Here is a 57,671-nt window from a genome sequence, read left to right as displayed (position 1 = left end):
GTTTCCGGGGGAAAGGCTGGGTCTTAAAGAGCACGGCAGCGGTTCAATTGCGCGTCTTGGTCGCCGCATTCTCGCGATTTGCGTAGACTGGGCACTGGCAATGCTGCTGGGGAAGTTTATTACGCCGTCGCTGGATGCAGAGTCGCTGGTTACCCTGCTAGTGTTCCTTGTAACGCAGAGCATCTTTATCAGCACCGCGGGCGGCTCCTGCGGGCATCTGCTGTTCGGGCTGCGAGTTGTTGCGCTTAACGGCAAGTGGGTTGGTGTTTGGCGCCCTCTGGTGCGTTCGCTGCTGCTGGCAATAGTTATTCCCGTGCTGGTTTGGGACTCAGATCACCGCGGTTTCCACGATAAAATACCGGGCACTGTGCTCATAAAAATATAGATGCCGCACTTTTAAATGCGACACCTGTGTAATCTAGCGCGGTTTGCGGGGTTTGCGAATCCTGTTCGGGTCAATTCCCTTTGGCATCGCCAGAGGAGCTGAGCTCAGGGACTCAATTCGCATATGAACCTGCTGCACTTCGCCGCGCTTAAGTGCTTTCTTGGTGCGATAAATCTCTTTGGCTAGTTTTGGAAGCGCTACCTGCGAGTTTTTTTCGCGTCCAACAAAAATGCTGGTCACCGGCACATTTGGCAGAATGCGTTTCATGTGCGCGGTTTCTTTTTGAATAAGCTTCTCAAGTCTGTTCGGATTACCCTCACCAACCAGAACAATACCACCCTTGCCAACTGCACGATACACCGCGTCACGAGTGCGTGGGGCAATTGCGACCGGGGTTTCTGATCCGCGATAGCTACGGCGTAGTCCGCCCGAAAGAACCGCTCCAACAGCTCCCGGTTGACCCTCTATTTGCGCGTAAGCCATGGCCTCCGCGCGTTTGCCGAGAATTACCATTGCGAGCAGGATGCCGAGCAGCACGCCGGTTATTGGCCACAGAATCCAGCCTGCGATATTTGTGCCCGGAAGGAGCGCGGCAACAAGCACTGCTAGCGCAATGGGTAGCAGAAAAGCTATTATGAGTTTAACCGGAAGAGTTTTATCGTATTCTGCGGTCGTTTTATAGACCTGAATCATCTGTTTAATACGCCCGGGGGAGCGCTTAGTGCTGTCTTTTTTTGCCATAACTACAATAATACCGTGGAGAGTTTAGAGCTTCTGCCTTACAGCGCGACGGCGATAATTTCGGATGGCTTAATGGGTGTTATGCGCAACAGTATTTCGTCGCGTAAAATATCGTGATTGCTGTATCCTATGTAAGATTTATGCGCCGGGTTTTGGCGGAGAAATAAAATACTCTGTGTTACAGAATCGGTTATTAGCGCGTGCGAAACAGGGTTGTAGCTCAGCAGGCTCATTAGGCTTGCGGCTGAAAACTTAAATAACCGGCACATTTCATCATGCGAGTGGTGTGCGCTTGTTTCCGGTTGCGTGTTTAAGTGTAAAACCGTGTCATGCACGCGAAAACCACGTTTTTTAAGGCGGATGCATTCGCTGGGCGTGCTGCTTGGGCGCTCTAGTGCCTCGATAAGCGCGAGCATCAGCCACGCAAGATGGGCGGTGTTGTGCAGCATACGACGGGGGGAAAGTTTGTGCAGCATGGTCTAAAGACTAAGCCTTTTACGGTTCGCAGTTTAATCAGAGCAGCAGGGGTGTGTAAAACTTTCTGGAGTAGCGATTGTTGAAAACAGTTGGTGGCGGTGCTGTTTTGCCACCACCAACTATTTTGTGAGGATTAGTTAGATGCCAAGGTTAGGCTCGAAATTGCCCGCTTCGAGGCGCTGTTTAACCTGTGTTAGGAATCGAGCCGCATCCGCGCCGTCAATTGTGCGGTGATCGTATGAGAGCGCAAGATAAACATAAGAGCGTACGCCGATTACGTCACCCTCAGGTGTTGCAACAACCCCGGGTTCTTTTACAACAACGCCGGTTCCCAAAATCGCAGATTGCGGTAGGAATACGAGCGGCGTGTCAAAGAGCGCACCGCGCGACCCCGTATTAGTGAGGGTGAAAGTACCTCCGACAAGTTCGTCTGGTTTTAGCTTATTGTTGCGAGTGCGATCCGCTAGATCCGCGATGCTCGCTGCCAGCTCGGCAATCGACTTGCTGGCGGCAGCGCTGATAACAGGAGTTAGTAGCCCGCGCTCACTGTCAACAGCAATGCTTAGATTCTCGCTATCGGGATAGATAATCTCATCATCTTTTACAGTTGAGTTGATAATCGGATACGTTTGCAGGGCTTCAACTGCGGCGAGCGCAAAGAACGGCATAAACGAAAGCTTATTGCCGGTTTTCGTAAGGAACTCATCCTTCTTAGCGGCGCGCAGTTTAGCAACCCGCGTTACATCAACCTTCACAACTGTGGTTAGCTGGGCGGTGTTCTGCAGCGACTCAACAGCGCGCTCGGCAACAACTTTGCGCAGGCGGCTCATCTTTTGGGATGTGCCGCGCAGCTCTGATACTTTAAACTCCTCAGGCTTTGATGCCACACCCGTGCCAGCGATGCCTTGCGCAGAACTCTGAGCAGCGGCTGCCTTTCTGATGTCTTCTTTGCGGATTCTGCCGCCAACTCCGGTGCCTTTAACCGTGCTGAGATCAACGTTTAGCTCGTTAGCTAGCTTGCGTGAAATGGGGGTTACGTAACCGTTCAGCCGAGCTGCGCTATGCGGTGACGCAAACGGCTTGGCGGGGCTTGCTGGAGCACTTGCAGCCGGCGCGTTTTGCGGCTCTTGCTTTGCTGTGGCAGGTTCTGGAGCTGGAGCAGGAGCTGGTTTTGGTTCAGGCTCTGGGGCGGGTTTCGGTTCAGAAGCAGGCTCTGGCGCGGTTTCCTGTGAATCCGCCGCAGCAGTTTCCTCAGGCTCTGTGCTTTCGCTAGCTACGACCCGGGGTTCTGATTCTACCCGAGTGCTTTGGCTAGATCCGTCACCAACTCTTGCTAGAACAGCGCCAACTTCAACGGTTTCATCCTCAGCAACAAGAATTTCTTCTAGCACACCGGCAACCGGTGAGGGCACCTCGGTGTCTACTTTGTCGGTTGAAATCTCCAGCAGCGGTTCATCAACTGCTACTTTGTCACCAACCTTTTTTAGCCACTGTGTGACAGTTCCCTCGGTAACGCTTTCGCCAAGGGCGGGAAGGATTACTTCCTCGCTCATATCAATTTTCTCCGTTTCCGTGTTTAGATCTTTATTGCCAGTGCATTTTATACGCCGTGCAAAGGTTTATTGGCGAGTTTTAACATAGCCTCGCCGATTGTTTCGTTCTGCGTGGGGTGACCGTGAATTAGTGGCGCAACGTCTTCTGGGTATGCTTCCCAGTTTACGATCAGTTGGGCTTCGCCAACTAGTTCACCAACGCGCGAGCCGATCATATGCACACCCAACACCGAACCATCAACCTCGCGCACAACCTTAACAGAACCGGCCGTGCCAAGAATTGAGCTCTTCGCGTTGCCAGCAAGATTATACTCGTAGCTTGTGATTCTATCCGCGCCGTACTGCTCTTTAGCCTTTGCCTCGGTGAGCCCAACTGAAGCGATTTCAGGTTCGCAGTATGTAACCTTTGGGATGTTAACGTCTGCTATAACACGCGGCGATAATCCAGCAATTTCTTCTGCAACAAAGATGCCTTGCTGGTATCCGCGGTGAGCGAGCTGCAGCCCCGGCACAATATCGCCCACCGCCCAAACTCCGGGCACGCTAGTTTGCAGCCTTTCGGTTGTGGTTACAAAACCGCGATCGCGGTTCACGCCAACCTCGTCAAGCCCGATATTATCGGTTGCAGGACCCCTGCCAACAGCAACTAGAAGATACTCTGCGGCGAAAGTTTTACCGTCTTCCAGCTCAACGGTTACGCTGTCTGCAGTCTGTGTAACGCTCTTAAAGCGAACCCCTAGGTTGTAGCCGATCCCGCGCTTTTTGAAAGCTCGCTCAAGCTGTTTAGAAACCGACTCTTCTTCATTGGGAACAAGGTGTGGGAGACCCTCAATAATTGTCACCTCTGCGCCAAAGGAGCGCCACACACTGGCAAACTCAACGCCGATTACGCCGCCGCCAAGCACCAGCACTTTTTCTGGCACGTCTGCAAGCTCCAGAGCCTGCTCGCTTGTAATAACCCGATCCTTGATCTCGATGCCGGGCAGAGTGCGAGAGTATGAACCCGTCGCCAAAACAACATTTTTAGCGGTAATTTTTTCGCCGTTAACCGTGATTTCGTTGGGCGCGGTTAGTTTACCTTCGCCCTCAATAACGGTAATTCCCTGTTTTTTGAGCAGCCCCTGCAATCCCTTGTGTTTTGAGCTCACAATATCTTTGCGATACTTGCTCACAGCGGATATATCAAGACCTGTTAGCAGCGCCTGAATACCGTATGTTTCTGCTTCGCGCACAATATCCGCCACCTCTGCGGAGTGCAATAGCGCTTTAGTTGGCACGCAACCCCGGTGCAGACAGGTGCCCCCGAGCTTGTCTTTTTCAATAATAGCCGCTGACATACCGAGCTGTTTAGCGCGCAGTGCGGTGGCGTATCCGCCGCTGCCGCCGCCTAAAATAACTACATCGAACTGTGTGTTTGCCATTAAGGCTCTCCTAGAGGTTGAGGAATTTTGATAGCCGCCTGTTTAATTAGAACGGGTTAAATCGTAACTGTAATTCTACTACGCGTAGAATAATAAAGATTCTCAGGGACTGAAATGTTGGCATGCGAGAATATTGCCGCGCGAAGGTGTCGCTCTCGTGGCGCTTAATTTACAGCGGGAGCGGGTAATATTGTAGATGTGCGCGAATCGATGGTATTTATTAAGAGTTTGTATAAAGCGGTGCCCCCTGGGCTGCCTTTAATCGTGCTGATCCCCGCCATTGTTGACAGCGGTGGGATCGTTAGAAGTTTGACTAAACACCTGCTGGAGAACTCCGCAAAGGTTGCGCTAATCGCGGAATTTAACTCGGATCTGCTAGTAGACTATCGCGCAAATCGTCCTGAAATATGGCTTGAAAACACCCAGTTTAAGGATTTTGAGGCGAGCACAATTTCGCTTTATGCCTGCTCAGATGCTATTGGCAATAATTTCTTGCTGCTCGCAGGTGCTGAACCCAATTACCGCTGGCAGCGATTCGCTGGGGCTGTTAGTATGCTCGCCTCCGATCTTGAGGTGCGAGTTGTTGCTTGGCTTGACACTTTCCCAACGCCGGTGCCGCATACGCGTCCCACGGCCAAGATTTTCAGCGGCACTAACAAGCACTTTACCGATATGCTCTCTGACTGGCGACCTAAAATGTGCATTAACTCCGGGATTGTGCACCTTTTAGAAGAACGGCTGCGGCGGGATGCGCACGAGGTTACCGGCTGTATGCTGATGATCCCGCAGTACGTGTCAGAACAGGGCTATTACCCGGCGGGAGTGCGCGCGGGGCTTTCGATCATCTCAGAAATCGCGGGCATAATTATGAGTTCCGAAGAGCTGATTGAGCATGAAGAAAAGTTCGAGCAGGAGATTTCGAGGCGGATGGCGCAGAACCCCGAGTTTGCTGAAATACTTGCCGATCTTGAGCGTATGTATGATCGATTTAAAGAAAAAGTGAAGCTGGACAGTACGGATCTGAACGTGTTTAATGATTTACCAACTCCCGATGAGCTGGGGCAAGAGGTTGAGAAGTTTCTCGCGAGTGACACCGAGGTTGGTGGTAAAAACCTCGCTGATTTATTTTCGCAGGAGGATGCCGGTGATGCTGACAGAGCAGGCACGAGAGATGAGTGGACGCGCTCGGCTGGTGACGCAGAATCTAAGGGCTCTAAGGACGCGGGTGGCGACAGTTCTGAGGGATAGCGGATCGCAGCAAGGCTTATTTTAAGTTATTCTGTGGTATAATACTTTGATTATCCCGTTCAGGCCTTGTAGCTGATGAAATGTTAGCGCCTTGACACGGGATTAACTTGCGTGCGCAAGTTTCGTAGCTAGTAGTGAAACAGGAGGGTTGCTTGTGGTAGCCACAACAGATCAAGGGAGCGCGGCATCAAAGGCTAAAACTTCAAGAGCCAAAAAAATCACTGAGAATAATTCAAAAGACGCTGATAAAAAGACCGCTAAAACGGTTACAAAAAAGACACTGGCTAAAGCGCGCGCTAAAAAGAGCGAAACGGCAAAAACCGCGGAGAAAAAGCCGACTGCCGAGGCAAAAACAACCGCGAATAGTGCCGCAACTAAAACGACCGCAGCTAAGACAACCGCTACGAAGAGTGCGGCGAAGAGTGCTCTCACTAAGGCTGTGGCGACTAAAACAGCTGCTAAAAAGACCGCAACCAAGAGTGTAGCGTCTAAGACCGCCGCAGTGAAAACAAGGGTTGCTAAAGCGACCACCACTAAGAACGCGGTCAAGAGTACAGCTACTAAGACTGCTGCAGCTACTAAGAGCGCAACGACCAGGACTGCTGCAGCTAAGGCTGCGACAACAAAAATCGCAGCTGCTAAAAAGACCGCGCGTAAAACCGCGACTACAACGGTTTCTGTTGCCGAGCCTAAAACTAAGCGCAGCACCAAAAAGAGCGCAGCTAAGTTCGATGCTGAGAGTATTGCAGAGTTAGACGAAACGCTAGATCCTGAAGAACGCCTAAACCTGTTTGAGCATATCGTTGAAGATGCCGAGCAAGACGCTAACGACAGTAAGATTTCGGGAATTAGCAACACCAATCCGCTTCCTGTTGGAGCTCTTGTGTTGCGCGCCGACGAAGACGAAGAAGTGCCGCAGCGCAGCTCTCAAATCGCCGGCGCAACAGCCGACCCGGTAAAAGACTATCTGAAGCAAATCGGCAAGGTTTCACTGCTCACCGCGGCAGAAGAGGTCGATCTTGCAATGCGTATTGAAGCGGGGCTGTTTGCCGAGGATAAACTCGCTACCGAAACAGACCTGCCTAAAAAATTGCGCCGTGAGCTTAAGGCCGTTGCGCGAGACGGTGCACGCGCAAAAGCGCATCTCTTGGGCGCTAACCTGCGTTTGGTTGTGTCGCTCGCGAAGCGCTACACCGGCAGGGGAATGCAGTTCCTTGATTTGATCCAAGAGGGCAACCTGGGCTTGATCCGTGCCGTAGAAAAGTTTGACTACACTAAAGGCTTTAAGTTCTCTACGTATGCAACCTGGTGGATTCGTCAGGCGATTACCCGCGCGATGGCGGATCAGGCACGCACGATTAGAATCCCCGTGCATATGGTTGAGGTTATTAACAAGCTCGCGCGTGTGCAGCGCCAAATGCTACAGGATCTTGGTCGTGAACCAACCCCTGAGGAGCTCAGCCAAGAGCTTGATATGACTCCGGAAAAAGTTGTTGAGGTGCAGAAATACGGGCGTGAGCCTATTTCACTGCACACACCGCTGGGCGAAGACGGGGATAGCGAGTTTGGTGACCTGATTGAAGACACCGAGGCGATAGTTCCGGCGGATGCGGTTGGTTTCACAATGCTGCAGCAACAGCTTGAGCAGCTGCTCGACTCGCTCGTTGAGCGAGAGGCGGGGGTTATTAGAATGCGTTTCGGGCTAGGTGACGGCGTGCCAAAGACTCTCGACCAGATTGGTGAAACCTTTAACGTCACGCGCGAGCGGATCCGCCAGATCGAGTCACGAACAATGGCTAAACTGCGTCACCCGTCACGGTCACAGCAGCTGCGAGATTACCTAGAGTAAAGCAGGTCACTGCTTTATGGCGCAGAGCTGCCGTTGAGGTGGCCTATTTCGCCGTTAGTGTGCCGGTTCGTAAGTTTTTACTTAAGGATAAAATGCCCAAAACAGACTATTCAGCGCGCAACTTAACCGTGCTTGAGGGACTCGAAGCCGTGCGCAAACGACCCGGAATGTACATTGGCTCAAACGACTCACGCGGTCTAATGCACTGCCTCTGGGAGATAATAGACAACTCTGTTGACGAGGCGCTTGCCGGGTACGGCGAGAAAATCACGGTGACCCTTAACACTGACGGCAGTGTTTTGGTGCAGGATCAGGGGCGTGGAGTGCCGGTTGATATTGAGCCGCGCAGCCAGCTTACGGGCGCTGAACTGGTTTTTACAAAACTGCACGCCGGCGGTAAATTTGGCGGCTCCTCATACGGCTCCAGCGGCGGTCTGCACGGTGTTGGAGCCTCTGTTGTAAACGCTCTGTCGCTCAGAATGGACGTTGAAATCGATCGCGACGGGCACACCTGGGGTATCTCATTTAAACGCGGAGTGCCCGGTTTTTTCGCGGATCACACCGCCACCGCAGAGTTTACTCCCGCAAAACCGGGCGAGGCGCTGCAGAAAATGCGAAAAATAGCGAAAAGTAAAACCGGCACCCGGGTTAAATACTGGGCCGATCCGCAGAGCTTTCTGGCTGACGTCGAGTTTGATTATGAAATGCTCACAGCTCGTGCTAAACAGACTGCCTTTTTGGTGCCGCAGCTAACAATAGCGATTGTTGATCAACGGCAGCCTGAGACGCCAAGCTCGCAGGAGTTCAGTTACGCGGGCGGAATAGCAGAGTTCGTGAACTACCTGGCGAAGGATGCCGCGGTAACAGACACGATCCGCATCACAGACAGCGCAGAGTTTACAGAGACGGTGCCGGTGCTTGACGAAAGCACGGGCAGGCTGGAATCGCGCGAGGTTAATAGAAGCTGCGAAATTGATATTGCGCTGCGCTGGGGAAGCGGATACGACACGATCGTTAAAAGTTTTGTGAACATCATCGCAACCCCTAAGGGTGGCACGCACCTCGCGGGATTTGAAACAGGGCTGCTTAAAGTTTTGCGTAAACAGGTGGAACAGCACGCGCGGAAGCTAAAAGCTGGCTCGCAAAAACCGGAAAAAGATGATGTTTTGGCGGGTCTTACCGCGATTGTGACTGTGCGACTGCCGGAGCCGCAGTTTGAAGGGCAAACTAAAGAGGTGCTGGGAACTGCTGCGGTGCGTCAGATTGTCGCCCGCAAGGTTGTAAAACAGCTAACCGCAAAGTTTGAATCGAGTGCAAAAGCCGATAAGCAGTTTGCGCAGACGGTTTTAGAAAAAGTTGTTGGTGAAATGAAATCACGGCTCACCGCCCGTGCTCAGCGAGACACGCAACGCCGTAAAAACGCGCTTGAAAACTCGTCATTGCCCGCAAAACTGGTTGATTGCAGGTCTAACGACGTTGCAAACAGTGAGCTTTTTATTGTGGAGGGTGATTCTGCTCTGGGAACCGCTAAACTGGCGCGCGATTCTGAGTATCAGGCGCTGTTACCGATCCGTGGAAAAATCTTGAACGTGCAAAAAGCGAGCCTTGCAGATATGCTGGCAAATGCCGAGTGCGCCAACATTATTCAGGTTTTGGGAGCCGGATCGGGGCGGTCTTTCGACCTGAGCGCTGCCCGTTACGGAAAAATTATTTTAATGAGCGATGCCGATGTTGACGGCGCGCACATCAGAACCCTGCTGCTCACGCTGTTTTTTAGGTATATGCGGCCGCTGGTTGATGCGGGGCGCGTTTATGCGGCGGTTCCGCCGTTGCACTCGGTTGTCGTGATGCACCCGGGCAAAAAAAAATCCGAGACTGTTTACACCTACAGCGAAGCGGAGCTGAAGCGACTGTTACGCAAGCTGGAACGCGCCGGCAAGCGGTACAAAGAGCCGATTCAGCGCTATAAGGGGCTTGGTGAGATGGACGCGAGACAGCTCGAGGAGACAACAATGGATCGCGCTGGCAGGTTGCTGCGGCGCGTTACGGTGCCGGATGCGCAGACCGCTGAGCGCACTTTTGAGCTGCTTATGGGCAGTGAGGTTGCGCCGCGCAAAAACTTTATTATTGCCGGCAGTAAACAGATTAAAACAGCTCACATCGACGCTTAGCGGTCTGATTGGTGGGCGAAATTTGTGCGCGGACTGGGCGCGCGCAGTTTTTGAAGCGCAGCTCATCGTGTTTGTACGCGTATTATTGGGCGCGCGCAGCTCTTAATGCGCAGCGCACCGGGTTTGGCGCGTGTGATCCCGCTAACAAGCGGTGTTAGAGCTGCTCGCCAAACGCCTCAAACGTTGCTGTGACAGCAGTTCCTGATCCGTCGCGTTTGCCTTCAGCGTTGGGAATCTCGCGAACTGTGCCATCGCTCGCATTAACTGCGATCTGTGTGCCAGCCCAGGCACCCGAAAGCTGATTTTCATCGCGCAGGAAGCGGTGCGCGCGCACTCCTCCTGTTGCGCGCCCCTTTGGCGGGAACTCCTGTAGCGGCGTTATTTTCGCTGATCCGAATGCGGTTTCACCAAACAGTGGAGCGGCGTTGTTCGCGCGCGGCGCATAGGTGAGTACTTTTGCGTCGGTGAGCGCATCATGCGCAACAACGTTAAATGCAACCACCTGTGCTCCCGCGGCGAGTTTAATACCCGCCATACCCGCCGCCGCGCGTCCCTGCGGGCGTACTTTTGCAGCGCTGTAGCGTAGCAGCTGCGCGTCAGAGGTGATAAACACCAGCTCATCGGTTTCTGCGCGGGTGTATGCGGCGTGAACTATTTCATCACGCTCCGCGCGCGCAATCAGCTCAAACTCGGTTGCTTTAGGCCACTCGCCGGGCGCAACCCTTTTCACGATGCCGTTCTTAGTCGCCATCGCAAGCGGGACCGCGCTCGTTTCAGAAATCAGCGCGATGGCGCGCTCATCTTTCGCGAGACTATCAAAATACTGTTTAACCGGTGCGCCACCCGCCAGCTGCACTGAGTTTACCGCAGCGCTGGGCAAATCAACCGAGCTAAACTTAATAACCCTGCCTAGGCTTGTTAAAATCGCAATTTCACTGCGCACGGTTGTTGCAAGCTGGCTAATAATCGCATCGTGTTGTGTGCGCGGCGGCGGATTATCCGCTGCAGAAGCATCCCCGGCAGAGAAATCCACCCGCAGCAGCATACCCGTTGCAGAGAGTAGCACTTTGCAGGCGGTATCAGCAATCTGGAGGGAGTTTATATCCAGCGCGCGCCGCTTACTGGGTGGCGTGGCTGCGGCAGATAGCAGGGTTGTGCGGCGACTGTCGCCAAACTTTGCAGCAACCTCTGCAAGCTCGTCGCTCACGGTATTACGCAGCATATTTTCGTTGCCGAGCAGCTCGGTCAGCTCTGCTATCTGCTTAGCAAGCTCTTCCTGCTCGGTGTCAAGTTCAATTTTTGAGAGCTTTGTGAGGCGGCGCAGCTTCAGCTCGAGAATGTACTCGGCTTGAGCTTCGCTCAGCTCAAAACTCTGCTGCAGCTGCTCTTTAGCCGCAGCGCTGTCGTTGCTGCCGCGAATAATTGTGATAACCCTGTCAATATCCGCTATCGCAAGCAGCAGCCCAGAGACCAGGTGCAGCCTGTTTTGGCACTTATCGAGCCTGAACTGGCTGCGCCGCCGCACAACATCGAGCCGGTGCGCAATATACACCTGCAGCAATTCTTTTAAACCGAGCGTTTGCGGCTGCCCATCAACAAGGCACACGTTATTGATTGAAAAAGTTTCTTCGAGCGGGGTTTGGCGATACAGCTGCTCGAGCACCGCCTCTGGCGAAAAACCGGTTTTAACAGTGATAACAAGCTTCAGCCCGTTTTTACGGTCGGTAAAATCGTTGAGGTCGCTAATTCCCTCCAGTTTTTTGCTTTGCACGCCCTGCTTGATTTTTTCAACAACTTTTTCCGGACCAACCTGGTAGGGCAACTCGGTTATAACGATGGCTTTGCGCCGTGGTGTTAGCGTTTCAATACTCGCTTTTGCGCGGATCCTGAGCGTGCCCCGACCGCTTTCATAGGCATCACGCACTCCGTCAAGACCGGTTAGAATACCGCCAGTTGGAAAATCCGGCCCCGGCAAATACGCCATTATTTCTGTGAGTGAAGCGTCAGGATGCTGCATTAAAAATCTGGTCGCCGCAATTACCTCGTGCAGATTGTGAGGCGCCATATTGGTCGCCATACCGACGGCAATTCCGCCGCCGCCGTTAACGAGCAGGTTAGGAAACGCGCTCGGCAAAACCAGCGGCTGCTGCTGCGAGTTATCGTAGTTGGAACCAAAATCCACAACGTTCTCGTGCAGGCCGCGCACCATCTCAATAGCTGCCACGGTCAGCCGGGCTTCTGTGTAGCGCGACGCGGCCGGCCCGTCATCGAGTGACCCGAAATTGCCGTGTCCGTCAACGAGAGCGGTGCGCATATTAAACGGCTGCGCGAGTCGCACCAGGGTGTCATAGATCGCAGAGTCGCCGTGCGGGTGCAGCTTCGACATAACCTCGCCAACAACGCGCGCGCTTTTTACGTGCCCGCGCTCGGGAACAAGCCCCATTTCGCTCATCATGTACAGAATCCTGCGCTGCACGGGCTTTAAGCCGTCACGCGCGTCGGGCAGAGCTCGAGAATAGATCACCGAGTACGCGTACTCGAGAAACGAGTTTTCCATTTCCGCAGAAATTTCGATATCCTCGATCCGCTGCGTATCCTGCGAGCTGCCATTTTGTGGTGACACCGAATCTGCCTTTCTAAATCTTAAAGTAGTATAATCGTATGATACCCAATCGAGTAGAGTGCGGTCTGCAACTTGCCGGGCTGCTGCCCAAGGCGTTAGCACAATTGCAATCTGGCAATGTTACCAGAGTTGTTGCGGTTGTTGTTGACGGGCTGGGGTGGCAGAACCTGCTCGACTACAAACATCTTGCACCGCATTTAATGAGCCTGAGCAGGCGGCGGATCGAAACTGTCACGCCCACAACAACAGCAGCCGCGCTCACAACCATAGCAACCGGGGTTTTGCCTGGAGATCACGGGCTTGTGGGTTATAAAATCTTAAACCCTGCAACTGGGAAGCTCACAAAAGTGCTGCAGGATTGGCGGGATATTAAAAACGTGCGCAGCTGGCAGCTCGCGCCAACAGTTTTTGAGCGGGTGCGTGAGGAGGGTTTTGCCGCGCAGGTTTTTGCCCGCCCAGAACACTGCGACTCGGGTTTAACCGCGGCGATTCTAACGGGCACAGATTACGTCGGAGGAAAGCGGATCAGAGACAGAGTTGCCGCGCTCAGTGCGCACCTGAAACAGGCTTCGGGGCTCTATTATCTGTATATTGATGAACTCGACCAGGCGGGGCACAAATTTGGCTGTCACAGCGCGCAGTGGCAGCGTGTGTTGCAGGAGATAGACGTGACTGTTGGGCACTTTTTGGAGACGCTGCCGCAGGGCGTTGGTGGGTTTTTAACCGCGGATCACGGTATGATCGACGTGCCCGATAAGGCTAAGCGCGTGCTCGAAGAGCGGATCACACTGCCCGCGGAAACGCTCGTTGGCGGCGAGGGGCGATTTAGAAGTTTGTATCTTAAATTTCCGACCGAGGCCGAGGCGCTGGCGCGGCAGATTCAAGAGCGCGAGGGTGATGCCTGTTTTGCCGGAACCAAAGCCGAGCTTATTAACTCCGGAGTGTTTGGCAGGGTGCGCGATGGTGTTGCCGCGCGCATGGGCGATGTTTTTATTGTGGCTCGCAAAAACTACAGCTATTTATCAACCAGTGAGGCTGACTATTACCGTAAAATGATTGGGCAGCATGGCGGTTTAACCGACTCTGAAACAGGAATTGTGCTGCTTACCGCAGGAGCTTTAGCAAACTAGTTGTCACCGTTTTTATTTGACCGCGAGCCAAACAAAATATCATCCCACTCGGGAATTTCGGGGCGGTTTTTCTTCTTTGCCCCGCGAGTAGACTTTTGAGTTCCCTGCTGCGATGCTACATCGGTGGTCGGTTCTGCCGTAGATTCGGGCTGCTCTGGCAGTGGCACTGTCTGCGAGCTAAGATCCGCTCCATCCGACAAGGACATTGCGGTAGTTTCTGAGGTGTTAAAACCGGCCTGTTCCCACTGCGTGTAAACATCATCGTCGGTTTCCTGTTCTGTTATCAAACAGGAATCTTGCGTTGTGTGCGCTGCATAGTCGGGCAGTTTGAGCGGTTGCGTGCCGTGCGGATTCGCTGTGTCAGGCTTGGCGAGGGTGATCATGTTTTCCTGTGCGCGCTCGTCACGTTTGCGACGCAGCGCGTCTAGTAGGCTTGCCGTTTTGGCAACGGGTTTTGGCGGTGCGTTGTAGGTCGCGCCGACGTAGGGGTCGTGCTGCTCTGTTTTGGGACGCTGTGGTTTTTGTGCGGCGGTGTTTGCTGTGCTAGCCTGAGCAGTTGCGTTTTCGCCGTCGGTTTTGCTTTCGCTAGCAGCTGTTGCCTGCACAGCGTGCAGTTTAGGGATTAGCACCTCGCTCACATCGCCCTGTTTAGAGAGATCTATTGCGTCTTGAGTTTGCGGCGCAAGAATCATTTTACGGCTGTCAAAACTCCATATTGCGCAGTGCAAAACATCGTTAATCTTGAACTTAAGCTCAATCTGCCAGCCTTTTTCGGGTGTTTTATATGCTCGCCAGGTGCTATGTGCAGCGCCACACCCTGTTAGCCGCTCTTGAATAACCGCGCCAAATTTTTCGTCTGTATCTTCCTGTGCTGCATTTGTGCGCACCGGGGTGCTCATTGCGCGTTCAAGCATATAGCTGAGCTCTGTTTTTATTGGTGCTTCAAAACGCTGCACATCGTTAAGCTCAAATCCTGTTTCAGCCGCAATCTTTTCTACGCTTGCGCCCGCGCGCAGCATTTTTTGCACAAGGGCGGGTTGAATCTTGTTTAATCCGCGCTGCTGCTGCGTTATAATCCGCACCTCCGCCAAGAGCTGTTCTGTGACCGGCAGGATGAATTCTGCGCCATCCTCGCTAACAAGCACCAGATCGTGATTGTTGCGGCGGTCAAAGCTAAGGTTTGTCATTTCAGTCCCTCCGGCAAGCTCGTTTTGTTGCGTTTTATATAGTTTGCCACGTTTTTGTTGCTTTTTATTGTAACAGCACTGCGCCCGCGAAAAATATTTCTAATGCCACTGATTTTCTTGGCTTTACGGGCGTCTAATTTGTGTTTTTTGAATTAGTCAGTAATAATAGTGCGCCATAAGCATAAATCCTAAAAATAAAGGTGATTGATTTTTGGCTACTGACTATGATGCCCCACGTAAATCGGCTGAAGAAGAGGTTGATTCGATTGATGCGCTAAAAGAAAGTCGCGCTTCTTCTCGCTCTCACTACATCGACGCTGACGACTCAGACAATCTGGGCTTCGAGCTGGGCGGTGACGATCTCTCCGACTTTGAGCTCGATGTTGTTGTGCTGCCGCAGCAGGACGACGAGTTCACCTGCACTAACTGTTTCCTGGTGCGCCACCAGTCACAGCTTGCGGGCGAGGGTGAAATTGGGGATATTTGTGCTGACTGCGTAGACTAACTCACTGACTGCGTAGCATAACTCAGGAGTTATCCGCCAGCTGCGCCGCACGGTTGAGCGCTGCTGCCAGCTCCTGCGGGCGGCGGGTCGTTACGATCCAGTACGGCGCGGGATCTGTTGGATCGGTGTTAGTAACCTTCAAAGCGGTGTGAATCCAGCCGCGAATTATCAGAAATGCCCGCGCATCTGCCTGCACTCCCAACGCAATGCTGAGCTCGTCGCGATTAAGGATGGTCACAGTGCCAAGGTAGGAGAGCGGGATATACGCTGTGCCAGCGTAAAAAGTGTCTTGCGAAACCATAATTTTAGGGCTTGTCATAATCAAAATGGTGATTACGAGCAGATAAACCGTCGGTGCCAAAAAAATCGCGAGCAGCAGATTCACCGGCAGCAGCAGGAGAATCACGGCGGGCACGATTAAGAACGTGATCAGGTAAAGCCACGGGGTTGGCAATAGGCGCTCTGTGTAAAAAACTGCGCTTTGATTAGAGGATGTGCTCACAGATTCTATTATTGCGCTGCTTGTGGATAGAATCCTGAGCAAAGATTTCGTAGACTTGTAGCCGTGAATAAAAAACTTATTGTTCCAATTCAGGCAGCAACCCCGCTGCGGTACGCAATGCCGGGTGATGCGGGTGCGGATCTGCGCGCCACGGTGGCTGTAACCCTGGCTCCGGGCGAGCGGGCGCTTATTCCCACGGGAGTGTGGGCTGCTGTGCCGTCAGGTTATGCGCTGTTTGTGATGCCGCGCTCCGGGCTGGCGGTGAAACACGGAGTTACTGTGCTAAACGCGCCCGGAGTTGTGGATTCTGGCTATCGCGGTGAAATAATGGTGCCGCTGATCAACCACGATCCGCAGCACAGTTTTCAAATTAGCGCCGGTGACAGAATTGCGCAGCTGGTAATTATGGCAGTGCCCGAAGTTGAGTTTAACAGTGTTACCGAATTGCCCACCAGTGACCGCGGGGCTGCTGGATTTGGTTCAACCGGGGTATCCGAATAAAAGTTTAGAACGAGGTTATAAAAATGTTTTTCAAAAAAAGAAGTCGGACAGACAATTTGGCAAGCAAGACCGAGGTGACAAAAGAGGTGAGCTCCGAGGCTGAGCGGGGGTCACAGGAGGGTGCTCAGGCGGAGGCTATCGACACGAGCAAGTGCGCGCCAGCTGACCGTGCGGTAAAAGGTCCCTACGATATTAGCGAGGTGCCGCAGATCCGCCCGTATATCGATCTTGGGGCGATTAAGGTTGCGCCGCGCGAGGGTCTGCAGGTGCGGCTCGATATTGAGCAGGTTTCGCAGCGGATTATCGCGGTGTCTGTTGATTACGAGGGCTCGACACTGCAGGCGCAGGCGTTTTCTGCCCCCAAAACAACCGGGGTTTGGAATCAGAGTCGTGCGGCGATGCACGAGCAGCTGCTGGAGCAGGGCGCTGAGGTTACCGCGCAGCAGGGAACTTTCGGGCCGGAGCTGATAATTGTGCCCGCAGCGCAGGAGCAAAAAACCACTGTGCGCTGTTTTGGGGTTGACGGCCCTCGCTGGATGCTGCGCGCGATTATCGTTGGTCCGGCGGCGACGGATTCCGCGCGGGCTGCGGGCATTGAATCGGTTTTCCGCGAGATGGTTGTTGTGCGCGGTGAGAGTCCTATCCCGCCGGGAGAGATTCTGCTGCTGCAGCTGCCCGAAGCTGGCGAATTTGAGTCGGGACTGTCCAACTCGCAGGAACAGTAAGGTATTTGAATCGTGGATAATACTTCTAAAAACAGGATTATACTTCTGGCAAAGGATGCGGATAAGGGGTCTGCAATGGGGGTTGTTGGCGCGGCTAAAAAAGCCGCGCGCGGTGAAGACGCATCTGCAGCGGGGGTGCTTGAAAGTATCGGCGGGGTGCGCGGCATAGTCGAAGCCTCGCTGCCCGGCGTGGTCTTTTTGCTGCTGTTTACAATCACCAAAGAGGCGTTTCTGGCGGCCGGTTTTGCTATCGGTGCGGTAACCGTGCTGCTGCTGGTGCGGATTCTGCGCCGGGAGAATCTCAGCCCGGGATTATCCGCCCTGTTCGGTGTCGGGCTGTGCGTTTTGTTTGTGCTGTGGCGTGGTAAAGGCAGCGACTATTACATCCCGGGCTTTATTTTTAACGGCGTTTACGCGTTGGCTCTGTTGCTGTCGGTTGCTTTCAGAGTGCCGCTAATCGGCATGATTGCGGGTTTTTTGAGTTCATCCCTGCAGCGTTGGCGCACTGTGCCGCAGCTGAGGCGGATAGGCATCAGACTTACCGTTGCCTGGGCTGTGCTAATGCTGGTACGCCTCGCCGTGCAGCTGCCGCTTTTTTACGCGGGCAACGTTGAAGGGCTCGGCGTTGCAAGGCTCGTTATGGGGCTGCCATTGTACGCGTTGTTGCTGTTTTTAACCTGGCGCGTGTGTGCTGCGGCAATTAAAGCGGACAGGGTGCGCAGGGTTGCTCCGACGGTTGTTACGTAGCTGCTGCTGAGTGTTTAATTGACCTCTTAATGAGCGTTGGTTTCATCTGAAGAATTGCCGATTTTGTCGCAGAATTACAGCAGAGTAAGCTGGATGTATGGATATTTTTCGCGTGTAAAATTATCTTGGCATCAAACTAAATGAGCCTCTTTTAAGGATGCTCAGAAAGCGGAGTTGGTAGTGAGCACAGTAAATACTTTTGGAGCAAAACAAACACTTAAAGTAGCAAACACAGAGTATGAGATCTACAGCCTACACAGTGTTATCGGAGCGCAACGTTTGCCGTACAGTCTCAAGGTTTTGCTAGAGAACTTATTACGCACAGAAGATGGTAAGAACATCACAGCAGCTCACATAGAGGCATTGGCTAACTGGAATCCTCAGGCGGAGCCTGACACTGAGATTCAGTTCACCCCCGCGCGCGTTGTGATGCAAGACTTCACTGGTGTGCCCTGCATTGTTGATCTTGCAACGATGCGAGAGGCTGTGTTAGATCTGGGCGGCGATCCAAACAAAATTAATCCGCTTGCCCCGGCTGAAATGGTTATTGACCACTCGGTGCAGATCGATGTTTTCGGTGCTAGTAACGCTATTGAGCGCAATATGGATATCGAGTACCAGCGCAACGGGGAACGTTATCAGTTCTTGCGCTGGGGGCAGACTGCGTTTAACGATTTTAAGGTTGTGCCGCCGGGCATGGGTATTGTGCATCAGGTTAATATTGAGTACCTGGCGAGCGTCACCATGACTCGCGAGGTTGGTGGGGTAATGAGAGCCTATCCGGATACCTGTGTGGGAACTGACTCGCACACAACCATGGTAAACGGTTTGGGCGTGCTCGGTTGGGGCGTTGGCGGTATTGAAGCTGAGGCGGCAATGCTCGGTCAGCCAGTTTCGATGCTGATTCCAAAGGTTGTTGGGTTTAAGCTTTCGGGTAATATTCCAGCTGGCGCAACCGCGACCGATGTTGTGCTGACAATCACTCAGATGTTGCGCCAGCACGGTGTTGTTGGTAAGTTTGTTGAGTTTTACGGCGAGGGCGTTGCGGCTGTGCCGTTGGCAAACCGCGCCACTATCGGCAATATGAGCCCGGAGTTTGGCTCAACCGCCGCGATTTTCCCGATAGATCAGGTTACTCTCGACTATCTGCAGCTCACCGGGCGAAGCCAAGAGCAGCTTGAGCTTGTTGAGACCTACGCTAAAAAGCAGGGTTTTTGGCACGATCCGTCTAACGAAGCTGAATACAGCGAGTATATTGAGCTTGATCTTGCAACTGTTGTGCCATCTATTGCCGGTCCAAAACGTCCCCAGGATAGAATCGAGCTGACAGAGGCGAAAACTCAATTCGCTAAAGACCTTAAGAACTACGTGCGGGGTGATTTAGCATCGGCTGAAAACGGTTTCAGCAATCCGGTAACCGTGGTCACAGAAAACGCCACTTTTGAGATTGATCACGGCGCTGTTTCAATTGCGTCAATCACCTCTTGCACAAACACCTCTAACCCCTCGGTTATGGTTGCCGCCGGTGTGCTCGCGCGTAATGCTGTGCGTAAGGGGCTTACCAGTAAGCCGTGGGTTAAAACGTCTTTGGCTCCGGGTTCAAAAGTTGTTACCGACTACTACGAAAAGTCGGGGTTGCTGGAGTATCTCGAGGCGATTAACTTTTATGTTGTCGGTTACGGATGCGCGACCTGTATTGGTAACTCAGGTCCGCTAGATACGAAAATCTCTGCGGCGGTGCACGAAAACGATCTTGCTGTGACCGCTGTGCTGTCTGGTAACAGGAACTTTGAGGGTCGTATTAACCCGGATGTGAAGATGAACTATCTGGCATCTCCGCCGCTGGTTATTGCTTACGCTCTGGCAGGTTCAATGAACTTTGATTTTGAGACGCAGCCGTTGGGGCAGGATGCTGCGGGGCAGGACGTGTTCTTACGCGATATCTGGCCAGACGCAAGCGAAGTGCAGCAAATTATCGACGAGTCTATTGATACGGAGATGTTCGATTCTAAGTACAGCACTATTTTTGATGGTGATGCGCGCTGGCAGAACCTGGAAACCCCAACGGGCGCTATTTTTGATTGGGATCAGGATTCCACCTATGTGCGCAAACCTCCTTACTTTGAGGGGATGCGGCTTGAGCAAGACGCGGTAACTGATATTTCAGGCGCACGTGTGCTTTTGAAGCTTGGCGATTCTGTGACAACAGACCACATTTCACCCGCTGGTTCTTTCCGCGCTGAAACACCCGCCGGTCAGTATTTAACGGCTCGCGGGGTTGAGCCGAAAGACTTTAACAGCTACGGCTCAAGGCGCGGCAACCACGAGGTTATGATCCGCGGCACTTTCGCGAATATTCGCATCAAGAATCAGCTGCTTGACGGGGTAGAGGGCGGATTCACTCGCGACTTTACTCGCGCGGGAGAGCAGTCTACCGTCTATGATGCTGCGATGAACTACAAAGAGGCGGGTGTTCCTCTTGTGGTTTTGGGCGGCAAAGAATACGGCTCGGGTTCTTCCCGTGACTGGGCTGCAAAGGGCACTGCGCTGCTGGGCGTGCGTGCCGTTATCACCGAGTCATACGAGCGGATTCACCGTTCTAACCTGATTGGTATGGGTGTTTTGCCGCTGCAGTTCCCGGCGGGGGAGTCTGCCGATTCGCTCGGCTTAGACGGCACTGAGAGCTTTGACATCTCGGGTGTTACCGAGCTTAACAAGGGCTACACACCAAAGACCGTGCGGGTTGTTGCAACTCGCGAAAACGGCGAGACGGTCACGTTTGACGCTGTTGTGCGTATAGACACCCCGGGAGAAGCGGATTATTACCGCAACGGCGGCATTCTGCAGTACGTGCTGCGTTCGCTCGTATAGTTAAAGCGCATAATTTTTATGGGTTCTGTGTTAGGAAACACAGAACCCATATTTTTAGCGCCCGCGGCTTTTAACCACCGGCGTTTATTCGCTTAGTTTGCGGCGCTAGCGTTTACGCGATTTGCTCACAATCGCGCTCACACCCGTGCCAATGAGCCGCCACCCAACAAGCAGCAGTAACAGTGCAAAGACGCTGACTAAAATAAAGGGTATTGAAAAAGCGCCTGTACGGCTAAGAATCCTGATTAGCTGCCCAAAAACAATGGTAAGAGCTGCCAAACCCAGCCCGTACAGGGGAGAAAACGGGTTGCGCCAGACGCGAAAAACCAGCCATCCTACCAGCAGCCCGATCACAAAAGGCCACATCGTCTGCAAAACGCTCACGAAGTTTAGCCCGATTGCGTGATTCTGCCGGCCAACAATCGCAAACAGGGCGATCATCAAAACATCTAGCGCGACCGCAAAAGCAATTGCGCTGGGAGTGCTGGAAAGAGTTTTAGTGTTTGCCATTTTGGGGCACATCCTTTACAGTGGGCGTGATTTTGTCTAAAAACATTTGGGTATCAGTTTAAACTGATCATAGATATAGGGTTTCTAATCATATCAAAAAGGCGACTTGCAACCAGAAATCATCTTTTGGGTTCTTATTTCAGAAACTCATATTCAAACAGGAAAGGCACAATTTCAGAATTGTAATACTCTTTTACCATTGTTTTTAAGGTGTTCAAGTGTCCGTTTAATTCAGGATAAAGATAGACAGTCTTATCATTATCGTCTTTTTCAAATGTATTAAGTTCATCAATGATTTGATAAACAGAATATGTCAATTCAGAGTCGTAGTTCCCTGTTTTTTAGCTTCTGATAAGACTTTTTGCCACTGCTCAAACAGTGCAGTTTCTTTAGGATTTTGTTTCAACTTTGCCAATTTGACTGTGGCTAGCGTGTCTCCGTTAGAGTTATCCAGTGACAACTCATTACGATAGAATCGTCCGTCAGAACCATACAAGCTTCTCATGTGATTTTGTGTTTCAAGCGTTGTGAATAGCAGAATTTTTAACAGTTCTTGCTCTATTTTATTGTTAGATACAGCCTTATTAAACCGCTCAGAACCATCCGCAGATTTCATAATGTTGGCACGCTGTGTCCAGTGCCGATTATATGTAATATAGCGACTAGCCGCAAACATCGGCAGTTTTTCTAAAAAGTTATCAGAGCGCAGGAAGAATCCATGACCATCGTATCTACCTGCTCTAATTAGGGTAGAATGTAAATCTGGGTTATCAAATCCAGAACTGTATACAGCCATATAACCTAAAATGTTTGAATTAAACAAAGAGGTAATTCTTTTGGTTTTTCCCTCATATTCTTTACCATTTAGTCCTAGCTGCAGTCCATTGTTTTTATCGTCAGAAAACTGTCGCTTGTCAAAGTAGTATTGGCTATAAGTGCTAAATATTCTTTTGACAAGAACCTTATTTTCAGGAAGCAATTTCCCTTCTTTATCAATATTATATGCTTCTAAATCAAGAATATCTTGAGAGAGTTCTTCCTTGCTCCAGAGAGCGCACATAATCATCGCATCAGTATTGGTGTGGAAGTGTTTTCGATTAAAAGCAAAACCGTCTAAAAATTTTTGATTGACTAAATGCTGAGCTTTCCAGTATTTAACAGGGCTATAAACAATATAACTATCTGTCGGCTGTCTAAGGTAATATTTAAAGGCTGACCAAATAAAGACATTTCCAAGGTCATTCGTCGCAGTTCCTTTTACCTCTTTCTTCATTTCGTTTACTAAAAAACTCTTTTTCCACGTAGACGCGGATTTCCCAGCCCTTATTTTCTGGTGTTCTATCGAGGTTGTTTCTGCGTAAGGAGGGTTTTCATACAGAATAATTGTTACGTTGGGGTCATTTAGATAACGTTGAATAATCTCATTGTTGACATATTCATAGCTAAGAGCGTTTGCTCCACGAACCAATCCCATATTAAAAGTATCTTCTTTTTCAGTTGGTGGGATAATATGGCGAACTTTATCTCCCAGTAATTCAAGCAAAACCTTGTATTCATAATATTCAACTGTTGAAAGAACACAGTGGCTCAACTCCTCGTCATTCATTAATTTTTCGAGATTCCCAGTTCCAGCACATCTATCTAAAATGATATAATCATTTCCTGTGGGAACACGTTGAATGGCTTGACGGACTAATTCTAACGACTTATTAACATAGGATTCAGGAGTATAGAAAGCTCCTAAGTTTTTCTTTTGTAACGTATCGTTAAGTTTATCCATCAAATATTGGAATTGTGCATTGGTTTCTCCAACATAAGGATTGATAAAATCTTTGAGTTTTTCAGGTTTACGAATTTCACCAATAATTTTTACCTTACCAGTGTAGTCGCCAATAAAATCGGATTTTTTAGCTCCTTTGTTTTCACGATAAAAGCGTTCTGCCCACCCGACAATACAGTTTTCGTCAATATTGATTTTGGTATATAGTTTGGAACGCAACAGGGAAATCAAGCGACTTTCATCAAATTGGCTTTTTCCATATTCTAGTGTTTCAATCGGATTGCCTGCAGAGAACCCAGAATTTTTAAGACTTGCACCACCAAAATATACCTTTTCAATATCTGATAGGTAATCTTCGCTAGAAAAGATATAAACTTTTTGATTTGTTAGCGATACTAGTAAGATATTTTTGGGAATTTCTCTTCCTTTAATACGACGAGCTGAGAGGTATTTAATAGCTTGGAATAAAACAGAGTTAATATCATTGATGACAACTTTAAATTCCAGTAAGTTTCCGTTTAAATAACCATCTGTATATTCAGCAAGAATGTCATCAGTTGTCAAAGTTTTATCAACGAGAGGTAGATAATCTTGATAAAACTTTAGTTGTCCATCAACTTCATTTGAAAAGTGGCTAAACATAGTGTACCTCCTCAATACTTTTCAAATCTACTTTCCGAAATTTAACAAAACAGGCTTCTTTGCAAAAACGCCTGCTTAGTGCTTGACAATCTACTATATCAAGATATCGCGATTATTCTCTTCCTAGAAACATCCAGATTCTATCTGTGAGAAAGTATTTAGCTATTCAAGTCCGCCAGTTTTTTCCTCCGCTGTTTTGCATCCATCGGAACGAAGCTATAAAGTCAATGACTTTTTTGATATTCGCATTAACACCACATATTTTGCCTGGTGTAAACTGGGATGTAGTTCCCAAACATTTTACTGCAGCAGTTCGCCCAGCTCTAGCCATCGATCCTCGAGCTGTTCCAGTTTGGCGCGCAGCGCAGCAATTTGCGTGCTATGAGTATTGAGCAGTTCGTAGTCGGTCTGGTCAAGTTGCGCAAGCTCTGCCTCTGCGGCGCTAATCTGAGCCGCTATTTTGTCTATTTTGCGCGTAACTGCGGCGAGCTCTTTCTCGAGAGAGCGCCGCTCATTGCCTTTCAGCTCGCTACTTTTCAACTCGGTAGCCGTCTTAGATGTGTTAGCGGATCGCGTCGGCTGCTGCTGTTTAGCGGCGCTAGCTATGCGACGCAGCTCCAAATACTCTGCAACACCGCGCGGTAAATGCCGCAGTTTGCCCTGTAACAGCGTGTACTGATTGTCGGTGACGCGCTCTAGAAGATAGCGATCGTGCGAAATAACAAGCAGTGTGCCTGGCCAAGAGTCGAGCAGGTCTTCCATCGCGGTAAGCATCTCTGAGTCAACGTCGTTGGTGGGCTCATCCAGAATTAACACGTTCGGTTCGGAGAGCAGAATTAGCAGCAGTTGCAAGCGGCGTTTTTGGCCGCCTGAAAGATCCGCAACCGGGGTTGACAGCTGTTCGGTGCTAAAGCCCAGCCGTTCAAGCAGCTGCGCCGGTGTGAGCTCTTTGCCTCCAACGTTAAAAGAGGTTTTTGTGCGCGCCAAAACCTCGCGCACCCTATCCGCGCCGATCTCTTGTAGCTGGCTAAAGCTCTGATCAAGCACGGCAAGCTTCACCGTTTTACCGCGTTTAACTCTGCCTGATGTTGGCTCCAGAGTGCCTGCGATAACGGATATTAGGGTTGATTTTCCGGCTCCGTTAGCGCCCAGAATGCCGGTTCTTTCGCCGGGAGAAAGATCCCAATCAACCCCGTCTAAAACGGTTTTTTCACATCCGGTAGCATCGCTGAAGCGCACTGTAACATCGCATAGTTTAACAACCTCTCTGCCCAGTCGCGAGACAGACAGCCGCTGCAAATTAATAGAGTCCCTGAGCGGTGGCACATCCGCTATCAGCTCGTTAGCGGCGTCAATTCTGAACTTTGGCTTTGAGGTGCGGGCGGGCGCGCCGCGACGCAGCCAGGCAAGCTCTTTGCGGAGCAGATTGTTGCGCTTCTGCGCGGCGCTCTGCAGGATTCTGTCGCGCTCGATCCGCTGTAAAACGTATGCGGCATAACCACCCTCGAACTGTTCAACAGTGCCGTTGTGCATCTCCCATGTGAGGTTGCAAACTTCGTCGAGAAACCACCTGTCGTGCGTTATCACGAGCAGCGCCCCCTGATTTTTAGACCAGCGGGTTTTAAGGTGCGCGGCAAGCCAAGCAATTCCCTCGATGTCCAGGTGGTTGGTGGGCTCGTCAAGCGCCAAAATATCCCAGTCTTGCACCAGAATTGCGGCGAGCGCAACCCGTCGCTTTTGCCCGCCCGACAGTTTGCTCACGGATCCGAGCCAGTCAAGGTCGGCTACAAGCCCGTTAATTACATCGCGGATTTGCGGATTGGTAGCCCACTCGTGCTCTGGTACATCTCCAACAATATTTTGCGCAACACTTTGCTCGTAGTTGATCGTGTCCTGCTGTGAGAGCATGCCGATGCTAACTCCGCCGCGCCTGGTTACCTGTCCCGCGGTTGGCTGAATCTGTGAGGTTAATATTTTCAGCAGCGAGCTTTTGCCGTCACCGTTACGCCCGACAATGCCCGTGCGGTCTCCTTCTGCGATACCGAGCGTGAGATCTGTGAACACATCTTTAGTGGGGAAGGTTAGTGAGATCTTTTCTGCTCCGAGTAAATGATGTTGTGCCATACACAGATAAGTTTACTCGATGCCGCTCGGCGGTGATCTGTGCGGGTGCTATGCCTGCTTGTGCTGCGTCTGCTGCGGGCGTTGTATGTCCGCAGCGTTTGCGGGTGCTGTGCGTGTTGTGCCTACGGTTTTGCGTTTGTGGGTGCCATGCCCGCTGACCCTGCGCCTGAGGGATTTGCACCCGACCCCTCCTGTGCCTGTGGGTGTTAATCCGCTTTCGAGTAAATCACCTGCGCCAAACACTACAACTGTGCCTGCGCGAGCCATTCTTTTGCGATAATAGCTGCGGTGAGCTGTTCTGTGACGCTGCGCTCGTTAAGCGCGATCAGGGTTTCTGTTGTGAGCTTAGCAGATATGCTGTTGATAATCGTGGCCGCTTCGGTGCTAACGTTGTTGCTCGCCAGCGGCACCAGGTGCGACGCTAGAAACAACCCCTCGGTGTCTTCCAGCGCTACAAGATTATTAGCTTTGATAGCGGGATCTGCCGTGTAAATAATAGCGAGCTGGATCATATCGGTTTTGAGCGCCCGCACCGTGAGCGGTCCGCCGCTGTCTTCAATCGGGGTGAAGCCGGTTTGCACGCCGTAAACTCGCTGCAGCCCGCGCGGTCCGTTATTGCGCTTTTGCGCCTCGGAGTTCGCGCCAATTGTGAGCGGTGCTGTTACGCGCTGCAGGTCTTTAAGCGTTGTGAGCGCCCACTTGTCGGCAAACTCGCGGGTAACAACGTACGAATCTTGATCGGTTGCCGGGCTCTGCTCTAGCACCCGCAGCTTGCCTGGAGTTGCACGTTGCAACTGCGCGTAAACGTCATCGCTGCGGCGTGCTGCGGTGTCGCGCTGCCAGTACTGGAGTAGCGGCCCGGTGTACTCTGGCAGCAAATCAATATTGCCCGCCTCAATTTCGGGCAAATACACCTCGCGCTGCCCGATTCTGAACTGGCGATCCACTTTATAACCTTTTTGTTCGAGCGCCTGTGCCCAAATTTCTGCGATGATTTCGTTCGAGTAGTAGTCTTGTGAGCCGATCACAATTGTGTCACTGTTTATGCGGTATCCTGCACGCAGCGGATCGGCATTGCTACACCCGGTAAGCAGGGCAAAGCACACTGCCAAAACAGTAATTACGCTGATCAGATGTCGATTTCTGCGGTTATTCATGCCGTTCCTTTTAGCCGTTGGAGGTGTTTCGTGATAGTTTTTTAGCAAAGCGCTCACACACTCCAAAAGGAATCTCAATAATTAGTGCTAGCGCGGTTACAAGCAGCGCGGCCGCTAGCATTTCAGTGTAGTCGCGTGATTTTAAGCCTGCAAACAGATACCTGCCAAGCCCAATATCTGCTGTGTATGCCGCGAGTGTTGCAGTTGCCACAACCTGCAGCGTTGCTGCGCGTACCCCACCAATAATTAACGGCAGAGCGAGTGGTATCTCAACTTTAAAAACAATTTGTGTGGGTTTCATCCCAATGGCTTTAGCCGCGTTTGTGACGGTGTGATCAACCGCGTTTACGCCAGAATACACACCGGCAAGCACCGACGGTATCGCGAGCACTGTTAGCGCCAAGAGCGGGGCTTGAAACCCGATGCCGAGCATTAGCGCAAAAACTGTGAGTATGCCGAGCGTTGGCACAGCACGCATAGCACCCGTTACCGCGGGCACAAATCCTGCGGCTTTTTTAGTGTGCCCTATAATAATCCCCACGGGAAGCGCAACCGCGCTCGCGAGCGCCACGCTTGCAGCAGTAATTAGCAGATGCTGCAGAATGCGCTCCAAAACACCGCCCGCACCGCTCCAGTTTGCCGGGTTTATAAGCCATGCTATGGCCTCTTGTAGCAGGTTCATTATTGTTTAACCGCTTTGCCTACTAGTTGCCAGGGGGTCAGTATTCTCTCTAAAATCACCAGCGCAGCATCGAGCAGCAGTGCGATTACAACGGGTGCAACAAGACCCGTGATAACTTCAGCGTAAATGCCCCTTTGAAAACCGTCCGTTAGCAGGCTGCCGAGGCTGTGCACTCCGATGAGCGCCCCGATTGTGACCAGCCCAATTGTGGAAACACTCAAAACGCGCAGCCCGGCAAAGAGCACGGGCAGTGCCAGCGGTAGGTCGATCCGCCAAAAAATGTTTCTTTGCGAGTTGCCGATTGCGATTGCCGCATCCCGCACGGAATTGTCAACGGATCTAAACGCGCCGGCCGTGGTGTGTACGAGCAGCGCAGTGCCATACACACTGAGTGCGATTATTACCGTCGCACGTGAGCGGAGGGGTGTGCCAAACAGAATCGGGATGATAATCAGCAGCGGCAGCGCCGGAATTGAATACAGCAGCGCGGATGTTTGCAGTAAAACGCCCCCTATGCGCGGGTGTTTATAGGCTGCGCGCCCGATTGGAATCGCAATTAGCGTGCTCACAAAGATCGCGGGAACGCTCAGCATCAGGTGCTCCCGTGACAGTTCTAACACGTGCGGCCAGTTGGCAGCGAGCCAGTCCATTAACTGAGCACTCCGAGCGGTAGTCCGTGTGAGTCTTGCACGAGTTTCACGCCGTTGCTGTCGATGATCGTTAGCTGTTTGTTGCGGCGGGAAAAACCTATAAAGTCGCGCACAAAATCGTTTGCGGGGTTCGTTATCAGGTCTTGTGGTGTGCCGTGCTGCGCAATTTTACCGCCGGTTTCAAGCAGCACTATTTCGTCGCCAATAATAAAAGCCTCTTCAATATCGTGCGTTACAAACATGATGGTTTTGTTTAGCTCCTGTTTGAGACGCAGCGTTTCTGCCTGCAGTTCGCGCCGCACAATCGGGTCGACCGCGCCAAAAGGCTCGTCCATTAACAGAATATCAGGATCGGCGGCGAGCGCGCGGGCAACCCCAACCCGCTGCTGCTGCCCGCCGGAAAGCTCTGCTGGGTAGCGAGCCAGCAGCTCTGTGTCGATTCCGACGAGTTCGAGCAGTTCAGTAGCTTTGCTGCGAGCCTGTTGTTTTGTGCTGCCGCACAGCAGCGGTACCGCCGCAACGTTGTTGAGCACTGTGCGATGGGGTAACAGCCCGCTGTTTTGCAACACGTAGCCTATACTGCGACGCAGCTGTACCGGATCTGCGGTGCTGATGTCTTGCCCGTTAATCAAGACTTCTCCGCTGCTGGGTTCGATCATCCTGTTGACCATGCGCAACAGGGTGCTTTTGCCAGACCCCGAAGAGCCGACGAGCGCAACTGTTTTGTGCGGTTTAACTCTGAGCGAAAAGTTTTCAACGGCGATAGAGCCGGTTGGGTAGACTTTAGAGACACCGTTAAAATTGATCATCACTTTAGGATAACAAGATAAAATCTGTGGCGGGTTCAGCGGATGTGGGTGTGCGGGGTTTGTGGGTGTGCGGGCGCAGGTTACGGAGGTGCGGATTGTCTGGTTGGTGGGTGTGTACGGGCGCAGACTGCAAGTTGATGGGCGCGGGATTGTGAAAGATTCAGCGGGCACGGGGTATTAAGCGGATGCAGTGGATTGTGGGTATGTTTGCGCAAACTGCCGGCGTGCTGATAAAATGTATTCTTGTTGCGTTACAATGCGCGCCTCTAGCTCAATTGGCAGAGCAGCTGACTCTTAATCAGCGGGTTTCGGGTTCAAGTCCCGAGGGGCGTACAAAACACAAGAGCAAAAGACGGCGGAGGTAGGAAGCATACAGCAATACTTGATAGTCTAACAAGCTCGGGTTCGATTGCGCGATATCTTACCCCGGAACGGGCTGAGCCATATTTTCAAAAAGCAAAAGAATTATCTGCTGTTCAATAACTAGCAAAACAGATTCCTTTTGCGTCTAGTGGCGAGCCTGTTTCTGTTATTTCGCAGGAAATAGAGGCTAAGTGGACGGGTGAGGGAGGAATAAAAGGTGCCACTAAGGGCGCTGCTACTGTGCATAAAGTAGGCGTCCCCCGTAAACTGACATTTACAACGGCGGTGTCTGCTGATGTTGTGAGAACTAACCTTCACCAGTATATGGAAAGTTTAGTTGATGAGCTGGGTGCGGCGTTTGCTAAAGCGTTCGATGAGGCGGTGTTATTTGGTAACACTGCTTTTGGAGCAGATAATCACGTGTCGGTAATTAGTAAGCAGGTTCAGCTTGGTAAAAACGCTCAGAAAGACGGAGGCTTATACACGGACCTTAACGAGGGGCTGAAACTGTTGTATGAAAGTTTAAAGACTGCAACGGTTTTATTTTTTCACGTCGTGCTGAGCCTTTATTCAACGCGGCGGTAGATACTACGGGTAGGGCGTTATACTACCCGTCTATGGATCAGCTCTCGCCGGTGCAGAAGGGATCGGTTATGGGTAAGAACGTGTTTTTTACTGACGGCGTGGGAGATGAAACAATCGCGGGTTTCGGGCGGCGACTGGAGCAAAATTATTTGGGGTAGCGTTGATAGTATTAGTTATGAAGAGTCTAGGGACGCTAGCGTTCCAATGCCTGATGGAACTCAGCTATTAACGTTTACGCATAAAATGGTAGCTATTAGGGCAGAAGCTGAATATGGCTTTCGGATTCTTGATAAAAAGGCATTTGTTAAATATCTGCACCCATTAAAAGATTAGGCGGCGGGCTAAACAAACGCCGGCAGGGGGTGTGCTCTAGATCATAGGGCGCGCGCCCGCTCGTAACAGCGTCAAATTATAGGGCGGGCGTTTTGTCGTGTATTCCCTCTTTTACACCTTTTGCTGCTTCCCAATAGTTAAAAACAGCACGGTTGAAAGCAGCACGGCCAGCAGTGACCCTGTCATAACTGCCAGAGATGCGGTTTCACGATCCGCAATATCATTAAAACTGAGCTCTGAAATCAGCAGTGACACTGTAAACCCGATGCCGGCTAGCGACGATACGGCGAGCATTTGTGACCATTTGAGCTGCGGATCGAGGGTCGCCTTCGTGAACTTCGTTATCGCCCATGTTGTGAGCATAATGCCCACTGGCTTGCCAACAACAAGACCGATAACAACGCCGTACACAATCGAGTCGAATGGGAATCTTGTTTCGCCGCCCAGCGCAACTCCGGCCGAGAAGAACGCGAAAATAGGCACTGCAACACCGGCAGAAATGGGCTCCAGTTTGAAGGCGAGTTTTTCGGCAAAAACTCTGCCCTCTTGGGTTTTAACCGGAATTGTGAATGCCAGCATCACGCCTGCAATTGTTGCGTGCAGCCCCGAAACAAGAAACAGCGCCCACACAACTAACCCAATGGGGAACAGAATCACCCAGAGCGCCCACGTTCTGCGCACGAGCAACCCTGATAATTTGCGCGCCAAAAGAGCGTACAGGGCAATCGGAGCGACGGCCGCAAATAATGCCCAGAAGTGAACTTCTGCGGTGTAAAAAATAGCGATAATCGCAATTGCGATGAGATCGTCAACAACTGCTAGGGTGAGCAGAAAAACGCGCAGTGACGTGGGCACGTTGGGCGCTATTAGCGCGAGCACGGCAACTGCAAAGGCAATATCTGTTGCCGTTGGAATAGCCCAGCCGTGCAGGGTAGAGCCTGCGGGGTTGCAAATAATATAAATTATTGCCGGCACGGCAACGCCGCCAATGGCGGCTGCTACCGGCACAATTGCGGTGGATACTTTACTGAGCGCGCCGTGTGCGAATTCGTGTTTTAGCTCCAAACCCACGATGAAAAAGAAAATCGCGAGCAACCCATCCGCCGCCCAGTGACCTAAATCAAGATTTATGCCCAGCTGAGGAATCCCTATTTTTGTTTCACGGAGCGCGAAATAGTGCTCTGCGAAAGGCGAGTTTGCCAGCCAAAACCCCAGCAGCGCAGCTCCTACAATAATTATGCCGGCAACTGTTTCACGGCGCAGCGCTTTTTTAACGGGAACTGTGGCGCGGTTAATTCCGAGCAGCGCTTTACGCTTGAGCGCGTGTTTCTGGCTCGGAGCTTTTCTTGCGTGTGCGTGAAGTGGATTCTTAGCCAAAAGTTACAACCTAATCAGTGTTTGTATGATGTGCGTTTAGCGACGGCGTGTTACGGCTTTTTTAAGCTCAACATGGGCTTTGTCTTTTTCAGAATAGTAAACAGACATAATAGCCATCACGAGATTTATTACCCAGCTGACCCACACCATGTAGCGCCGCCAGTCACGGGGCATTGCTGCTGTTTGCTTCACAACCCTTGTTGCGCTGATGAGGGTGCTGATAATCCCGATGTTTACAAGGTATTTACCGATCCGCATTTTATGCCTCCCGTTTTTATGGCGGATATTCGCGCCTTTCATACAAACAAATATATATTCATAAAATTATAGCCGTTAAAAAGATTGTTATATCGGGGTGGTGGTGAATAACCTATTACAATATAAAAATGGTAAAAATTAAGATGAAGCCTCGCAGTCGCGATGTTACCGATGGAATTGAGAGGGCTGCTGCGCGCGGTATGTTGCGCGCGGTTGGCATGGGCGATGCTGATTGGGAGAAGCCACAAATTGGAATTGCAAGCTCCTGGAACGAGATTACTCCGTGTAACTTAAGCCTTGACAGGCTCGCTCAGGGCGCGAAAGAGGGAGTGCACGCGGGCGGTGGATATCCGCTGCAGTTTGGCACAATTTCTGTTTCCGATGGAATCTCAATGGGTCATGAGGGAATGCACTTTTCGCTGGTGTCGCGCGAGGTTATTGCCGACTCGGTTGAAACGGTTGTGATGGCAGAGCGTTTGGACGGCACAGTTGTGCTTGCCGGGTGTGACAAGTCACTGCCGGGAATGCTCATGGCGGCGGCACGGTTAAATCTCGCCTCGGTCTTTTTGTATGCCGGATCTATCGCCCCGGGCTGGGTTAAGCTAAGTGACGGAACAGAAAAAACCGTTACAATTATTGACGCTTTTGAGGCTGTTGGCGCGTGCAAGGCGGGCACGCTCAGCGAAGCAGATCTCAAAAAGGTTGAGTGCGCTATTGCTCCGGGCGAGGGTGCCTGCGGTGGTATGTACACAGCAAATACTATGGCTTGTGTGGCAGAGGCGCTCGGTATGAGTCTGCCCGGCTCGGCGGCGCCTCCAAGCGCTGACAGACGGCGCGACTACTACGCGCATCGCTCCGGCGAGGCTGTTGTTGAGATGCTGCGCAGGGGAATCACAACAAAAGATATTTTAACACGCAGAGCCTTTGAGAATGCGATTGCTGTTGCCATGGTGCTGGGCGGATCAACTAACGCGGTGCTGCACCTGCTCGCGATTGCGCGCGAGGCAGGAGTTGAGCTAACACTCGACGATTTCAACAGGATCGGTGACAAAGTGCCGCACCTGGCCGACATGAAACCTTTTGGACAGTATGTTGCGCAGGATTTTGACCGGGTCGGTGGTATGCCAGTGATTATGAAGGCGCTGCTTGACGCCGGGTTGCTGCACGGTGACGCGCTAACAGTGACGGGCAAAACCGTGGCGGAAAATCTTGCTGAACTCAATCCTGCTCCGCTCGATGGTAAAGTTGTGCGCACGCTTGATAATCCGCTCCACAAGAACGGTGGCTTAACAGTGCTGCGCGGATCTCTCGCGCCAGAGGGCGCGGTTGTAAAAACGGCCGGGTTTATGCTTGAGAAATTCACCGGTACCGCGCGCGTATTCGACCGGGAGCGGGCGGCAATGGATGCCCTCACAGAGGGTAAAATCAGTGCCGGTGATGTTGTTGTGATCCGCTATGAAGGCCCTAAGGGAGGCCCGGGGATGCGTGAAATGCTGGCGATTACTGCGGCGATTAAGGGCGCGGGGCTTGGCAAGGATGTGCTATTATTGACCGATGGGCGATTCTCAGGCGGCACAACCGGGCTGTGTATCGGTCACGTAGCGCCAGAGGCTGTAGACGCCGGCCCGATTGCGCTGGTGCATGATGGTGACCTAATCCAGGTTGATGTTATTGCCAAAACGCTTGATTTGCTAGTATCAGCTGCCGAGCTTGAAAAACGTAGAAAAAACTGGCAAGCGCTTGAGCCCATGTACACAAAGGGCGTTCTAGCGAAGTATTCTAAACTCGTGCGATCAGCATCAGAGGGTGCTACCACTGGGTAACGCACTGTTTTATTGTTTTTAGGAAAGATTATAGATGGATTCAACAAACGAGAGGTTAAGCCACGATTTAGCCGCGCAGCGCATGACGGGCGCGGACGCGGTTTTACACAGTCTCGCAAAACTGGGCGTAACTGATATTTTCGGCATTCCGGGCGGCGCGTTGCTGCCGTTTTACGACGCTCTGGCCGTTTCTAAACTCGGTTTGCGCCATATTTTGGTGCGGCATGAGCAGGGCGCGGGCCACGCCGCTGAAGGGTATGCGGCAGCCACTGGCAAGCCCGGCGTGTGTGTTGCAACGAGCGGCCCGGGGGCAACAAACCTGGTTACCGCAATTGCCGATGCGTACATGGATTCGGTGTCGCTAATTACGATAACCGGTCAGGTGTTTGCAACGCTTATGGGCACTGACGCGTTCCAGGAAGTGGATATTGTGGGCATTACAATGCCAATTACGAAACACTCAATTCTGGTGAAAAACGCGGCGGATATTCCTGGCGCGCTGGCAGCTGCCTATCACATCGCAACAACCGGCAGGCCCGGTCCGGTGCTGGTTGATATCACCAAAGACGCGCAGCAGGGCGAGCTCGATTTTGTGTGGACGGGTAAAACTGATCTTGTGGGCTATCGCCCCAGTGCGCGCACCAATAATAAGCAGATCACAACCGCTGCGGAGCTGATCGCAGCCGCTAAAAATCCCGTGCTGTACGTTGGCGGCGGAGTGGGGCGTGCAAAAGCTGCGGCGGAATTAAAAGCGCTGGTAGAATTAACCGGCGTGCCGCTTGTAACCACCCTGATGGCGCGCGGTATTTTCCCCGATTCGCACCGACAGAATCTGGGTATGCCCGGTATGCACGGCACGGTTCCGGCGGTTTTGGCGCTGCAGGAGGCGGATCTGCTAATTGCGATAGGCACGCGTTTTGACGATCGCGTAACCGGTAAAGCAGAGTTTTTCGCGCCGCTGGCTAAGGTTATTCACGCCGATATCGACCCGGCCGAGATTTCAAAAATCAGGTATGCGGATGTGCCAATTGTTGGCGACGCTAAAGAGTTTCTTGCGGATCTTTACGAGGCTGTTAAAGCGCATCAAGAAACGCACGGCAAACCAGATATTAGTGCGTGGTGGCGTAGAATTAATGAGCTGCGCGAAACCTATCCGCGCGGATACCAAAAAACCAGCGACGGTCTGTTGTCTCCGCAGCACGTAATTACGCGTATTGGCGAGCTAACAGGCCCCGAGGGTGTTTTTGCGTCCGGAGTTGGGCAGCACCAGATGTGGTGTGCGCAATTTTTGCCGCACGAGCGCCCCAATTCCTTCCTCAATTCAGGCGGTGCTGGCACTATGGGATACGCGGTGCCGGCTGCTATGGGCGCTAAAGTTGCGCAGCCCGCGCGCGCTGTGTGGGCAATTGACGGTGACGGTTGTTTCCAAATGACAAATCAAGAGCTGGCAACCTGCGTATTAAATAATATTCCGATCAAGGTTGCCGTTATCAACAATTCGTCGCTCGGCCTGGTGCGGCAGTGGCAGACCCTGTTTTATGATTCGCGCTACTCGCAAACGGAACTGAACACGGGGCGCGAGCGGATCATGGTGCCAGATTTTGTGAAGCTAGCAGAGGCCTACGGCTGTTTAGGGTTGCGGGTAACTGAAGAATCAGAAATTGACGACGCTATTAAAACAGCTCTTGCAACGAACGATCGTCCGGTTGTGATTGATTTTATTGTGAGCTCTGATGCGATGGTGTGGCCAATGGTGCCGCAGGGCGTATCAAATAGCGAGGTACAGTATGCCAGGGCAATGAGTCCGGAGTGGGATGAGGAATAATGTCACGCAGTGTTTTAAGTTTATTGGTTGAAGATAAACCCGGTATTTTAACCCGGGTTGCGGGCTTGTTTGCAAGGCGCGGTTTTAATATTGAATCGCTCGCTGTTGGCCCGGCAGATATTCCGGGTTTCAGCCGGATTACAGTTGTTGCCGATCAGGACGCGGTGCTTCTTGAGCAGCTCACAAAACAGCTTAATAAACTGATCAACGTGATTAAAATTGTTGAGTTAAAGCCAGAGTCTTCTGTGCAGCGCGAGCACGTGCTCGTAAAAGTGCGAAGCGATAAACAAACGCGCTCGCACATTATTGAAACGGTAAACCTGTTTCGCGCCAGCGTAGTTGATGTGACAGCGGATGCGCTGATCATTGAGATCACCGGCGACAGCGCTAAAGTGCAGGCGCTGTTGCAGCTGCTAGAGCCCTACGGTATTAAAGAGCTGGCGCAGTCCGGACTTATCGCCATGGGGCGAGGTGCAAAGTCTATTACTGAGCGTGCTGTTAAAGAGTTTTAAAGCTATTGTTCTAAACTTAGTCAAATAATAAAAGAGGAGATTTTACACATGGCTGAAATGTATTACGATGATGACGCTGATCTAAGCATTATCCAGGGCAAAAAAGTTGCTGTTATCGGTTACGGCGCGCAGGGTCACGCGCACGCAATGAACCTGCGCGATTCGGGGGTTGCTGTAACCGTTGGTTTGCGCGCTGATTCTAAATCTGCCGCTAAGGCGCGTGAGGCTGGCTTCACGGTAAAAACCGTTGCTGAGGCTGCCGCGTGGGCGGATCTAATTATGATTTTAGCTCCGGATCAGTGCCAGGCAGAGATTTACAACAGCGAGATTAAACCGCATCTTGCAGCGGGTAAAACACTCGCGTTTGCGCACGGTTTTAATATCCGCTTCGGATATATTACAGCGCCGGCCGATATTGATGTGATCCTGATTGCGCCTAAAGCTCCGGGGCACACTGTGCGCCGCGAGTTTGTTGCCGGTCGTGGTATTCCAGATATTATTGCGGTGGCAACCGATGCTTCGGGCAGCGCCTGGCAGACTGCTATTTCATACGCAAAAGCTATTGGCGGCACACGAGCTGGGGTTATTAAAACAACCTTTGCCGAGGAGACAGAAACCGACCTGTTCGGCGAGCAAGCAGTGCTCTGCGGCGGTGTTTCGCAGCTTGTGCAGTACGGTTTTGAAACCCTTACAGAGGCAGGATACCAGCCTGAAATTGCATATTTCGAGGTTTTGCACGAGCTGAAACTAATCGTTGATTTGATGTGGGAGGGCGGTATTGCAAAACAGCGCTGGTCTGTTTCTGATACCGCAGAGTACGGCGACTATGTTTCCGGTCCGCGCGTAATCACACCAGAGGTTAAAGCGAACATGGTCGCTGTTTTGCAGGATATTCAGAACGGTGAATTTGCGAAGCGCTTTATTGCTGATCAGCGCGCTGGTGCGCCTGAGTTTAGTGAGTTGCGTCGCAGCGCTGAAGAGCACCCGATTGAAAAAACGGGTGTGCAGCTGCGCAAACTATTTGCGTGGCAGCTGCAAGACGACGACTACACTGACGGCACTGCGGCGCGCTAAACACTGGGAGGTGGGTCTTGCGCTGCAGCGTGGGCTCGCCACCGCTTATTATTTAAGCACAACACAAACAGAGGCTAAACTGTGACAGAAAACACTACCGAGAAAAGCGGATCCTGGCGCGTTACAGAGCAAACTGTGCCGCAAAAAGACCCTCTTAAAAACACACCCGCGGTCGCGTTAGACACCACGGTCGCATCCGCGCCAGAAGAGGCGGCTGCTGGCACACCCGGGCAAATGAGAAGCTTTGAGGTTATGCTCAGCGGTGTTTTTGGCGGTGTTTTTATGCTTTACAGCTGGGCATGGGTTGTAATAGTTGCAGGATACAGCCAGTTAAATCAGCTCACCTCGCAGACCGCGGGAGTTGTTGGCTCCTTCCTGCAGCTGGTGCTGTACGGTATGGCGGCGGTTGCAACCCCGCTCTGGTTTCTGAGCGCTTTTCTGTGCTGGGGCAGAAATAAGCGGAAGCTGTTTTTTATTGTTTTAGCTGTTGGTCTGGTTGTGTTGGCGCCGCTGCCACTGTTTTTTAAGGGCGGTGTTTAGCCGTGAAAAAAGATTCTAAAAACGTTTTTACGCCGCAAAAAATAATTGTGACGGTGCTTACCGCGCTGCTACTGGTGGGATATTTATATGCCACAACAACCGGAGTTGGTAACCTGGTTGGGATGATCCGCATTGCCGCGAGCCTGGGCACAACTGTTTCTGCTGCCGGCTGGGTGCTGTTGCTGCTAGCGGTTGCGCTGCCGCTTATTATTGCCGCGGGCGTAACACTGTATGCGCGGGCGGTTAAGCCGCGCTGGTTTGTTTACCCGGTGCTGTTGTGCTGCGGGCTGGCGGGTTTTTCGTGTTTGCAAATAGAACTTTTATACTTAGTACCACAGGGACTCTATTTAAGCCCGGTTACAGCTTCATAGAGAAAGAGACAGAGTGCATAAAATACTTCTTGCAGAAAAACTTTCGCCGGCAACCGTTGCCGCGTTTGGTGAGGGTTTTAATATCGTTAATATTGACGGCACCGATCGTGACGCGCTGCGCGGTGCAATAGCGGATACTGACGCGGTAATAGTCAGGTCGGCAACCCAGATTGACGCGGAGGCTCTGAGCTGGGCATCAAAACTAAAGGTTATTGCGCGCGCCGGAGTGGGGCTTGATAACGTTGATGTTGCTGCCGCCACACAGGCGGGTGTGATGGTTGTTAACGCACCAACCTCAAACGTGATTAGCGCCGCTGAGCTCACAGTTGCGCACATTCTCTCGCTGGCTCGCAAGCTGCCGCAGGCGCACGCGTCTTTGGCAGCTGGCAAATGGCAGCGCGCAGCTTTTACGGGGATCGAACTCTACGAAAAAACCGTTGGAATTATTGGTTTGGGGCGGATTGGCGGGCTGGTTGCTGAGCGTCTAAAAGGGTTTGGCGTTGAGCTGATTGCCTATGACCCTTATGTTTCAGCGGCGCGCGCGCAGCAACTGGGCGCGCAACTGGTGTCGTTGGATGAGCTGGTGCGGCGCGCAGACTTTGTGACGATTCATATGCCGCGCACGTCAGAAACCGTTGGCATGATTGGCGTTAAGCAGCTTGCTGCAATGCAGAGCAGCGCCTACGTTGTGAACGTGGCTCGCGGTGGTTTAATTGACGAAGCCGCGCTGTTTGAGGCGCTTGAAGCGGGGCAGATTGCTGGGGCGGCGCTCGATGTTTTCACAGCGGAGCCGCCCGTTGATAATAAACTGGTGGGGCATCCGCTGGTGCATTTGACCCCGCACCTGGGCGCGTCCACGGCAGAGGCGCAGGAGAAAGCCGGGGTGTCTGTTGCGCGTAGTGTGCGGCGCGCACTCGCGGGCGAGCTGGTGCCCGATGCGGTGAACGTTGCAGGCGGGGTGATTGACCCGTATGTGCGCCCGGGACTGCCGCTTACTGAGAAGCTCGGGCAGGTTTTTGCCGCGATTGCGGATGCGCCTGTGGTGTCGCTCGAGGTTGAAGTGCGAGGAGAGCTTGCCACTTACGAGGTTGAGGTTTTACGCCTTGCCGCGCTAAAAGGTGTGCTTGCGGGAATAGTGAGCGAGCCTGTTTCGTATGTGAACGCGCCACTGCTTGCACAGCAGCGGGGAATTGAGGTGCGCTTTGAAAAAACCAGCGAGTCTGACAGCTACAGAAACGCAATAATTTTGCGTGGCGCAACGAGCGATGCTGAACAAATCGAAGTTGCTGGCACGCTCACCGGCGCAAAGCAGATTGAAAAGCTAATCGGCATTAACGGCTATGAGCTGGAGCTGCCGTTATCGGCGCACCTGCTTGTTATGTGGTATCAGGATCGTCCCGGAGTTGTTGCCAGCTACGGCACAATTCTCGGCGAAGCCGGGGTTAATATTATCGGGATGCAGATTTCTAGAAATGCAAAACGCAATCATGCGCTGTCGGTTTTGGCGCTGGATAGTGCGGTTGCGCCTGGGCAGGTTGCGCAGGTGCGCGAGGTGATTGCGGCGGATCTTGTAAAAGCGGTAAACGTTACAGAAGATTAAATCTCTGCCCTTTAACCGGTTATTTTATGGTTATAGGTGGTAGGCTTGGGGCGATGGTGGAAATAGTTTCTATCATCGCCCTACCGGCTTTATAGGCCGTTAATACACAAAAACTTAAGAGCGCATTTGCTGGTCTTCGGTTGTGGATTACTTAAAAAACTTTGTTTTAGGTGGTTTTCAACTGACGATCAGGAGCGGGAGTTGTCCGGTGCGCTCGTGAACGATAAGGAGAATCCGTGGAGGGTCCTGAAATTAAATTCGCTGAAGCCGTAATAGACAACGGCAAATTCGGCACTCGTACTGTTCGTTTTGAGACGGGCAGGCTTGCGCAGCAGGCGCAGGGAGCTGTTGCTGCATACCTAGACGAGGAAACAATGTTGTTGAGCGCTACTAGCGTTTCAAAGCAGCCTCGTGAAAACTTTGACTTTTTTCCGCTTACAGTAGATGTTGAAGAGCGCGCATACGCTGCGGGTAAAATCCCCGGTTCTTTTTTCCGCAGGGAAGGTCGCCCGAGCACAGAAGCCATTCTTGTTTGCCGTTTGATTGACCGTCCGCTACGTCCGTCGTTTATTGACGGGCTTCGCAACGAGGTGCAGATTGTTGTAACTGTGCTGTCTATTGCTCCGGGCGAGTTTTATGACGCGCTAGCAATTAACGCCGCCAGCGCTGCAACCCAGATTTCAGGTCTGCCTTTCTCCGGGCCAATCGGCGGTGTGCGTATGGCGTTTATAGAAGATCAGTGGGTTGCTTTCCCATCCGCAAAACAGCTTGAGAAAGCCGTTTTTGATCTGGTTGTTGCAGGAAGGCAGGTTACTGCGGCTGACGGCTCAAAAGACATCGCGATTATGATGGTTGAGGCGGAGTCGACCGAGATCAGCTGGGAGCTGATTCAGGACGGCGCGCGTAAACCCGATGAGAGCGTTGTTGCAGAGGGTCTTGAAGCATCTAAGAAGTTTATTAGTGTGCTGGTGGATGCGCAGCAGGAGCTTGCGGCGCAGGCGGCCAAAGAGCTTGCTGAGTATCCGGTTTTCCCGCCGTACGAAACCGAGCTGTACAACGCTGTTGCCGAGCTTGCAGCGGCAGAGCTTGTAGATATTTACAAAATCGCAGACAAGCAGGAGCGCCAGCAGGCTGATGACGAGCTAAAAGAGCGCGTTGTTGCTGAAATTACTGCGCGTGTTGAGTGTGAAGAACTCCCCGAAACTGCGCTATCGCAGGTTGCTGCGGCGTACAAGTCGGTGACAAAGCAGATTGTGCGCGCGCGCATTTTGAAAGAGGGCGCGCGGATCGACGGGCGCGGGCTGCGCGACATCAGGGCTCTTGACGCTGAGGTGCAGGTAATTCCGAGAGTGCACGGATCGGCTCTGTTCCAGCGCGGTGAAACTCAGATTCTGGGCGTTACAACCCTGAATATGCTAAAGATGGAGCAGCAGATAGATTCGCTGTCTCCTGCAACCGCAAAGCGCTATATGCACCACTACAATTTCCCACCTTATTCAACGGGTGAGACAGGTCGCGTGGGCAGCCCTAAGCGCCGGGAAATCGGTCACGGTTTCTTGGCAGAGCGGGCGCTAGTGCCTGTTTTGCCTAGCCGTGAGGAGTTCCCTTACGCGATCCGCCAGGTTTCTGAGGCATTGGGATCAAACGGCTCAACCTCGATGGGCTCGGTGTGCGCTTCAACCCTTGCGCTGCTAAATGCTGGTGTGCCGCTCCGCGCACCGGTTGCGGGTATCGCAATGGGGCTTGTGAGCGACGAGGTTGACGGCGTTACCAGGTATGCAACCCTGACAGATATTCTGGGCGCTGAAGATGCGCTCGGCGATATGGACTTCAAAGTTGCTGGAACAAGTGATTTTGTGACCGCGATCCAGCTTGACACTAAACTTGACGGTATCCCATCGGATGTGCTTGTGGGTGCTCTGTCGCAGGCTAAAGAGGCGCGCGACACGATTCTTGAGCTGATTAACGAGGCTATTAGCGAACCTGACGAAATGGCGCCAACTGCGCCGCGTATTGTGACCGTGAAAATCCCGGTTGATAAGATCGGCGAGCTGATCGGTCCTAAGGGTAAAACCATTAACGGCATCCAAGACGAGACGGGCGCTGAAATCTCAATTGATGATGACGGCACAGTCTATATTGGAGCGGATCAGGCAAGCGCTGCTGACGCGGCTGTTGCGCAGGTAAACGCAATCGCGAACCCGCAGAACCCCGAGGTTGGCGAGCAGTATCTTGGCACAGTTGTAAACCTGCGTGAGGGGCTCGGCGCGTTTATTTCGCTGCTGCCAGGGCGTGACGGGCTTTTGCACATTTCTGAGGTGCGCAAGCTGAACGAGGGCAAGCGCGTTAATGACCTTGAAGAGGTGCTTAACGTGGGTCAGAAAGTGCTTGTTGAGGTGAGCCGGATTGATGATCGCGGTAAGCTGTCACTCGCGCTGGTAATGCCAGCCTCTGATGATAACGACGAGAGCGCTGAATAAGCCTTAGTAACCAGGTTAAACAAATACGGAGTCTTGCTACGCGGGACTCCGTATTTGTTTATGTTCCTGTTGGGTGGAGTTCTGAAGTAGAGTTGCGATTGTGTTAATTATGAACTTTATGCTACCTGTGGTATAAATAGATTATCTAGACTCGTCGATATCCTATCAAGTAAGGGACTGCTGGTTACATGATTATTTCACGCAATTTTAGGCGGTTAGATACTGCTTTGCTCAATAACGATAAGTTGCTTTATAGATTTTGCCCGTTGATGGGGAGAATAAAATGAAGATTTCTTTACTCACAGTATTTGATTTTATTCTGTCGCTGCTTTTTTTCAAACTTCTGTTTGGGGTGTTTCAAGGATTACCGTTTTTAAGCGGTGAGACGTGGGTAAACCTGGAAAGTTGGATATTCGCTGTTCTCTTTGCGATTGTTGCTACGTTTGCTATGCCGTTAGGTCAACGATTATGGGACTCTGCGCAAGAAAAAAAAGGTTAGTGTTTAGTTTGTAACGGAGCACTAGTTTATTTTGAGTTGACCCCTTTTGTCTTTAGTATGGTCATAAACAAAGCGGATTATTGCTGGGCGAGACTCCGCTTTGTTTATACAGACATTTAACATGATCTGTTTGGAAAGATACGATTAGAAAACATTGCGCTTGAAACGATTTTGACTTTATGTGATTTTTATGCTACAAATTAATTATCGATAGACTTATTAATATCCTATCAAAGAAAGGACTACTAGGGGCATGATTATTTTACGTAACTCGCGTATGGTGAAGTGCCTCGTCGGCGTACCACTGACTGCTTCGCTTGTTTTCGCCACATCTGGAGTGGCTGTAGCTGGTACTTTTGAGAGTAATAGCTATCAGCACGCTTCTTCTCAAACACAAGAAAGTATAGATATAGATCAGCTTGCTTCTGATCTGGAATTTATATTCACACATTATCTGCCTGTAAACGATCAAGGTCGAGTGTATGTTAATGAAGCATATATAAAGGCTGCAGGTTATGAAAGTAAGCTTAGCGATTTTTATGCATTAGCATACGCTGTTAATTCTCTTGATGGAAAAAAACAAAATTCATACGCTACAGCATCTGTCATGGGAGTGCCTGAGTTCGTAGAGTGTATAGGAGACCGCCTGCTTGGGTTTAGTGTTCGCAAGTTTCCTGGAATTCTCCGCGCGATAAGAGAGGGTGTGAGGGCACGGAACTGGGGTTTAACTGCAAGAACTGTTGCTAGAATCTTTGATCCTTTTTTGGTTCGAGCGCTTGGAGGACCAGCTAGGATAGCGATATCGCTTGGTGCGGCAGCACTTGCTTGTCATAGAAAACTTTAAGTTAATGCTAGGAGGTTTAATATGAAACTTTTTACGAATATATGGTTTCAATTTCTTTTGACACTGGTTGTTTTCAAGGTTTTAATATCACTGTATTATAGATTATCGTTTTTAAGCGGCGATACATGGTTGGATATTAACAGCTGGCTATATGCCGCTGGCGGTGCTGCTCTTTGCGTGTTTGGTCTGTGGCGATTAGATCAGGATGCGAAAGAGCGAAAAGTGTAGCGGTTAAGCTGTCGGGAGGGTGTTGGTCGATTTTGGCTAGCACCCTCCTATTTTCAGTTTAGCTAGTTACTCTAGAGGGCATGACAGAGCCAATTTTATTGCCGCATTTACAACCGGAGTTCAGTATTAATCTAAACGGGGTGCAGATCCGCCGCACTCTGTTACCAAACGGGCTGCGCATTCTCACAGAGAACATTTCCGGTATGCGCAGCGTTGCGCTGGGATACTGGGTGGGGGTTGGCTCGGCAGACGAGCAGGCAGACAAGCCGACAGAGCCCGTCAGCCTGGGGTCAACACATTTTTTGGAGCACCTGCTGTTTAAAGGAACCGTGAGCCGCAGCGCCTATCAGATAGCAGAAGAGTTTGACATGATGGGCGCGCAGCACAATGCGATGACGGCAAAAGAGTTTACCTGCTACCACGCAAAAGTGCGCGACACCGATCTTGCGCACACTGTAGCACTGCTGAGCGATATGGTGTGCGCAAGCGTGCTTGATGAGCGCGAATTTGAGCTTGAGCGCGGCGTTATTCTTGAAGAACTCGCAATGGCAGCGGATGATCACGAAGATTTAGCGCACGAAACATTTTTTGAAACCGTGCTGCCAGATTCTGCGCTTGGCCGCCCGATAGGGGGAACTCCCGAAATTATCCGCGCCGCAAACAGGCAGAGCGTTTGGCAGCACTATCAGCAGCACTACACCCCGGCGCAGCTTGTTGTCACGGCCGCGGGAGCTGTTGATCACGAGGAGTTTGTAAAACAGGTTAGCTCATCGGTGGCAGCCGCCGGTGAGAGTTGGGATAGCGCGCTCGTGGCGGATCCCGCACCGCGCCGCGCAAGCGTTGCCACGCCCGAGTATGCGCCGCACGAAGCAAACTTTATACAGCGCAGCAGCGAGCAGGTGCACCTGCTGCTGGGCGGCCCCGGGCTAAAGCGTGGTGACTCGCGGCGCTTCGCGTTTTCGGTGTTAAACTCGATTTTTGGAGACGGCATGTCAAGCAGGCTGTTTCAAGAAATCCGTGAAAAACACGGGCTAGCATACACCGCGTACTCTTTTGGCTCAAGCTATGCGGCGGGCGGAGTGTTCGGAATGTACGCCGCGTGCGCGCCCGAAAAAGCAGCACGGGTGATCCAAATTGCTAAAACCGAGCTAGAAAAAATCGCTTCTGAGCCCGTGAGCGATGCTGAACTCGCGCGTGCTGTGGGGCAGCTTGGCGGATCCGCCGCGCTTGCGCTTGAGAGCTCAGAAACAAGAATGGCCAGACTCGCGCGGGCAGAATTGGGTTCGGGAGAGTTCTGGGATCTTGACACGGCACAGGAGCGGATCGCAGCGGTTAGCAAAGCCGACATCACAGAACTTGCGGGATACCTGCTGGGCGGCTTAAGCACAACGGTTGCCGTGGGCGATATTGCGCGCGCCGGATTGGTTAAATAGTGTCGCGCAATGCTGAAGGGGAGTTTGCAACCCCGGGGGCAACCGATCCGCAGGTTACAAAACTGCCGGCAACCAGCTCTGAGAGTGCAAATTCGGGCATAGCTGACGCGAGGGCTAAAAACAGCGGGCTGGCTGCACAACCGCGCCAACACCGCCTTAAATTTGCCGCTGTGCCAATAATGGCGGTGCTTTTGCTCGTTTATATAGGCGGTGTGCTGTACCGTACGGTTGTGCTGTCCAGCTCGGGCAGTATTGTCGGGGTGCTGATGTCCGCGGGTCTTGCCGTGCTGAGCCTGATCGCGCTGTGGGGGCTGTATCAGGAGCTGAAATTCGGCTACCGGGCAAGCAAACTGTCAGCAGAGCTGGACGCGCAGGGCGGGGTTGTGGATCTGCAGATTCGCGTCGATAACAGCGGGCGCGTCAATCGCGCGGACGCGCTGGCGGCGCTGCCAGAGTTGCGCGAAATAGCGCAGCAGCAGCCCGATAACTGGCAGGCGCAGCAGCGCTACGGCATTGTGTTGCGCGCCGCGGGCGAGTATGCCGCGGCACGCAGTGCGATCCGCCGCGCCATTGAGATTAAGTCAGATATAATTGGTAGTTAATCGGGTGTCTGTAGTAAACGGGGTTGTGTTTGAGTTGACATTAAAACCACCGGGAGCTATTGAGGGGAGCGCGGTATGCCTAAAAAAGAGAAGACGACAGATCTTTTAGTGTGGGATATGCTGAAGAGCGTTGGTTTGAGCGACTTTTCGGCACAGGGAAGTAGCATAATAAAGCTATAACTATTGATATGTTCGGAAATGCATTTTTTCAAAAAGGCGAGTTTAAGTGCGACGATAATATAACTGTTTTACAAAATGGCGTATTTAGTGATGAAATTTATTTGTTCCTTACTTCAAGATTGAATGTGCTAAGTTGTAAATATTCATACGGGAAACAACTCAGAGTAAATAGGCTGGCAAGAGATAAGATTATGCTTCCCGCATACAAAGACGGTCACCCCAACTGGCATTTCATGCAAGAATACATTAGAGAAAGAAAAAATAAACAACGACAGGAGTTGAAGGGATACTATGAAAAGAGACTGCTCGATTTGTTTCTTTGTCCTGAAATGCTCACAGACGTTGAATGGGGAGAATTTTTTATTGGTGGAGTTGACGGTGTTTTTGAAGTTCGTGGCACAATTACCACACATCCGTCTAAGCTGAATAAAAATGGACTGATACCGAGAATAACTTGCGCAGCTACAAATAACGGATTAGAGGGATTTTATGATAATTTACCTACAGAAAAAGGTGGGGTTCTAACGGTTGATAGTGCAACAATAGGTTATGTTTCATATCAAGGAAGTGATTTCATCGCAACAGATCATGTTGAAAAAATACGTGGAAAAGATAATCGCCGTATAAATAAGGAAGTGGGATTATTCTTGAAAACATCAATTGAGAATAGATCTGATTCAAAATATGGATACGGGTATAAATTCAGCCAAACAAGAATTAAGCGTCAAAAAATAATGCTTCCTATAGACAAAAACGGTGACTCTAACTGGTCTTACATGGAAAACTTCGTCAAAAATATTGAGCAAAAACAGGTTGATAATGTTCTGAAATATTTTGAGGAACGTATGTAGCACTTATTCTATAAGAATTAGGCCGTTGGTGGTAGCTGTAATATATCTCTGCAATCGTGCTGGAGAGTTAACGCTGGCGGCGAAGTGTTACGCAGTGTTACAGAAAATTATGACTCTTGAATAAACCTCGTTCATAATTGTTACAAGCCCCTGATTTAGGGGGAAAACGGTTTAACAGGAGTTAAAAATGGGATTCAAAAAAGTAATCGGCCTAACAGCTGCGGCTGCTGTGTGCGCACTGGTTTTGAGCGGATGCTCGGGCACAAACGATGCGAAATCTGAAGGCGCTGGCAGTAATGAGAGCGCAACAAAAACGGTGAAAATAGGCACCGTCGGTGCGAGCGATCCGCACTGGCAAAAGTTCATTGATGCCGCTAAAAAAGAGGGCATCGAAGTTAAGCTGGTTGATTTCAGCGACTACAATCAGCCAAACCCGGCTTTGAGCGCGGGCGAAATTGACCTGAACCAGTTCCAGCACAATGCTTACCTGGCAGCCTACAACGAGTCTGCTAACGACACGCTGGTGCCGATTGGTTCAACAGCGATTTTCCCGCTTTCGCTGTATTCTACAAAGTATAAGAGCGTCGCTGAGATTCCAGCCGGCGGTGAAATCGCAATCCCTAACGACGAGTCAAACAGGGCGCGTGCGCTACTTGTGCTGCAGCAGGCGAAACTTTTGAAGCTTAAAAACGGCGGCAGTATTTTCTCCAACCTTGACGATATTCTTAAAGAAGAGTCTAAGGTAAAGGTGCGCGAGATTGACGCAACCCTAACAGCGAGCTCGTTAAACGATCTTGCCGGCGCTGTTATCAACAATGACTTTGTTGCTAAAGCAGGTCTTAAATTTGATGACGCACTGTTTGGCGATGATCCGAGCGACCCGAGCGCGTTGCCGTACGTGAATCACTTCACCGCGCGGGCTCAAGACGCCGACAACCCAACCTACAAAAAACTCGTTGAGATCTATCAAAACAGTAAAGAGGTGCAGGAGGAACTTTTGAAAGCCTCCGACGGTAGCGCTGTGACCTTGAAGGTGCCTGCTAGCGAGCTGCGCGAGTCTTTGAAAAAAGTACAGCAGGATATTCGCAATAAAAAATCCTAACTAAAAATTGCGGGCGGGAGCTGTCTTACTGCCGCCCGCCCTGTTTTTTGAGCGAGTTTAGAGCAGAGAGTAAATAAATGTCACGAGTTGTGATATCCGATGTTTCAAAAACATACGGGGAAAATAAAAATCGGGCGGGCGAGAAAACCCCCGCTGTTGACAACGTGAGCATTGATATTGCGGCGGGTGAGATTCACGCGATTATCGGCTATTCAGGAGCTGGCAAATCAACGCTGCTGCGTCTTATTAATGGGCTGGAACGCGCCGACAGCGGCTTCATCACGGTCGGTGACAGCGCAAATATCGTCACCATGAAAGAGTCCGAGCTGCGGCAGGAGCGCCACAATATCGGCATGATATTTCAACAGTTCAACCTGTTTCATTCAAAAACGGTCGGCAAAAATGTTGAGTATCCGCTCACAACCGATAGCAGAAACAGGCTAAACGTGAAAGCTCGCCGCTTAAAAGCGCTTGAAATGCTCGAGTTCGTGGGTCTCGCCGATAAAATTGACACTTATACCGAGCAGCTTTCGGGCGGGCAGAAACAGCGCGTCGGCATTGCGCGCGCACTGGCCACAAATCCCGAGGTTTTACTGGCGGATGAGGCTACCAGCGCGCTGGATCCGGAAACCAGCCAGGATGTGCTGCGTCTGCTGGCGAGGGTTAATCGCGAGTTTGGGGTGACGATTATTCTGGTGACGCACGAAATGGAAGTTGTGCGTGAAATCGCGCACCGGGTTACGGTTATGGAGCAGGGCAGAATTATTGAGCAGGGTAACGTTTTTGACGTTTTTGCAAACGCGAAAAGTTACACAACAAAACGTTTTGTTGCAACGGCGATGCCAACAACCCCCGATCAAAAACACATAGAGCTGTTAAAAGAAAAACACCGTGGCAAACTCGTCACCGTCACAATGCGCGACGGTGACGTTGATCAACCCCTTGTGTTTAACGTGCTAGCAGAGCTCGGGGTGGGTGTGAGTATTGTACACGGCGGAATTACGAGCGTTGGCGAGCGTAGTTTTGGCAAATTAATGCTCGAGCTAATAGGTGAAACAGACTCTGTTAAGAGCGCAATTGCAGCTCTTCACAAGGTCACAGAGTTGGAGGTGCTGGCGTAATGATTCTTATAACATCAGAAAAATTAGACACGCTGCTTGAGCTTGTAAACTCAGGAAAGTTTATTGAAGCGGTTTTGCAAACACTGCACTACGTGAGTGTTGCGATGATTCTGGGCGGCATTTTTGGTTTGCTAATAGGCGTTGTGCTGACTGTTACCAGGCGGGGAGCGGTGCTCGAAAACCGCACGGTGTACGCGCTTATGAACTTTATTGTGAACTTTTTTAGACCGATCCCGTTTATTATTTTGATCGCTCTGTTGCAGCCTCTTGCGCGCGTTATCGTGGGTGTGGGAATAGGCGATAAGGCGCTTATTTTCTCGCTCGTGTTCGCGTGCGCCTTTGGCATCGGCAGGCTTGTTGAGCAGAACCTGCTCACGGTTCCTAGCGGCACGATTGAGGCCGCCAGAGCGCTGGGCGCAAGCCCGCTGCGAATTATTTTCACGGTGCTAATTCCCGAGGCGCTGGGCTCGCTCGTGCTCGGCTACACCTTTGCCATTATCGCGGTGATCGATATGACCGCGATGGCCGGGCTAATCGGCAGCGGCGGTCTTGGCAACTTCGCCCTGCAGCACGGCTACCGCCAGTTTAACCCGTGGGTTACCTGGGCGGCAGTGCTCGCGGTAATTCTGATCGTGCAAATTGTGCAACAGCTCGGTAATGCGCTGGCACGTAAACTGTTGAGGCGGTAAAATTGTAAGAATACCTGCCGCCTTATTTAGTGAGGGAAGCCATGACAGAACACCACAGCATAAACACTCCGTACGAAGATCTGTTACGCGAGGTTTTAGAAACCGGGGTTCTAAAGGCGGATCGCACCAACACCGGCACGCGCAGCGTCTTTGGCAGGCAGATCCGCTTCGATTTGGCAGAGAGTTTCCCGCTGATAACAACTAAGCGGGTGCATTTTAAGTCGGTTGCCGTGGAGTTGCTGTGGTTTTTGAAGGGTCACAGCAACACCCGGTTTCTGACCGATAACGGCGTTACCATCTGGAACGAGTGGGCCGATGCGAGTGGCGAGCTCGGGCCAGTGTACGGGGTGCAGTGGCGCAGCTGGCCAACTCCCAACGGCGGCAGCATCGACCAGATCGCAAAGCTCGTTGAGAGCCTGCGGCAGGATCCAAACTCGCGCAGGCACATTGTGAGCGCCTGGAATGTGGCGGATCTGGACAGCATGGCGCTGGCTCCGTGTCACGCTTTTTTTCAGTTCTACGTTGCAGCTGGCAAGCTCTCGTGCCAGCTGTACCAGCGCTCAGCCGATATGTTTCTCGGGGTTCCCTTTAATATCGCAAGCTATGCGCTGCTGACTCTAATGCTGGCGCAGCAAATCGGGCTTGAGTCGGGCGAGTTTGTCTGGACGGGTGGCGACTGCCACATTTACAATAACCATATTGAGCAGGTGAAAACCCAGCTGGCGCGCGAGCCGTATCCGTATCCGCAGCTTAAAATAACTCTCAGAGACAGCATTTTTGATTACGAATACACTGATTTTGAGCTTGTTGGTTATAAACACCACGACGCTATTAAAGCTCCTGTTGCGGTTTAAGCTATGGTGGGTTCTGGGTTTTCTGTGGCGGATGCAACCGGCTCGGGGTTAAATGCCCCGAGTCATAACAGCTTAGAGCTTGGCGGCTCGATCCGCCGCGATCTGGTGGCAAATATTCCGGAGCACAGCAGCGCAGATCTGGCAGAGTTAATCAGGTGCGAGCTCGGTCGTGGTCTTGGCGCGATTTGGGCGCAGGCTGCTGGGGTAGCAGCATCGTGGCGTGAAACTCCCGGCGGTGGTGCAATCGGGCGCGGCGGTCAGATGCCCTGGCACGTGCCCGCCGACCTGCGCTGGTTTTCAAAGCTCACAAAAAACACTGCGGTGATTATGGGGCGGCGCACCTGGGAATCTCTGCCCGCAGCATATCGTCCGCTGCCAGAGCGCGATAATTACGTGCTAACTGGCCGCGAGCAGGCGGATTTTCCGGGCGCTATAACGGTTAAGTCACTCGCCACAGCCTTGCGTTTAAGCGCAGATGTGCCAACCTGGATAATAGGCGGTGGTAAACTGTATAAAGACGTGCTTGAGCGCTGTGATATTGCGGCGCTAACCCAGTTGCGACTGGAGATTGACGGTGCGGATACATACGCGCCTGAGCTAGATGGCAGCTGGTCGCAACTGGCATTTGCGCAGGCGGCTAATGATGCCGCCTGCGTGTTTACGCTCTGGCGTAGAAAATAGCTTGACAGATCACAAGGTTTATGACTTAAAAGTCGCAGCTAATTAGAAACAGTAACTGTTTATGAAGCTAATAGTTTGCGCAGCAACAGAAAGAAAACAGTAGGAGAAAATTAACTGTGTTAAACATAGCAACCGAAAAGAATAACGGCATTCCGCCGAAGCTTACCAAAAACACCCTGCGCACGTATCCGCTCGGCGGTCTCGGTGAGGTTGGTCGTAACATGACCGTGTACGAGCTGAACGGTAAAATCTTGATAGTAGACTGCGGGGTGCTGTTTCCTGAAGAAGAGCAGCCCGGCATTGACCTGATTCTGCCAGATATTGCAAAGCTTGAAGACAGGCTTAACGATATCGTTGGCATTGTGCTGACGCACGGGCACGAAGACCATATTGGCGGGGTGCCGTATTTGCTGAAAATGCGACAGGATATTCCTCTCTACGGCTCGCAGCTAACACTGGCTCTGCTGCAGGCAAAGTGTAAAGAGCACCGACTAACGCCAAAAATGCACGTTGTTGCCGCGGGAGAAACCACGAAGCTCGCCGGTTTTGAGCTTGAATTTGTTGCGGTTAACCATTCAATTCCTGACGCGCTTGCAGTGGCGATCCGCACGGTTGCGGGGCTTGTGCTTGCCACCGGCGACTTTAAGATGGACCAGTTGCCGCTGGACGGGCGGATCACGGATCTGCGCGCTTTTGCAAAGCTCGGCGAGGAGGGAGTCGATCTATTCCAGGCGGACAGCACCAACGCCGATGTGCCGGGCTTTACCCCGCTTGAAAAAGAAATCGGGCCGGTTCTTGAGCAGGTTGTTTCGCGCACTATTGGTAAGGTTATTGTGGTCAGCTTCTCAAGCCACGTGCACCGGGTGCAGCAGGTGCTAGACGCGGCGCAAGCAAACGATCGGCAGGTTGTGCTGCTGGGCAGGTCGATGGTGCGAAACATGAAAATTGCCGCCGATCTGGGCTATTTGCGAGTTCCCAAGGGGATTCTAATTAGCGAGGCGCAGGCGGCGGATGTGCCAGACGAGTATCTTGTTTATATGTCAACTGGCTCGCAAGGCGAGCCGATGGCCGTTTTAAGCCGTATGGTAAAGGGCGATCACCGTGTTGTGCCGGGCAAAGATGACACGGTTATTCTGGCGTCGAGCCTGATTCCGGGCAATGAAAACGCGGTGTTTAGGGTTATTGACGGGCTTGTGCGCATGGGTTGCAACGTTGTGCACAAGGGCAACGCAAAAGTGCACGTTTCCGGTCATGCTGCCGCCGGTGAGCTGCTCTACTGCTATAACATTATTAAGCCCAAGAATGTGATGCCAATTCATGGCGAATATCGTCACCTTGTGGCAAATGCGAGCCTTGCCATCCAGACGGGCATTTCGCCCGAGCGCGCACTGATCTGCGAAAACGGTAGCGTTGTTGATTTGCGCGCCGGGGTTGCAAAAATAGTGGGCAAAATTGAAACAGAATCAATGTACATTGACGGTAAGAGCGTTGGTAAAATAACCGAACACGACCTGCAAACCCGTATGACGCTCGGCAGCGAGGGCTTTGTTTCAGCCATTGCGGTTGTTTCGGCAAAAACTGGCAAGCTTGTTAATAGCCTGGAAATTCACGCGCGCGGCGTGGCTGAGGAGGCTCGCGTGTTTGACGAGATTAAACCGCAGCTTATTAAAGCGCTAGAAAAAGAGCTTGCTGCGGGGGAGCGCGACAGAAAAGCGCTGCAAAAGCAGATGCGTCAGGTGCTCGGGCGCTGGCTAGGCATGAAGCTCAGGCGCAGGGCGGTTATTATGCCGGTTGTTGTTGTAATCGACTAGCGTTTAAATCTTGCCGTTATTTTTTCTTTAGCGGCGGTGGCGAGCGGATGCCGCAGCGCCAGCAGCGCTACTGCGTAGCTGGCAAACATTACGGCTGTAACCGCGCCTGCACTGATAAGCGCGGGCGTAAAAGTAACCGTGCTCAGTATGCTCAAATCGTATTCGTTTGTGGCAGCTGGGATAGTGTCTGGAGATAGCCGCAGCCGCATTCCCAGCAGGGTTAGCAGCCCGCAGATCACGCTAACGGCTGTTGCTGCCAGGGTTTTGCAGATATTGTGCGTGATCGCCCTGCCGCCGATTGAGCCGATTAGTTCTCGCAGTAGCATAAATGTTGCGCCCGCCTGTGCGACACAAGAAACGGCGTAGCTGAGCGTGATCAGGATTGCGGTGTATTTGCTTGGCCAGAGGAATGTTGCGGCCGTGAAAATAGCGGTGCAAATTGTGTGCACGAGGTTCACGAAAAACGGGGTGCGGGTGTTGCTCAGCGCGAAAAATCCCCGGTTGAGCACGTACAGCGTGCTGAACGGAGTGAGTCCCAGCACCGTTATAAACAGCATCAGCGCCACGTTTGCAACCGTGTTTGGCAGCGCGGTGGGTTGCAGAATCCGGCTGATTTCTAAGGAGAGCACGGCTAAAACCGCCGCGCAGATTGCCGTGCTGCTGATTGTGAGGGTGAGCGTGCGTGACAGCGCGTGTTTGAGCGCCGTGAAATCACCGGCGTTTGCGTTTTCGCTCATTCTCGTGAACGATGCCATAACCACTGAAACCACGATAATTGCGTGCGGCAGAATAAAAATCAGCTGCGCGAACTCGCTTGCGGCAAGACCTATTTCAGAAGCGCTTGCGCGGTTCATTGCGGTGGCCTGATAGAGCCCGAGAATTTGCGCAAGAGCAACGGATCCGAGAGTCCAGGATGCAATTTTGCTGGCGTCACTAAGCCCCACGCCTCGCCAGTTGAAATCGAAGCGGAATTTAATATCCGCTCGCTTGAAGAATAGGAACAGCACCAGTGCCTGGCTTGCAACGCCCAGGGTTGCAGTGCCCGCCACCAGAAACTGCCCGAGCGTATTCCAGCGTGCCATGCTCGCGGTGCCGTCGGGATCGGAGCCAAAAACCCAGCAGAAAACTAGCAGTCCGGTAATATGGAAGGCGTTATTGAGTGCCGGAGTCCAGGCGTAGGGACCAAACAGGGAGCGGGCATTGAGCACCTCGCCAGCAACCGTGTAGAGCGCAAAAAAGAACACCTGCGGGGTAAGCCAGAGCGCAAAATACACCGCAAGCTGGCGGTGCTCGGCGCTCCAGCCGGGGGTCATCGTAGCAATTAGCACGGGCGCAATTAGCGCACAGGCGATTGTGAGAACTGCGCCAGCAACAACTGTGACCGTAAGCAGCTTTTGGATGTATGCCTGCCCGCGATCTTTCGCCATTGCCGCTTTTGTTATCTGCGGCACGAGCACCGCTGTAAGCGCGCCCGAGATTACAAGGGTATAAATAAGGTAGGGCACTCTGCCAGCGGTGACGTATGCGTTCGCGCTGAAGCCGAGCGACCCGATCGCAAAAACCATAAGCATTTGGCGGATTAGCCCGAGTACCCGGGAGAGCATTGTGCCCCCGGCAATCATTATGCTGGCGCGAGAAAAACTTGAACGACTCATCGCGCTAAGAATACTACTTTTTGCCAAATAAGAACCGTATTTATGCCGAATCTGTCGATAAATTAGGTTTTGCGAAAGTTTTACAAAGTGATAGCAGTATTCTCGGGTAATCTAGATGGTATGGTTTCTTCTCGTTTTCGCAGCCCGGCTGATAGCAATCGCGGTTCTCGTAAAAAGAGTGCCGCTAAAACTGCTGCCGGCGCAAACCAGCGCACTAGGGTTTTAGCTGAGAGTGAAGTGACAAGCGCTGCGGGCGGTGATAGTGATGCCGCTGTGGCACAGGCTTATTTATGGCTCGCGCACGCCTGTGGAGCCGCCTTTAGAATGTTCAGGGTTACCCCGCTAGAGCCCGAAAAACGCCGTGATGGCGTGCCGTTTCTGTTCGTGTGCCTGGCGTTTATTGGCATTGTTGTTGAGTGGTTTTTGCCGGCTGTCAGCTGGGCTGTATCCATTAGTAACTGGACTTTTGGGGGCGCTTTTGGGCAAATTTCTTTTGTGATGCCGGTTGTGCTGCTGGCGTTCGCTGCTGTCTTGTTTAACCGCCCGCTGAGCGTGCACGATAATAGGCGGATCGCAACGGGGCTGTTGCTGCTACTGCTCTCTGCTACTGGGCTGTTGCACGTTTTTAGCTCGCAACCGGCGCCGGCTGATGGTATGGCGAAGCTCGCACAGGCGGGCGGTCTGCTAGGGTGGATGATAGGCGCGCCTCTGATGTATGCGACGGTGTGGGTGGCAGTTCCGCTGCTTGTAGCTGCGCTGCTGTTTTCTGTTTTGGTGATTACAAAAACCCCGCCGCGACTAATTTTTAAGCGGATAGCAGCGCTCGGGCGCTGGTTTTTTGGTGATTCTACCACCGGCGAATCTGCGGTCGCTCGTTCTGGGGGTGGTGCGCGCCAATCCACCGTTGCTGAAACTCACGACACAGCCGAGTTTCAGATGCCGCAGCACACAGCGTTTGACGATTCTTTCGATCCCGAGCCTGCGAGCGAGAGCACTGCAACAGGCGTTGCCTCGCGCGGTCTGTTCGGGCGCTTTAAGAAGCCAAAATCTGAGCAGGTGCTTTTTAAAATCGCAGATTACGCTGATAATAGGCAGCAAGTCAGCGCGCACGCTGCCGGTTACAACTCTGCCGGAATCGAAATTGAGCGCCTGCTCGACGGGGGTGATCCGCTAAATAATTCTGGTGATGTTGCTTTTGCCACACCGCTTGCGGGTGAAACACCGGCGCAGCAGGGGCAGACCAACGACGAGATTTTAGCGGATCTGCAGCGTGCCGAGGCTATTTTAGGAAGCGCGCGCGGCTACAGCACGGGCGGGCTTAGCGATGATTCACCGGCTGCTAAGCCAGAGCCTTTGGCAGCTCCCGAGCCATTTCAGCGTGACCTGCCCGCTAAGCCGCAGGCGCAGCAGGGAAGTGACGTGCCCGCGTATGTTTTGCCAGCGGAGAACACGCTCGAAGAGGGTGTTTTGTATCCCGTGCACAAGGCGGGCAATGAGCAGGTTATTGTCGATATCACAGAGGTTTTTGCCCAGTTTAACGTTGACGCGCGCGTTGTTGGGTATTCGCGTGGCCCAACCGTGACCCAGTATGAGGTTGAAGTTGGTACGGGTGTTAAAGTTGAGCGGGTTACCGCGCTTACTAAGAACATTTCTTATGCGGTTGCTTCCAATCAGGTTAATATTTTGTCACCAATTCCGGGTAAAAAAGCGATTGGAATTGAAATTCCGAACAAGGATCGCGAAAATGTTGTGCTTGGTGACGTGCTGCGGTCTAAAAAATCGCTTAATTCTAAGCATCCGCTAACAATTGGCGTTGGCAAAGATGTTGAGGGTGGTTTTGTTGTTGCAAACCTTGCCAAAATGCCGCACCTGCTGGTTGCCGGCTCGACGGGGTCTGGTAAGTCGAGTTTTATAAACTCGATGATAACCAGTCTGCTGATGCGTGCCACGCCCGCAGAAGTGCGGATGGTGCTGGTTGATCCTAAACGGGTTGAGCTGACCAACTACCAGGGCGTGCCACACCTAATCACGCCGATTATAACCAACCCTAAAAAGGCGGCGGAAGCTTTGCAATGGGTTGTTAAAGAAATGGATATGCGCTACGACGACCTGCAGAGTTTTGGGTTTAGGCACATTGATGATTTCAACGAAGCGGTGCGGCAAAACAGTATCCAGCTACCGCCAGATAGCAAGCGAAAACTGCGCCCGTACCCGTATCTTTTGGTGGTTGTTGACGAGCTTGCCGATTTGATGATGGTTGCGCCGCGCGACGTTGAAGAGTCTATTGTGCGTATTACGCAGCTGGCGCGTGCCGCAGGAATCCACCTGGTACTCGCAACACAGCGCCCGTCTGTGGATGTTGTGACCGGTCTGATTAAAGCCAATGTGCCCTCGCGTCTGGCCTTTGCGGTTGCGTCGGCAACCGATTCACGCGTGATCTTAGATCAGATGGGCGCTGAAAAGCTTATTGGTCAGGGTGACGGGTTGTTTTTGCCTATGGGCGCGGGGCATCCTTTGCGCGTGCAGGGCGCCTGGGTGACAGAGACCGAGATTAAACGGGTTGTTGATCATGTTAAAGCGCAGGCGCGTCCGCAGTATCGCAAAGATATTGAGATAGTTACCGCTAAAAAAGAAGTTGATGCCGATATTGGTGATGATCTTGCTGAACTATTAGAGGCCGCTAAGCTCGTTGTTGTGTCGCAGATAGGCTCTGTTTCGATGCTGCAGCGCAAGCTTCGAGTAGGTTTTGCGAAGGCGGGGCGGCTGATGGATCTACTCGAAAGCCGCGCGATTGTTGGTCCCTCTGAGGGGTCTAAAGCGCGTGACGTGCTGGTAACCCCGGAACAGCTGGATGATGTGCTGGCAGTGCTGCAGGGGCAGACTCCGCAGGCTGAGAATCAAGCGGATAATAGCGCACAAGTGTATGAGGAAGATGAGATGTATGCTGATCCGCTGCAAGAGCGTGCTGAGCTGCCAGAGGTTGAAATTGA

General features: G+C 51.9%; 50 protein-coding genes and 1 tRNA gene (2 of these 51 running past the window's edge). 34 read left to right on the top strand and 17 right to left on the bottom strand.

What is annotated here, in order from left to right; translation table 11 throughout:
- Positions 1-385 carry the 3' portion of an RDD family protein gene (locus KJY78_RS02115; protein WP_250544021.1) on the top strand. The gene continues 62 nt to the left of window position 1, outside the view, so 385 of the gene's 447 nt are visible here — the last part of the coding sequence; its start codon lies beyond the left edge, outside the window; the stop codon is at positions 383-385.
- A gap of 33 nt (positions 386-418) precedes the next feature.
- Here the strand turns inward: KJY78_RS02115 and KJY78_RS02110 are convergent, their stop codons facing one another.
- The 4 genes from KJY78_RS02110 to lpdA form a co-directional block, all read right to left on the bottom strand.
- The gene (locus tag KJY78_RS02110; protein ID WP_214336868.1) at positions 419-1,126 is read right to left on the bottom strand and encodes a DUF4191 domain-containing protein; all 708 of its coding nucleotides are present in this window, start codon (positions 1,124-1,126) and stop codon (positions 419-421) included.
- Positions 1,127-1,164: 38 nt separating this feature from the next.
- Complete coding sequence (locus KJY78_RS02105; RefSeq protein ID WP_214336867.1) at positions 1,165-1,602, bottom strand: hypothetical protein; 438 nt, start codon at positions 1,600-1,602, stop codon at positions 1,165-1,167.
- 138 nt (positions 1,603-1,740) lie between these two features.
- Positions 1,741-3,156 (bottom strand): 2-oxoglutarate dehydrogenase, E2 component, dihydrolipoamide succinyltransferase, encoded by a 1,416-nt coding sequence (gene sucB / locus KJY78_RS02100; protein WP_214336866.1) that lies wholly within the window; start codon positions 3,154-3,156, stop codon positions 1,741-1,743.
- 47 nt (positions 3,157-3,203) lie between these two features.
- On the bottom strand, positions 3,204-4,577 hold the full coding sequence (gene lpdA / locus KJY78_RS02095) for a dihydrolipoyl dehydrogenase (protein WP_214336865.1): 1,374 nt from the start codon (positions 4,575-4,577) through the stop codon (positions 3,204-3,206).
- A gap of 210 nt (positions 4,578-4,787) precedes the next feature.
- On the opposite strand from lpdA, the gene KJY78_RS02090 reads away from it, so the two are divergent.
- The 3 genes from KJY78_RS02090 (at position 4,788) to KJY78_RS02080 (ending at position 9,845) form a co-directional block, all read left to right on the top strand.
- Positions 4,788-5,825 (top strand): PAC2 family protein, encoded by a 1,038-nt coding sequence (locus KJY78_RS02090; RefSeq protein ID WP_256438200.1) that lies wholly within the window; start codon positions 4,788-4,790, stop codon positions 5,823-5,825.
- A gap of 154 nt (positions 5,826-5,979) precedes the next feature.
- Complete coding sequence (locus KJY78_RS02085) at positions 5,980-7,674, top strand: RNA polymerase sigma factor (protein ID WP_348771159.1); 1,695 nt, start codon at positions 5,980-5,982, stop codon at positions 7,672-7,674.
- Positions 7,675-7,766: 92 nt separating this feature from the next.
- On the top strand, positions 7,767-9,845 hold the full coding sequence (locus tag KJY78_RS02080; RefSeq protein WP_214336861.1) for a DNA gyrase/topoisomerase IV subunit B: 2,079 nt from the start codon (positions 7,767-7,769) through the stop codon (positions 9,843-9,845).
- A 154-nt stretch (positions 9,846-9,999) separates the two neighbouring features.
- On the opposite strand, the gene KJY78_RS02075 is transcribed toward KJY78_RS02080, so the two are convergent.
- The gene (locus KJY78_RS02075; RefSeq protein ID WP_214336936.1) at positions 10,000-12,402 is read right to left on the bottom strand and encodes a DNA gyrase/topoisomerase IV subunit A; all 2,403 of its coding nucleotides are present in this window, start codon (positions 12,400-12,402) and stop codon (positions 10,000-10,002) included.
- A 104-nt stretch (positions 12,403-12,506) separates the two neighbouring features.
- Here KJY78_RS02075 and KJY78_RS02070 point away from each other — a divergent pair, with 104 nt between their 5' ends.
- Positions 12,507-13,598 (top strand): alkaline phosphatase family protein, encoded by a 1,092-nt coding sequence (locus KJY78_RS02070; protein ID WP_214336859.1) that lies wholly within the window; start codon positions 12,507-12,509, stop codon positions 13,596-13,598.
- Here KJY78_RS02070 and sepH read toward each other — a convergent pair.
- Complete coding sequence (sepH, locus tag KJY78_RS02065) at positions 13,595-14,785, bottom strand: septation protein SepH (RefSeq protein ID WP_214336857.1); 1,191 nt, start codon at positions 14,783-14,785, stop codon at positions 13,595-13,597. The genes KJY78_RS02070 and sepH overlap by 4 nt on opposite strands.
- Before the next feature lie 211 nt (positions 14,786-14,996).
- Between sepH and KJY78_RS02060 the strand changes: the two genes are divergently transcribed.
- Positions 14,997-15,290 carry a DUF4193 domain-containing protein gene (locus tag KJY78_RS02060; RefSeq protein WP_214336855.1) on the top strand — a complete coding sequence of 98 codons (294 nt, stop codon included), beginning with the start codon at positions 14,997-14,999 and terminating at the stop codon, positions 15,288-15,290.
- A gap of 22 nt (positions 15,291-15,312) precedes the next feature.
- Here the strand turns inward: KJY78_RS02060 and KJY78_RS02055 are convergent, their stop codons facing one another.
- Positions 15,313-15,792 carry a DUF3093 domain-containing protein gene (locus tag KJY78_RS02055; RefSeq protein ID WP_214336854.1) on the bottom strand — a complete coding sequence of 160 codons (480 nt, stop codon included), beginning with the start codon at positions 15,790-15,792 and terminating at the stop codon, positions 15,313-15,315.
- Positions 15,793-15,909: 117 nt separating this feature from the next.
- On the opposite strand from KJY78_RS02055, the gene dut reads away from it, so the two are divergent.
- The 4 genes from dut to acnA all read left to right on the top strand — a co-directional run bounded on the left by dut (position 15,910) and on the right by acnA (position 20,636).
- Positions 15,910-16,293, top strand: coding sequence for a dUTP diphosphatase (gene dut / locus KJY78_RS02050; protein WP_214336935.1), 384 nt, complete (start codon positions 15,910-15,912; stop codon positions 16,291-16,293).
- A 23-nt stretch (positions 16,294-16,316) separates the two neighbouring features.
- A complete protein-coding gene (locus tag KJY78_RS02045) occupies positions 16,317-17,018 on the top strand; it encodes a DUF3710 domain-containing protein (protein WP_214336853.1) in 702 nt (233 codons plus the stop codon).
- Positions 17,019-17,030: 12 nt separating this feature from the next.
- Positions 17,031-17,765 (top strand): DUF3159 domain-containing protein, encoded by a 735-nt coding sequence (locus KJY78_RS02040; protein ID WP_214336852.1) that lies wholly within the window; start codon positions 17,031-17,033, stop codon positions 17,763-17,765.
- A 180-nt stretch (positions 17,766-17,945) separates the two neighbouring features.
- The gene (gene acnA / locus KJY78_RS02035) at positions 17,946-20,636 is read left to right on the top strand and encodes an aconitate hydratase AcnA (protein ID WP_348771157.1); all 2,691 of its coding nucleotides are present in this window, start codon (positions 17,946-17,948) and stop codon (positions 20,634-20,636) included.
- A 105-nt stretch (positions 20,637-20,741) separates the two neighbouring features.
- Here acnA and KJY78_RS02030 read toward each other — a convergent pair whose 3' ends face one another.
- From KJY78_RS02030 to KJY78_RS02000, 7 genes are all read right to left on the bottom strand, one after another.
- The gene (locus tag KJY78_RS02030; protein WP_214336850.1) at positions 20,742-21,146 is read right to left on the bottom strand and encodes a DUF3054 domain-containing protein; all 405 of its coding nucleotides are present in this window, start codon (positions 21,144-21,146) and stop codon (positions 20,742-20,744) included.
- A gap of 313 nt (positions 21,147-21,459) precedes the next feature.
- Positions 21,460-23,568 (bottom strand): hypothetical protein, encoded by a 2,109-nt coding sequence (locus KJY78_RS02025; protein ID WP_214336849.1) that lies wholly within the window; start codon positions 23,566-23,568, stop codon positions 21,460-21,462.
- A gap of 300 nt (positions 23,569-23,868) precedes the next feature.
- Positions 23,869-25,692, bottom strand: a complete 1,824-nt coding sequence (locus KJY78_RS02020; protein ID WP_214336848.1) for an ABC-F family ATP-binding cassette domain-containing protein — start codon at positions 25,690-25,692, stop codon at positions 23,869-23,871.
- 242 nt (positions 25,693-25,934) lie between these two features.
- The gene (locus KJY78_RS02015) at positions 25,935-26,849 is read right to left on the bottom strand and encodes an ABC transporter substrate-binding protein (RefSeq protein ID WP_214336846.1); all 915 of its coding nucleotides are present in this window, start codon (positions 26,847-26,849) and stop codon (positions 25,935-25,937) included.
- A 10-nt stretch (positions 26,850-26,859) separates the two neighbouring features.
- On the bottom strand, positions 26,860-27,531 hold the full coding sequence (locus KJY78_RS02010) for an ABC transporter permease (RefSeq protein WP_214336844.1): 672 nt from the start codon (positions 27,529-27,531) through the stop codon (positions 26,860-26,862).
- The gene (locus KJY78_RS02005) at positions 27,531-28,181 is read right to left on the bottom strand and encodes an ABC transporter permease (protein WP_214336843.1); all 651 of its coding nucleotides are present in this window, start codon (positions 28,179-28,181) and stop codon (positions 27,531-27,533) included. Before KJY78_RS02005 ends, KJY78_RS02010 begins: the two co-directional genes overlap by 1 nt.
- Positions 28,181-28,990 (bottom strand): ABC transporter ATP-binding protein, encoded by an 810-nt coding sequence (locus KJY78_RS02000; protein WP_214336842.1) that lies wholly within the window; start codon positions 28,988-28,990, stop codon positions 28,181-28,183. Before KJY78_RS02000 ends, KJY78_RS02005 begins: the two co-directional genes overlap by 1 nt.
- Positions 28,991-29,250: 260 nt before the next feature.
- On the opposite strand from KJY78_RS02000, the gene KJY78_RS01995 reads away from it, so the two are divergent.
- The 3 genes from KJY78_RS01995 to KJY78_RS06690 all read left to right on the top strand — a co-directional run bounded on the left by KJY78_RS01995 (position 29,251) and on the right by KJY78_RS06690 (position 30,096).
- Positions 29,251-29,323: transfer RNA gene (locus tag KJY78_RS01995), tRNA-Lys, on the top strand.
- Between the two features lie 270 nt (positions 29,324-29,593).
- A complete protein-coding gene (locus KJY78_RS01990) occupies positions 29,594-29,938 on the top strand; it encodes a hypothetical protein (protein WP_431732314.1) in 345 nt (114 codons plus the stop codon).
- A 32-nt stretch (positions 29,939-29,970) separates the two neighbouring features.
- Positions 29,971-30,096, top strand: coding sequence for a hypothetical protein (locus tag KJY78_RS06690; protein ID WP_256438182.1), 126 nt, complete (start codon positions 29,971-29,973; stop codon positions 30,094-30,096).
- Between the two features lie 286 nt (positions 30,097-30,382).
- On the opposite strand, the gene nhaA is transcribed toward KJY78_RS06690, so the two are convergent.
- Together nhaA and KJY78_RS01975 are read right to left on the bottom strand one after the other, a co-directional pair.
- On the bottom strand, positions 30,383-31,648 hold the full coding sequence (nhaA, locus tag KJY78_RS01980; protein WP_250544020.1) for a Na+/H+ antiporter NhaA: 1,266 nt from the start codon (positions 31,646-31,648) through the stop codon (positions 30,383-30,385).
- Between the two features lie 36 nt (positions 31,649-31,684).
- The gene (locus tag KJY78_RS01975) at positions 31,685-31,948 is read right to left on the bottom strand and encodes a hypothetical protein (RefSeq protein ID WP_214336840.1); all 264 of its coding nucleotides are present in this window, start codon (positions 31,946-31,948) and stop codon (positions 31,685-31,687) included.
- Positions 31,949-32,034: 86 nt separating this feature from the next.
- On the opposite strand from KJY78_RS01975, the gene ilvD reads away from it, so the two are divergent.
- The 20 genes from ilvD to KJY78_RS01875 all read left to right on the top strand — a co-directional run bounded on the left by ilvD (position 32,035) and on the right by KJY78_RS01875 (position 53,026).
- Positions 32,035-33,729, top strand: coding sequence for a dihydroxy-acid dehydratase (gene ilvD / locus KJY78_RS01970; RefSeq protein WP_214336839.1), 1,695 nt, complete (start codon positions 32,035-32,037; stop codon positions 33,727-33,729).
- A gap of 34 nt (positions 33,730-33,763) precedes the next feature.
- Positions 33,764-35,554 carry an acetolactate synthase large subunit gene (locus tag KJY78_RS01965; RefSeq protein WP_214336838.1) on the top strand — a complete coding sequence of 597 codons (1,791 nt, stop codon included), beginning with the start codon at positions 33,764-33,766 and terminating at the stop codon, positions 35,552-35,554.
- On the top strand, positions 35,554-36,066 hold the full coding sequence (gene ilvN / locus KJY78_RS01960) for an acetolactate synthase small subunit (RefSeq protein ID WP_214336836.1): 513 nt from the start codon (positions 35,554-35,556) through the stop codon (positions 36,064-36,066). Before KJY78_RS01965 ends, ilvN begins: the two co-directional genes overlap by 1 nt.
- Positions 36,067-36,114: 48 nt before the next feature.
- On the top strand, positions 36,115-37,140 hold the full coding sequence (gene ilvC / locus KJY78_RS01955) for a ketol-acid reductoisomerase (RefSeq protein WP_214336834.1): 1,026 nt from the start codon (positions 36,115-36,117) through the stop codon (positions 37,138-37,140).
- An 81-nt stretch (positions 37,141-37,221) separates the two neighbouring features.
- The gene (locus tag KJY78_RS01950) at positions 37,222-37,680 is read left to right on the top strand and encodes a hypothetical protein (RefSeq protein WP_214336832.1); all 459 of its coding nucleotides are present in this window, start codon (positions 37,222-37,224) and stop codon (positions 37,678-37,680) included.
- Positions 37,681-37,682: 2 nt separating this feature from the next.
- On the top strand, positions 37,683-38,051 hold the full coding sequence (locus KJY78_RS01945) for a hypothetical protein (RefSeq protein WP_214336830.1): 369 nt from the start codon (positions 37,683-37,685) through the stop codon (positions 38,049-38,051).
- Between the two features lie 13 nt (positions 38,052-38,064).
- Positions 38,065-39,651, top strand: a complete 1,587-nt coding sequence (gene serA, locus KJY78_RS01940; RefSeq protein ID WP_214336829.1) for a phosphoglycerate dehydrogenase — start codon at positions 38,065-38,067, stop codon at positions 39,649-39,651.
- Positions 39,652-39,887: 236 nt separating this feature from the next.
- Positions 39,888-42,131 carry a polyribonucleotide nucleotidyltransferase gene (locus KJY78_RS01935; protein ID WP_214336827.1) on the top strand — a complete coding sequence of 748 codons (2,244 nt, stop codon included), beginning with the start codon at positions 39,888-39,890 and terminating at the stop codon, positions 42,129-42,131.
- A gap of 283 nt (positions 42,132-42,414) precedes the next feature.
- Positions 42,415-42,630: a hypothetical protein gene (locus KJY78_RS01930; protein ID WP_214336825.1), complete on the top strand. Its 216-nt coding sequence runs from the start codon at positions 42,415-42,417 to the stop codon at positions 42,628-42,630.
- 253 nt (positions 42,631-42,883) lie between these two features.
- Positions 42,884-43,474, top strand: a complete 591-nt coding sequence (locus KJY78_RS01925) for a hypothetical protein (RefSeq protein ID WP_214336823.1) — start codon at positions 42,884-42,886, stop codon at positions 43,472-43,474.
- 21 nt (positions 43,475-43,495) lie between these two features.
- Complete coding sequence (locus KJY78_RS01920) at positions 43,496-43,702, top strand: hypothetical protein (RefSeq protein ID WP_214336821.1); 207 nt, start codon at positions 43,496-43,498, stop codon at positions 43,700-43,702.
- Positions 43,703-43,782: 80 nt separating this feature from the next.
- Positions 43,783-45,135: a M16 family metallopeptidase gene (locus KJY78_RS01915; protein ID WP_214336820.1), complete on the top strand. Its 1,353-nt coding sequence runs from the start codon at positions 43,783-43,785 to the stop codon at positions 45,133-45,135.
- A complete protein-coding gene (locus KJY78_RS01910) occupies positions 45,135-45,737 on the top strand; it encodes a hypothetical protein (RefSeq protein ID WP_214336819.1) in 603 nt (200 codons plus the stop codon). The genes KJY78_RS01915 and KJY78_RS01910 overlap by 1 nt, the downstream gene beginning before the upstream one ends.
- A gap of 176 nt (positions 45,738-45,913) precedes the next feature.
- Complete coding sequence (locus KJY78_RS06775) at positions 45,914-46,768, top strand: restriction endonuclease subunit S (protein WP_348771165.1); 855 nt, start codon at positions 45,914-45,916, stop codon at positions 46,766-46,768.
- Between the two features lie 187 nt (positions 46,769-46,955).
- Positions 46,956-47,870 carry a MetQ/NlpA family ABC transporter substrate-binding protein gene (locus KJY78_RS01900; protein ID WP_214336817.1) on the top strand — a complete coding sequence of 305 codons (915 nt, stop codon included), beginning with the start codon at positions 46,956-46,958 and terminating at the stop codon, positions 47,868-47,870.
- Positions 47,871-47,947: 77 nt separating this feature from the next.
- Positions 47,948-48,991 carry a methionine ABC transporter ATP-binding protein gene (locus tag KJY78_RS01895; RefSeq protein WP_214336816.1) on the top strand — a complete coding sequence of 348 codons (1,044 nt, stop codon included), beginning with the start codon at positions 47,948-47,950 and terminating at the stop codon, positions 48,989-48,991.
- Positions 48,991-49,680 carry a methionine ABC transporter permease gene (locus tag KJY78_RS01890; protein ID WP_214336815.1) on the top strand — a complete coding sequence of 230 codons (690 nt, stop codon included), beginning with the start codon at positions 48,991-48,993 and terminating at the stop codon, positions 49,678-49,680. Before KJY78_RS01895 ends, KJY78_RS01890 begins: the two co-directional genes overlap by 1 nt.
- A gap of 41 nt (positions 49,681-49,721) precedes the next feature.
- Complete coding sequence (locus KJY78_RS01885; protein ID WP_214336813.1) at positions 49,722-50,534, top strand: thymidylate synthase; 813 nt, start codon at positions 49,722-49,724, stop codon at positions 50,532-50,534.
- A gap of 3 nt (positions 50,535-50,537) precedes the next feature.
- Positions 50,538-51,215: a dihydrofolate reductase gene (locus KJY78_RS01880; RefSeq protein WP_214336811.1), complete on the top strand. Its 678-nt coding sequence runs from the start codon at positions 50,538-50,540 to the stop codon at positions 51,213-51,215.
- A gap of 116 nt (positions 51,216-51,331) precedes the next feature.
- On the top strand, positions 51,332-53,026 hold the full coding sequence (locus KJY78_RS01875; RefSeq protein ID WP_348771156.1) for a ribonuclease J: 1,695 nt from the start codon (positions 51,332-51,334) through the stop codon (positions 53,024-53,026).
- Here the strand turns inward: KJY78_RS01875 and murJ are convergent.
- Positions 53,023-54,708: a murein biosynthesis integral membrane protein MurJ gene (gene murJ, locus KJY78_RS01870; protein WP_214336810.1), complete on the bottom strand. Its 1,686-nt coding sequence runs from the start codon at positions 54,706-54,708 to the stop codon at positions 53,023-53,025. The genes KJY78_RS01875 and murJ overlap by 4 nt on opposite strands.
- A gap of 93 nt (positions 54,709-54,801) precedes the next feature.
- On the opposite strand from murJ, the gene KJY78_RS01865 reads away from it, so the two are divergent.
- Positions 54,802-57,671, top strand: partial view of a DNA translocase FtsK gene (locus KJY78_RS01865; protein ID WP_431732318.1) — the 5' portion only. The gene runs 49 nt beyond the window's last position; the window shows 2,870 of its 2,919 coding nt (coding positions 1-2,870); it begins with the start codon at positions 54,802-54,804; the stop codon falls past the right edge of the window.

It is taken from the genome of Canibacter zhuwentaonis (genome assembly GCF_018531145.1).
Taxonomy (GTDB): domain Bacteria; phylum Actinomycetota; class Actinomycetes; order Actinomycetales; family Microbacteriaceae; genus Canibacter; species Canibacter zhuwentaonis.
Note: the sequence above shows the minus strand (reverse complement) of the source record. Positions and strands in the feature narration are given on the sequence as shown.

Excerpts from the sequence above, each read along its gene's own strand:
- KJY78_RS01925 (WP_214336823.1), top strand. The coding sequence starts at position 42,884 with ATGATTATTTTACGTAACTCGCGTATGGTGAAGTGCCTCGTCGGCGTA.
- KJY78_RS02015 (WP_214336846.1), bottom strand. The coding sequence starts at position 26,849 with ATGAATAACCGCAGAAATCGACATCTGATCAGCGTAATTACTGTTTTG.
- KJY78_RS02080 (WP_214336861.1), top strand. The coding sequence starts at position 7,767 with ATGCCCAAAACAGACTATTCAGCGCGCAACTTAACCGTGCTTGAGGGA.
- KJY78_RS02005 (WP_214336843.1), bottom strand. The coding sequence starts at position 28,181 with ATGGACTGGCTCGCTGCCAACTGGCCGCACGTGTTAGAACTGTCACGG.
- KJY78_RS02020 (WP_214336848.1), bottom strand. The coding sequence starts at position 25,692 with ATGGCACAACATCATTTACTCGGAGCAGAAAAGATCTCACTAACCTTC.
- sepH (WP_214336857.1), bottom strand. The coding sequence starts at position 14,785 with ATGACAAACCTTAGCTTTGACCGCCGCAACAATCACGATCTGGTGCTT.
- lpdA (WP_214336865.1), bottom strand. The coding sequence starts at position 4,577 with ATGGCAAACACACAGTTCGATGTAGTTATTTTAGGCGGCGGCAGCGGC.
- ilvN (WP_214336836.1), top strand. The coding sequence starts at position 35,554 with ATGTCACGCAGTGTTTTAAGTTTATTGGTTGAAGATAAACCCGGTATT.
- KJY78_RS01915 (WP_214336820.1), top strand. The coding sequence starts at position 43,783 with ATGACAGAGCCAATTTTATTGCCGCATTTACAACCGGAGTTCAGTATT.
- dut (WP_214336935.1), top strand. The coding sequence starts at position 15,910 with ATGCCGGGTGATGCGGGTGCGGATCTGCGCGCCACGGTGGCTGTAACC.
- KJY78_RS02075 (WP_214336936.1), bottom strand. The coding sequence starts at position 12,402 with ATGGAAAACTCGTTTCTCGAGTACGCGTACTCGGTGATCTATTCTCGA.
- KJY78_RS02010 (WP_214336844.1), bottom strand. The coding sequence starts at position 27,531 with ATGAACCTGCTACAAGAGGCCATAGCATGGCTTATAAACCCGGCAAAC.
- KJY78_RS01930 (WP_214336825.1), top strand. The coding sequence starts at position 42,415 with ATGAAGATTTCTTTACTCACAGTATTTGATTTTATTCTGTCGCTGCTT.
- KJY78_RS02000 (WP_214336842.1), bottom strand. The coding sequence starts at position 28,990 with ATGATCAATTTTAACGGTGTCTCTAAAGTCTACCCAACCGGCTCTATC.
- KJY78_RS02045 (WP_214336853.1), top strand. The coding sequence starts at position 16,317 with ATGTTTTTCAAAAAAAGAAGTCGGACAGACAATTTGGCAAGCAAGACC.
- KJY78_RS02025 (WP_214336849.1), bottom strand. The coding sequence starts at position 23,568 with ATGTTTAGCCACTTTTCAAATGAAGTTGATGGACAACTAAAGTTTTAT.
- KJY78_RS01895 (WP_214336816.1), top strand. The coding sequence starts at position 47,948 with ATGTCACGAGTTGTGATATCCGATGTTTCAAAAACATACGGGGAAAAT.
- KJY78_RS01965 (WP_214336838.1), top strand. The coding sequence starts at position 33,764 with ATGGATTCAACAAACGAGAGGTTAAGCCACGATTTAGCCGCGCAGCGC.
- KJY78_RS01975 (WP_214336840.1), bottom strand. The coding sequence starts at position 31,948 with ATGAAAGGCGCGAATATCCGCCATAAAAACGGGAGGCATAAAATGCGG.
- KJY78_RS01885 (WP_214336813.1), top strand. The coding sequence starts at position 49,722 with ATGACAGAACACCACAGCATAAACACTCCGTACGAAGATCTGTTACGC.
- KJY78_RS01900 (WP_214336817.1), top strand. The coding sequence starts at position 46,956 with ATGGGATTCAAAAAAGTAATCGGCCTAACAGCTGCGGCTGCTGTGTGC.
- KJY78_RS02105 (WP_214336867.1), bottom strand. The coding sequence starts at position 1,602 with ATGCTGCACAAACTTTCCCCCCGTCGTATGCTGCACAACACCGCCCAT.
- KJY78_RS01890 (WP_214336815.1), top strand. The coding sequence starts at position 48,991 with ATGATTCTTATAACATCAGAAAAATTAGACACGCTGCTTGAGCTTGTA.
- KJY78_RS02030 (WP_214336850.1), bottom strand. The coding sequence starts at position 21,146 with ATGGCAAACACTAAAACTCTTTCCAGCACTCCCAGCGCAATTGCTTTT.
- ilvD (WP_214336839.1), top strand. The coding sequence starts at position 32,035 with ATGGTAAAAATTAAGATGAAGCCTCGCAGTCGCGATGTTACCGATGGA.
- sucB (WP_214336866.1), bottom strand. The coding sequence starts at position 3,156 with ATGAGCGAGGAAGTAATCCTTCCCGCCCTTGGCGAAAGCGTTACCGAG.
- KJY78_RS01920 (WP_214336821.1), top strand. The coding sequence starts at position 43,496 with ATGAAACTTTTTACGAATATATGGTTTCAATTTCTTTTGACACTGGTT.
- KJY78_RS02070 (WP_214336859.1), top strand. The coding sequence starts at position 12,507 with ATGATACCCAATCGAGTAGAGTGCGGTCTGCAACTTGCCGGGCTGCTG.
- ilvC (WP_214336834.1), top strand. The coding sequence starts at position 36,115 with ATGGCTGAAATGTATTACGATGATGACGCTGATCTAAGCATTATCCAG.
- KJY78_RS01880 (WP_214336811.1), top strand. The coding sequence starts at position 50,538 with ATGGTGGGTTCTGGGTTTTCTGTGGCGGATGCAACCGGCTCGGGGTTA.
- KJY78_RS02110 (WP_214336868.1), bottom strand. The coding sequence starts at position 1,126 with ATGGCAAAAAAAGACAGCACTAAGCGCTCCCCCGGGCGTATTAAACAG.
- KJY78_RS06690 (WP_256438182.1), top strand. The coding sequence starts at position 29,971 with ATGGATCAGCTCTCGCCGGTGCAGAAGGGATCGGTTATGGGTAAGAAC.
- KJY78_RS02090 (WP_256438200.1), top strand. The coding sequence starts at position 4,788 with ATGGTATTTATTAAGAGTTTGTATAAAGCGGTGCCCCCTGGGCTGCCT.